The sequence below is a fragment of the Streptomyces sp. SA15 genome (assembly GCF_002291145.1).
Lineage (GTDB): Bacteria > Actinomycetota > Actinomycetes > Streptomycetales > Streptomycetaceae > Streptomyces.
In genome coordinates, this window is sequence record NZ_NTGE01000164.1 from 113,613 (window position 1) to 166,409 (window position 52,797).

Here is a 52,797-nt window from a genome sequence, read left to right on the forward strand (position 1 = left end):
CCGAAGGACCAAAAGACCGGCCCGGACAGCGAGTTCGAGGTCGTACTGGAGCGCACCGGGCACACGCTGACCGTGCCCGAGGGCGTGTCCGTCCTGGACACCGTGCGCGCCGCCGGTGTCGAGGTGCTCTTCTCCTGCACCGAGGGCACCTGCGGCACCTGCGAGACCGACGTCCTGGAGGGCACCCCGGATCACCGGGACTCGGTGCTCACGGACGAGGAGCGGGCGAGCGGCGAGACGATGATGATCTGTGTGTCCCGGTGCCGGGGCGAGCGGCTCGTGCTGGACCTGTGACCCTCAGGTCGGCGTCGATCCGCGCGACGGTCGCCAGCAGGTGGGGCAGCAGGTCGCGGCGGACGGACTCGCAGGAGTTGCGGCTGGCGTGCACGGCGATGTTCACGCCGGCCACCACCTCGCCGTCCCGGTCCCGCACCGGGGCGGCGACCGACCTGAGCCCCTCCTCCAGTTCCTGGTCGACGAGGGCGTAGCCCTGCCGTCGTACGCGGTGCAGTTCCGCGCGCAGCGTGTCCGCCGAGACGATGGTGCGGGCGGTCAGTGGCTTCAGCTCCGCGCAGGCGAGCCGGGCCTCGAGCTCGTCGTCCGGCAGATGGGCGAGGATGACCCGGCCCACCGAGGTGAGGTGCGCCGGGAAGCGGGTGCCGACCGTGATGGACGCGGTCATGATGCGGCTGGTGGGGACGCGGGCGGCGTACACGACGGCGTCGCCGTCCAGGACGCACAGCGACGACGACTCCCGTACCTGCGCGACGAGTTGCTCCAAATGTGGTGCGGCGATCTCCGGCAGGGTGACACTGGACAGGTAGGAGTAGCCGAGTTCCAGCACGCGTGGGGTGAGACGGAAGAGCCGGCCGTCGGTCCGCACGTAGCCGAGGTCGGCGAGCGTGAGGAGGAAGCGGCGGGCCGCCGCCCGGGTCAGGTCGCAGGCGCGAGCGACCTCGCTCAGCGTCAGCGCCGGGTGGTCGGCGTCGAAGGCCCGGATCACGGCGAGGCCGCGCTCGAAGGACTGGACGAAGTACGGTGCGCGAACCGCAGCGGGCATCGGCGCCTCCAGCAGGACGTACCAACGTACGCAGAGCGCACGCTATGAGTGCACGTCCTGTGATGTCAACGGCCCTTCACCGCACGGGCATTGACCATGACAACCGACCGGCCATACGTTCTCGCCGAGCACATTCGTGCTGTCTGCGCACAGCCGGTCGGAGCACCAGGTCCGGTCCCACAGGGGGAACCAATGCGTCGTCGTCTGCTCGTCGGCCTCACGGCCGTATCCGTTCTGACCGCCGCCACGGGCTGCGGCTCGTCCGACTCCTCAGGCTCGGACAAGGCCGCCGCGTCCGGTGGCGCCACCACGGTCAAGGTCGGCCTCATCCCCATCGTCGATGTCGCGCCCCTCTACCTGGGCCAGCAGAAGGGCATCTACAGCAAGCACGGCCTGAAGCTGGAGATCACCACCGCGCAGGGCGGCGCGGCGATCGTGCCCGGGGTGGCGAGCGGCCAGTTCCAGTTCGGCTTCTCCAATGTCACCTCACTGCTGATCGCCCAGTCCAACAACGTGCCCGTCAAGGCCGTCGCCAACGCCATCGCCTCGACCGGTGTGGAGGGCAAGGACTTCAGCGGGCTCACGGTCAAGCAGGACAGCCCGATCAAGTCACCGAAGGACTTGGAGGGCAAGAAGGTCGCCATCAACACCCTGAAGAACATCAACGAGACGTCTGTGCGCGCCTCGGTGCGCAAGGCGGGCGGCGACCCGGACAAGGTCAAGTTCGTCGAGCTGGCCTTCGACCAGATGCCGGCCGCCCTCGACAGCGGCCAGATCGACGCCGCCCAGGTCGTCGAGCCCGCCCTCGCCACCGTCAAGAGCCAGGGCGGCCGCGAGATCGCCTCTCCCCTGGTGGACGTGGCGCCGGACCTCACCGTCGCCATGTACTTCACGTCGACGCAGTACGCGCAGCAGAACCCGGAGGTGGTCAAGAAGTTCCAGGACGCCACCGCCGAGGCCCTGGCCTACGCCGACGCCCACCCCGACGAGGCACGCCAGGTCGTCACCACGTACACGAAGATCCCGGCGGCCGTGCTGGAGAAGGTGACCCTGCCGAAGTGGCCGGCCGAGCCGAACCGCGCGTCCATCGAGGCACTGATGAAGCTGGGCGAGGAGGACGGCCTCTTCAAGTCGACGCCGGATCTGGACAAGTTGCTGCCGTGAGAGGCGAGAACGCGTGAAGGGCATGAACGCCGCACTCGGTGCGGCCGGTCTCGCGGCCTTCCTCGCCCTGGGCGAGGCTGCGCCGCGGCTCGGCCTGGTCAAGGAGGCGTACTTCCCGCCGACCAGCCGCATCGCCGACGCCCTCGTGGACGAACTCGCGGACAGCGCCTTCTGGACGGCCCTCGGCGACACGCTCACCGGCTGGGCGCTCGGGCTGGCGATCGCCGCGTCCGCGGGGATCGTGGTGGGCGTGATCGTGTCCGTGGTCCCGCATCTGCGGGAGGCGACCGCCTCGACGATCGAGTTCCTGCGCCCCATCCCGTCGGTCGCGCTGATCCCGCTAGCGGTGCTGCTGTACGGCACCGAACTGCGCTCGGTGCTGCTGCTCGTCGTGTACGCCTCCTTCTGGCAGGTGCTCATCCAGGTCCTGTACGGCGTCCAGGACGTCGACCCCGTCGCCGAAGAGACGGCACGGTCGTACGGCCTCGGCACCTGGGCGCGGATCCGCCACGTCCTGTGGCCGACCGCGCTGCCGTACGTCATGACCGGCGTCCGGCTGGCCGCGGCCGTCGCGCTGATCCTCGCCATCACCGCCGAACTCGTCATCGGCGCACCGGGGTTGGGCAAACGCATCGGCGTCGCGCAGACCTCGCAGGCGGTGCCCGAGATGTACGCGCTGATCGTCGTCACCGGTCTGCTCGGCCTGCTGATCAACGTCGGCGCGCGGACGGTGGAGCGGCGGGCGCTGGCCTGGCACCAGTCGGTGCGCGGGGAGGTGGCGGTGTGAGGGGCGTACTGCTGCGGGCGGTCTACGTGATCGCCCTGCCCGCGCTGCTCGTCGCGGGGTGGTGGGTGGCGTCCGACGGCAGTACGGACGTGTACTGGCCGCCGCTGCGGACGATCCTCGAGACCTTCCCGGACGTGTGGACGGGCGAGCGTCTGCAGGACGACGTGCTGCCCAGCGTGCTGCGGCTGACCGGCGGCTACGCGCTGGCGGCCGTCGTGGGCGTGGCGCTCGGCACGGTCATCGGCTCCTACCGGCGGGTGCGGGCGGTGTGCGAACCGGTGCTGGAGTTCCTGCGGGCGGTGCCGCCGCCGGTGCTGGTGCCGGTCATCATGATCTTCGCGGGGATCGGCGACACCATGAAGGTCACGGTGATCGCGAGCGGCTGCGTGTGGCCGATCCTGCTCAACACCGTCGAGGGCGTACGGGCGGTGGACTCCGTGATGACGGAGACGGCCCGTTCGTACGGCGTGACGGGCCTCGCCCGGCTCAGGCACGTGGTGCTGCGCTCGGCGAGCCCGCAGATCTTCGCGGGCCTGCGTCAGGCGCTGTCCATCGGCATCATCCTCATGGTCATCAGCGAGATGTTCGCCGCCAGCAACGGACTCGGCTTCACCATCGTGCAGTTCCAGCGCGGCTTCGCCATCCCCGACATGTGGACCGGCATCCTGGTGCTCGGTCTGCTCGGTTTCCTGCTGTCCGTCGTCTTCCAGCTGGTCGAGCGGCGGGCGCTCGGCTGGTACCGCGGTCTGCGCGCATCCACCCGGCGGTCCCGGTGAGCATCGTGAAAGGGCGGTCCATGCTCGACATACGCGGCCTGAAGAAGGTGTACGACGGCTCCGGGCGGCGGGTGGAGGCGGTACGCGACCTCACCTTCACCGTCGACGCCGGCGAACTCGTCTGTCTCGTCGGCCCGTCGGGGTGCGGCAAGACGACTCTGCTGAAGTGCATGGGCGGCCTGCTGGCGCCGACTTCGGGCGAAGTGCTGCTCGAGGGGCGGAAGGTGACCGGGCCGCCGCCCGGCATGGCCTTCGTCTTCCAGGAGTACGGCCGCAGTCTGTTCCCGTGGATGCGGGTCGGCGAGAACGTCGAACTCCCCCTGAAGCAGAAGGATTTGAGCAAGGCGCGACGCCGGGAGCTGGTGACGGACGCGCTGCACTCGGTCGGGCTCGGGGACGCGGCCGGGGCGTATCCCTGGCAGCTGTCGGGCGGTATGCAGCAGCGGGTCGCCATCGCCCGTGCGCTGGCGTACGAGCCGCGGGTGCTGCTGATGGACGAGCCGTTCGCGGCGGTGGACGCGCAGACGCGGGCGGATCTGGAGGACCTTGTACGGCGGCTGTGGCGGGAGCGGGGCATCACGATTCTGTTCGTGACCCATGACATCGATGAGGCCGTCTATCTCGGTGAGCGGGTGATCGTGTTGTCGGCCTCCCCCACCGTCGTGCAGGAGCAGTTGAAGGTTGATCTGCCGGATGAGCGGGATCAGTTGCATACGAGGGTGGCTCCGCGGTTTGCGGAGTTGCGTACGCATGTGTATGCGCAGATCCAGGCCGCGAAGAGGGCGGACGCCGGGGCCTAACAGCTCGGTCCCGGATGTGATTTGGCGGCTGCGGGTTGTGGGGGTTGTTCGCGCCCACGCGGCGGAGCCGCATCATGTCACAGCCCCGCGCCCCTTCAGGGAGTTGCCCAGAGGCCTCTTACATGGCCGAGGTGCCTGGTGATCACCGCGCGTACGGCGTCCTCGTCCCGTGCGAGCAGCGCGTCGAGGAGCTCCAGGTGCTCCTCGGCGGAGGACTGCAGCCGTCCCGCCTCCGCCAGTGCCGTCAGGCCGTACAGGCGGGAGCGGCGGCGCAGGTCCCGTACCACCTCGACCAGGTGCGCGTTGCCCGCGAGGGCCAGTAGGCCGAGGTGGAAGCGCAGGTCCGCCTCCACGTAGGCGACGAGGTCGCCCGCCGCGGCGGAGGTGACGATCTCCTGGGCGAGCGGGCGCAGCGCCTCCAGGTCGGCGGGGCCGGCCGTGGTGGCGAGTGCGACCGTGGTCGGGATCTCGATGAGGGACCGGATGTGGGTGTACTCGTCGAGCTGTCGCTCCGAGACGGCGGTGACCCGGAAGCCCTTGTTGGGGACGGTGTCGACCAGGCCCTCCTTGACGAGGTCCAGCATGGCCTCGCGCACCGGGGTGGCGGAGACGCCGAAGCGGGCGGCGAGGCCCGGCGCCGAGTACACCTCGCCCGGCCGCAGCTCGCCGGCGATCAGCGCGGCCCGCAGCGCGTCCGCGACCCGCTCCCGGTGGCTGGGTTTCCTGCCGCCCAGCACGGGCAGGTCGGGGATGTGCTGCGGGGCCATGACAGTCGTTCTCCTTCGGTCACCGGACATTGTGGGATCCGCCCGAACCGCCTACAGCACGAATCCCGCCGGGAACGGGTCCGACGGATCGAGCAGATACTGCGCGGTTCCGGTGACCCAGGCGCGGCCGGTGAAGCTGGGCAGGACGGCGGGGCGGCCGGCGACCTCGGTGGTGGCGAGGAGGCGGCCGGTGAACCGGGTTCCGATGAAGGACTCGTTCACGAACTCGGTGTGCAGGGGAAGTTCGCCACGCGCGTGGAGTTGCGCCATGCGCGCGCAGGTGCCCGTACCGCAGGGCGAGCGGTCGAACCAGCCGGGGTGGATCGCCATCGCGTGCCGAGAGTGCTGGGCGGTGACGCCGGGTGCGAGCAGGTGGACGTGGTGGCAGCCGTGGATGGACGGGTCCTCGGGGTGGACGGGTTCCTCCTCGGCGTTGATCGCCGCCATGAGGGACAGTCCGGCCTTGAGGATGTCGTCCTTGCGGGCGCGGTCGAAGGGCAGACCGAACTCCTCCAGCGGCAGGATGGCGTAGAAGTTGCCGCCGTAGGCCAGGTCATAGGTCACCGTGCGCCCGTCGGCGAGGGTGATCTTGCGGTCGAGGCCGACGGAGAAGGACGGGACGTTCTGGAGGGTGACCGCCTTCGCGGCCCCGTCCTCCACCGCCACCTCGGCGACGACCAGGCCCGCCGGGGTGTCGAGCCGGATCGTGGTGACCGGCTCGCCAACCTCGACCATGCCGGTCTCGACGAGCACGGTCGCCACGCCGATCGTGCCGTGCCCGCACATCGGCAGATAGCCGGAGACCTCGATGTAGATCACGCCCCAGTCGCAGTCGGGGCGGGTGGGCGGCTGGAGGATCGCGCCGCTCATCGCCGAGTGGCCACGCGGCTCGTTCATCAGCAGCTGTTTGATGTCGTCGCGGTGCTCACGGAAGTACAGGCGCCGCTCGTTCATGGTCGCACCGGGGATGGTGCCGATGCCGCCGGTGATCACGCGGGTGGGCATGCCCTCGGTGTGCGAGTCAACGGCGTGCAGGACGAGTCTGCTGCGCATGACCGGCCTCCCTACGCCAAGCCTGCGGCGACGGCGTTCTCGGTGGCGGAGCGGATCGTGGCCTCCTGCTCGGGGAGCAACGGCACCCTGGGCGGACGGCAACGTCCCCCGTGGCGGCCGACGATGTCCATGGACAGCTTGATGGCCTGCACGAACTCGACCTTGGAGTCCCAGCGCAGCAGCGGGTGCAGTTGCTCGTAGAGCTTCTTGGCAGTGCTCAGGTCGCCGCCGACCGCCGCGCGGTACAGCTCCACCGTGGACTTCGGCAGGGCGTTCGGGTAGCCGGCCACCCAGCCCTTGGCGCCGGCCAGCGCGAGTTCCAGCAGGACGTCGTCGGCGCCGATCAACAGGTCCAGTTCCGGGGCGAGTTCGGCGAGCTGGTAGGCGCGGCGGACGTCTCCGGAGAACTCCTTGACCGCACGGATGTACCCCTCGCCGTGCAGCTTGGCGAGCAGCTCCGGCACCAGGTCGACCTTGGTGTCGATGGGGTTGTTGTACGCCACGATCGGCACACCGGCCTCGGCGACCTCGGCGTAGTGGGCGAGGACGGAACGCTCGTCCGCGCGGTAGGCGTTGGGCGGCAGCAGCATCACGGCGGCGCAGCCCGCGTCGCGTGCCTGTTCGGCCCAGCGGCGGGCCTCGGCGGAGCCGTAGGCGGCGACGCCGGGCATCACGCGCGCGCCGCCGATGGCGGCCACGGCCGTCTCGACGACCTTGGCCCGTTCCTCGGGGGTGAGCACCTGGTACTCGCCGAGCGATCCGTTCGGTACGACGCCGTCGCAGCCGTTGTCGACCAGCCAGGCGCAGTGCTCGGCGTACTTGCCGTGGTCGACGGAGAGGTCGTCGTTCAGCGGGAGCGCGGTGGCGACGAGCACGCCGCGCCAGGGACGGTGGTCGGTCATGAGAGTCCTCTCTCTGTGGGCTGTCGGGCAAGGACGCCGAGGGGTACGGGCCGCGCGAACGGCCGCCGGGAGGGGGTGAACGCGCACCCGGCGAGGCCGGCGACCGCGGGGCCGCACACCCGCCCCTGGCACCAGCCCATCCCGGCCCGCGTCAGCAGCTTCACGGTTCGCAGGTCACCGGCGCCGAGTCGCTCGACGGCCTCCCGGATCGCACCGCCGTCGACCTCTTCGCAACGGCATACGACGGTGTCGTCGGTGACCTGCTCGGCCCAGTGCGCGGGCGGCGCGTACACGGTGTCGAGCGCGGCGGAGAACTCCCGCAGCCGGGCCCGGGACTTCGCGGCCGCGGCCCACTCCCGCCGGTCGGGTTCGGCCCCGTGCAGCCGCGCCGCGGCGGAGCGTCCGGCGATGTGCCCCTCGGCGAGCGCCAGGGCCGCCCCGCCGATGCCGGTGGCCTCACCCGCCGCCCAGACACCGGGAACGTCGGTGCGTTGTTCATCGTCCACATGAACGTTCGAGCCTTCGAGGCGGCAACCCAGGGTCTCGGCCAGATCGGTGTGCGGCAGCATGCCGTGGCCGACGGCCAGGGTGTCGCAGGGGATACGGCGCTCCGTGCCGGGCCTGACCCGTCCGGTGGCGTCGAGCGCGGCGACGGTCACCGCCTCCAGCCGCTCGATGCCGTGCGCCTCGGCCACGGTGTGGCGGACGAAGGTGCGCACGCGGTGCCGCAGCAGCCGGGCCGCGTATCCGGCGCCCTCGGCGACCTTGTCCGGCTGCGCGGCCAGTGCGCGGGTCCGCCGTAGGAACGCGCGCGGATCGGCGGACTCGACGAGCGCGGCGATCTCCATCCCGGCCGCGGCGAGCCCGGTGGCCACCGGCAGCAGCAGCGGCCCGGTCCCGGCGACGACGGCGGTCCGTCCGGGCACCGCGAGGGCCCCCTTGAGCATGGCCTGGGCGCCGCCCGCGGTGATGACGCCGGGGAGGGTCCAGCCGGGGAAGGGCAGCACCTTCTCGTAGCCGCCGGTGGCGAGGAGCACGGCGTCGGCACGCACCTCGACCGGCTCCTCCTGCTCGGGGCCGAGCAGGGCGTGCACGGTGAAGCCCTCGCCCCACCGCTCGCCTCCCTCCACGAGCCAGACATGATGGCCCGTCAAGTGACGTACGACGCCTGCCCGCACGTGGGAGCCCAGCCCGTCCCGCAGTCGCTCCCAGGTCCGCCACTGGTGGTGCAGGGCCTGGGGTCGGCCGGCGCGCAGTTCGGCGGCCGGCTGCCGGTAGAACTGTCCGCCGGCCTGTGCGGCCGAGTCGAGCAGTGTGACCCGGACGCCGCGGGCCGCAGCGGCGAGGGTCGCGGCGAGACCGGCCGGCCCCGCGCCGATCACCGCGAGCCGCGGTCGCTCACTCGACATGCCCGGTCCCCTCCTGCGTACGGATGATGTCGCCCGGACGCACCGGCACCAGACAAGCCCGCCTGTTCGGGCGATCGTTGACGGTCACCAGGCAGTCGAAGCAGACGCCGATCCCGCAGAAGATGCCGCGCGGACGGCGTTCGCCACGGGTGCTGCGCCAGGAAGTGACTCCGGCCGACCAGAGCGCGGCGGCGACCGTCTGGCCGGGCAGCGCCTCGACCGTACGGCCGTCCAGGGTGATGGTGAAGGCGGGGCCCGGCTCGGCCCCGGCGAGGTCAAAGGGGGATGTCACGCGGCCTCCTCGGGGAAACGGTCGGGCCGGAACGGCGCCAGGTCCAGGTCGGGCGTCTTCGCGGTCAGCGCCTGCGCGATCAAGTGCCCGGTGCCGGTGGCCAGTCCGATGCCCGCGCCCTCGTGCCCGCAGGCGTGGAAGAGCCCGGGGACGCGGGGATCGGGGCCGATGGCGGGCAGGTGGTCGGGCATGTACGGGCGGAAGCCGACGTAGGACCGCAGAGCGTGGACGCCGGCCAGGAAGGGGAACAGCCCGGTCGCGCCGGCCGCCAGGGCCCGTACCGCCGCCAGTGAGAAGGTCCGGTCGAAGCCGACGCGTTCACGGCTCGCGCCGATCAGGATCGGGCCCGCCGCCGTCCCCTCCACGACCGGCGAGGTCTGCAGCGCGGCGGAGTCGCTGGCCACATCGGCCACGTAGTCGGCGGCGTACACCTTGTGGCGGACCAGACGCGGAAGCGGTTCGGTGACCAGGACGAAGCCGCGCCGGGGCAGGACGGGCAGGGAGGTTCCGGCACGTGCGGCGAGTTCGGCGCCCCAGGTGCCGGCCGCGTTGACGACCGCCGGGGCGTGCAGGTCACCCCGGTCCGTACGGACCCCGCGCACTTCCCCGTCCGCCGTGCGCAGTACGTCCGTCACGGTCCGGCCGGTGAGCAGGCGCGCGCCGGAGGCCTTCAGCAGGTGGGCGGCGGCCAGGGCGGGCATGACCTGGCTGTCCTGCGGGTAGTGGACGCCGCCCGGCAGGCCGGGGGCGAGATGGGGTTCGAGGTCGTACAGTCCGCCGCCCGTGACCTTGTCCGCCACAACGCCTGCGGCGCGCTGCCCTTCGGCGAACCGCTCCAGGGCCGCGAGTCCGTCGGAGGTCGAGGCGACCACGACGCCACCCTTGGCCTCGTACTCGAAGATCTCGCCGTACTCCCCCGCGAGTTCCTCCCACAGACGCCCGGACAGCTGGGCGAGATCGAGCTCGGGACCCGGCTCCTTGTCGGAGACGAGGAGATTGCCCTCACCCGCGCCGGTCGTGCCGCCGGCCACCGGCCCACGGTCGACCACGGTGACGTCGAGGCCCGCCCGGGCCGCGTACAGGGCGCAGGCGGCACCCACCATTCCGGCTCCGACGACCACGACTTCGCAGGTCAGTCGCTCGCTCACGTCAGTACTATGTCACATGGCTCTGATACGGGGAATGACGCCGACGCCGGGAGACCCGGACGGAAACGGTGGGTTGAAGAGGTGGGTTGAAGAGGTGGGCTGAAGAGGTGGGTTGCTGACAAGGCGCCGTCGGCGACCTGAACGCCGACGGTGCCTGTCAGGCCTCGGGGGCGGGCACCACGCTGAGGTGGCCGGCCGTGCGGCGGGGGCGGACGGCCCGCCGCGGGGCCGGCACCGGGCGGCGCGCGGGGCGCAGCACCAGCGTCAGCCGGGTGTAGCCCATGTCCCGCAGGGTCCTGGGCGTCTCGTCGACGACCCGGCAGTCGGTGGCGCCCCAGCGCGGGTCGGGATGCAGCAGCGGGCGGACGGCGCCGTCGTGCTCGACGCCCTGCTCGCCGACCGCGCGGATCCAGTGCGGCAGGCCGTGCCGGTAGGCGGCCTCCATGATCGGGTCCTGGGCGATGTCCCGGCGGATCGACTGCAGCCCGTGGTCGTGGCCGTGTCGCTCAACGGCGGCGGCGAAGTGCGCCAGCATCGGCAGGCACCAGCGCGACTCGTGCTCGCCGAGGACCGTGCTCGCGTCGGGGTGGAACAGGACGAACCTCAGGAAGTTGTCGCCCGGCATGGCCGTCGGGTGGGTGCCCACGCCTCGGAAAAGTGTCTCGAAAGCGGTGTTGGCCAGGACGACGTCCCAGCGGTGGTCGAGAACGAGGGACGGAAAGGGGACGGCCTCCAGGAGGGTGGCGTAGTCCCGCAGATACGCCTGGGCCTCGGGACTCTCGGGGACGGGCCGCGGCTGCGACCGCTGCCCACCTGCCTGATATGCCATCGGGAGGTCACCCCTCTTGCCTATGCGGCCTTCACGCGGCGCCTTGATCCTGGTGCCCCGACTTGAGCCGTGTCAACTATCGTGGCATTCCACGGCTGTTGACGGCTGAAATTGGACACAGTTGTGGCGAGACCTGGATGTGAGTTCGAATGACCGGCTACTCTCCGGGAAGTTCACGGCAACCCGCTTGTGAGAAGCCAGTGAGAAACGTAGGAGATCTGTCGGTGTCGGATGGCTTCCAGTCTCCGGGCGACGTGGCGTCGGCCGTACTGCCGTCCGTCGTCGCCCGCGTCACCGCACTCGCCGACCGGCTCGGCGTGCCGCACGCGGAGGTCTTCGACACCGGCCGCCTGTCCGTGGCCTCCGGTGTGCCCGAGCCCGTCGTCAAGGCGCTGCTGAGCGGCCGCCCCGCGGGCGAACCGGACGTGCAGGCACGGTTCCTGCAACGCCTGGACATGCTGCGCCGCACGCGGCTGAAGCCCAACGGGCGCAAGTACACCCAGCAGGAGATCGCCGACGGCGCCGGCATGTCCCGGCAGCAGGCCGGCGCGCTCATCAACGGCGACCGCCGCCCCACCATGGAGCACTGCGACGCCATCCAGCGGTTCTTCCGGGTGCACGCCGGTTTCCTCACGGCGGAGGACCCCGAGGCGCTCGCGGGCGCCCTCCAGCGCGCCGAGCAGGACCTTTTGCAGAGACTCGCCGAGCGGGAGGCGGCCGCGGCCGCCGACGACCCGCTGGAGCGGCTGCTGCAGGACCACGGCGTCCGCGGGATCGCCTGGCGGGCCGCGCAGTTGCCCACCGACCAGCACCGCGACAAAGTGGCGGAGTGGCTGGACATGCTCTTGGAGAGCGTCAAGCGGCCCGAGTCCTGATCCGGGGGAGAACTGTGGGCATCGGTAAGGAAATGCGCCGTCTGTGCGGCGAGTTGGTCACGGAGCTGACCCTCGCCGCCCCGGCACGGCCCGAGGACCTGTACGGCGCCCTGTGCGAGGCGATGAGCAGACGCCGCGGCCGCCCGGTGCATTTCCGTACGGCCGCCTTCCCGCCCGGCACGGCCAGCGGGCTGTGGCTCGACATGGCCGAGCAGGACCTCGTCGTCATCGAGGAACGCACCGCCCCCGACCACCAGCTGGTGATCCTCGGCCACGAGCTGTGGCACATGAAGGCCGGGCACTGCAGTCATCACGTGGAGGGCGCGGCGGTCGCGGCCCGTCTGCTGAACGACGAGGCGGACCTCCAGGCGACGGTACTGAAGGTCGCCGCCCGCACCCGCTTCGACCAGGCCGAAGAGAAGGAGGCGGAGACCTTCGGTCTGCTGCTGGCCAGCAAGTGCCGTACGTGGCTGGCTGGTTCGTCGTCGCGGGGCCCGGTGCAGCGCGAGCACCTGGCGGGCAGGATCGAGGCGTCACTGGGGTATTTGGGTCCGCAGCAGCAATGACCGAGGGTTCGTGGTCCCACCTGCTCACACAAGCACCAGCAAGGGCCCACCAACCCCCACTGTCCCGACGCGCCGGCCGCGAGGGAGCCGGAGGGGCGCGCCGGTGTCGAGAGCACATGGGGGTCCCCCCGCTCGAGCGAAGCCGAGAGTGGGGGAGCGCGGAGGCCCGAAGGGCTGAGCACGGTCGTGCTCTCGACACCGGCATAGAGCGCCCCGTAGGCGACCGAGCCATCAACTACGTCGCACTGCGTTCACTGACCTCGCGCAGATCACGCTCGATCGCACGGCTGTGAGCGGCATCGGCCCGCCCCTCCGCCGTCCCCGGCCTCCCCTCCCGCAGCAAGTCCCGCCAGTGCTCCCGGCTCCAGTCGGCGGCAGCCGTACCGGCGGTGAACTCCTCCACCAGGGAGACGAACCGCCCCGGATCGCTGTGGAACGGAAAGTGACCCGCGCCCTCGAAGATCTCCAGCCGGCTGCCCGGCATCGCCTCGTGCGCCCCGTACGCGTGTCGTACGGGCACCACGCTGTCCCGGTCGCCCCACAGCAGCATGGTCGGCATGCCCTCGGTGAGATAGCAGCGGTCGAGCATGGTCACGACCTGGCCGCGCCAGTCGACGACCGCGCGCAGGGTGCGGATGAAGGCGTTGCGCGCGGTCTCGTCGGGCAGCGCGTCCACGAGGGTGAGCAGTTCGGGGGCGTCCTGCCCGAGGTCGGTGTCGAGGAGCTTCATCAGGTGTGCCGCGAGACCGACTTGGATGCGCATGCCGGGCAGTCGCAGCGCGGACAGCATCAGATGGGCGCCGGGCAGCGAGACCAGCCGTAGGACCGGGTTGACCTCACGGCCCACGCCGCCCGCGCTGACCAGGATGAGCCGCTCGGTGCGCTCGGGGAACTGGTAGGCGAACTGCATCGCCACGCCTCCGCCGAGCGAGTGTCCGACCAGGGTGGCCGATTCGATGCCGAGGGTGGTGAGCAGGTCGCGCACGCCGTTGGCGTAGGCGGCCACGGAGTAGTCGGCGCGCGGTTTGTCGGAGGCGCCGTGGCCGAGGAGGTCGGGGGCGATCACGGTGTGGGTGCGGGCGAGGTCGGGGATGAGTTCGGCCCAGGTCGCCGAGGAGTCGCCGATGCCGTGGATGAGGACGAGGGCCGGGCCCTGGCCGGCCATGCGGTAGGCGCGGCGGTAGCCGTGCACGACGCGGTACTTCAGCTGGAGTTCCGCGTCGCCCACCGGGCGCAGCCGTACGGTGCGCGCCGGGCGCCGTGGTGGGGCGTCGACCACGCGTTTCGCCTCCTGTTCCGGTGGCCGCGCTGAGGCGGCCAAAAGCCCTTCCTTCCAGCGTAGGGGCGCATTCCTCCCGTGGATTTCGGTGAGGTTTCCCCTCCGCTAAGCGGGCGAACGGACGTGAAGCGGGGCCCGATTGTCAGTGGTGGGCGGCAAGCTGGAAGTACGCCGCCCTGTGGGGGCGTGACAGCACAGACCGACGTGGGGAGAGCCGCCCGATGCACACCGCCGTACTGACCGACCGCGAACGCACCGCCGTCCAGGCCTATCTGCGGCTGTTGCACACCGTGCGGGCGGCTTTCGACGTCGCGCCCGGCCCGCCGGGTGCCGGCCGACCACCCGTGGTCCCGCCCGCGGTGCTGGCCGAGGCGGAGCGGGCGCTGGAGGAGGCGGGGCTGGCCGGAAACGAGGAGGCGTTCTTCCGGCTGCTGCACAGCTGGTGCCCACCGGAGCCGTAACCCGCCAGGGGGTTACGTGTAGTGCGGCACGGTCACGGCCGTCGCCACCAGCCCGCGCCGGGCGGTCCAGCGGCCCTCGAAGTGAGTGAGCCGCCGGCCGCCCACCAGCGGGCCCGGTACGAGGAGTTCGGCGCGCAGGGCGCCCGTCAGCGGGTCGTCCGGGTCGACGGAGAGCTCGATGTCGGCCTCGGAGAAGTCCAGCCACTTCCGGGTGAGGGGGAACCACGCCTTGTAGACGGACTCCTTGGCACTGAACAGGAGCCGGTCCCAGTGGATGCCGGGGTTGTCGTGGGTGAGTCGGCGCAGGCGGTCCCGTTCCGCGGGCAGTGACACGGCGGGCAGGACGCCGTCGGGGAGCGGGCCGTCGGGTTCGGCGTCGATGCCCAGGGAGGCCAGGTCGGTGGCGCGGACCAGGGCTGCCGCGCAATAGCCGTCGCAGTGGGTCATGCTGCCGGTCAGTCCGGAGGGCCAGCCCGGGGCGCCGCGTTCCCCGGGCAGGACGGCCTGCGGTGGTACGCCGAGCTTCTCCATGGCCCGGCGGGCGCAGGAGCGTGCGACGGCGAACTCGCGGCGCCGCTTGGGGACGGCCTGGGCCACGACGGCTTCTTCCCCGGGGTACAGGCGCGCGTTCTCGGGCTCGTCGTTGCCGTACACCTCCACGGCCACCACGGAGTCCGGCAGCAGTTCCGAGATCACCGGGCCCCGACCTCCTTCGGAACGATGCGGCGCAGCCGCCCGGGTGGGTCCGGGCGCTTTCGCCATTCGCGGGGGTAGCCCACCGACACCTCCTCGAAGCGGACGCCGTCGTGCCAGGTGGTCCGGGGGATGTGGAGGTGGCCGTAGACCATGGTCTGGACGCGGAATCTGCGGTGCCAGTCGGCGGTGAGCCGGGTGCCGCACCACATGGCGAACTCGGGGTGCCACAGGACGTCCGTGGGGTGCCGGTCCAGCGGATAGTGGTTGACGAGGACGGTGGGCAGGTCGTCGGGCAGGGCGGCGAGCCGGCGTGCGGTCTCGTCGACGCGGGCCCGGCACCAGGCCTCGCGGGTGGGGTAGGGGTCGGGGTGCAGCAGGAACTCGTCGTTGCAGACGATCCCGGTCTCGTGCGCGTACGCCAGTCCCTGCTCCTTGGTAGTGCAGCCGGCCGGCAGGAAGGAGTAGTCGTACAGCAGGAACAGCGGGGCGACGGCGACGGGGCCGCCGGGGCCGTTCCAGACGGGGTAGGGGTCCTCGGGTGTGGTGACGCCGATTTCCCGGCACAGGGCGACCAGATGGTCGTAGCGGGCGACTCCGCGGAGGGTGACGGTGTCCTTGGGGTGGGTCCACAGTTCGTGGTTGCCGGGGGCCCAGACGACCTTGCGGAAGCGGCCCGCGAGTGTGCTGAGGGCCCAGCGGATGTCGGAGACGGTCTCCGCGACGTCGCCGGCCACGAGCAGCCAGTCGTCGTCCGACTCCGGCCGCATCCGTTCGACGAGGGCGCGGTTCTCCTCGTAGCCGATGTGCAGGTCGCTGATGGCCAGCAGCTGTCCGGCACCGCCGACCGTCGACGTCACCTGTTGCCTCCTCCGATCACCCGAATGGGACCACGAGAACACATTTGCGGTTCCGAGGACAAGGGTGACTCGCGTCGGCCGGTCTTCCCATCGAGTCGGCCGATCTTCAGCACGCCCGGGGGCCGGGATGAGCCTGATCGGAAAACCGGTGTGAGCGTGATCGGAAAATCCGTAACACGCACGTTGCACGCGGCACCCTTTCAAAGCCGTATGATCGCCCCAACACCACCGCCATCAACGCCCTTCGCACGGGGCGGTTTGGTGTCCCTCCAACCACCCTGCCCGGGCACGGGCCTGCTTCGCCCTGCCCGCGAACCGTGAAAGGCGGCCTGCATGGTCTCTCGCGTACGCGTCTGGCTCAACCGCACGTACGCGGAGAACGTGTTCTTCATGGATCAGCTGCGGAGAAATCCCAGCGACCGGGCCGTCGAGATCCATGCGACCCACGGGGACGCCGACTCCCCCGTCCTCGCCGCCGCCGACTCCGCCGATCTGGAGCCGGAGGGTCTGTCCCCCGCCGCGTACGTGGAGTACGCGCTCGACCAGTGCCAACGCCGCGGCATCGACGTGTTCGTGCCCCGGCTGCACCAGTCGGCGATCGTGGCGCACCGCGCCGATTTCGAGGCGGTCGGTACAGCGCTGCTGGCGCCGCCGCCCCAGGCAGTGGCGGTCTTCCACGACAAGGTGATCGCGTACGAGGCCGTGCAGGCGATCGGCGTGCCGGTGCCGCCTTGGTGGCGGGTGCGGAACGCGGACGAACTCGTCGCCGCCGTCGAGGAGCTGGAGGCGGGCGGGCACAAGGCGTGCTTCAAGCCGGCATCCGGTGCGGGCGGGGTGGGCTTCCGTGTCATCACGCGTACTCCCTTCTCGCTCATGCACCTCAATGGCTTCCCGACTCCGTACGTGCCGCTGGACCTGGTGCGTCAGGTCCTGGAGCAGGCCGACGAGCCGGTGGACTGGCTGGTCATGCCGCGGCTGGAGCAGCCGGAGGTGTCGGTGGACTGCCTGACCGGTCCCGACAACCTGGTCCGGCTGGCCGTGGGCCGCACCAAGAACGGCCGCCGTCGTGGTTTCACGCTGCACGAGCAGTGGCTGGATCCGGCGCGGCGGATCGCGGAGGGCTTCGGGCTGCACTATCTGTCCAACATCCAGTTCCGGATGTTCGGTGACAGGCCCGTCCTGATGGACGTCAACACCCGCCCGGCCGGCGGACTGCACCAGCTGTCCCTGTGCGGGGTCAACGCCCCTTGGGCGGCTGTGCAGTTGGCGCTCGGCGAGGATCCGGGCGAGATGGTGCCGCCGTTCCTGGGCCAGGACTACACGGTGGTGTCGGGCCCGCGCCCGCTGCGGCCGTTGTCGATCCCGCAGCAGCGGACGGAGGCACCGGAACCGCTGCCGGCGGTGCCCGCCCCGGCGGCGCAGTCGGTCGAGACGGTCACGACGGAGGCGGGGGCTCCCGCCACAGCCACAGCCACAGCACCGGCGTAAGCCCACACGCTCGTCCGGCCCTTCGCCGGTCAGCCGCGTGCCGCGAGCGCCTCGCGCTCACACCGGGCTGTCGACGTAATGGTTGTCGAACCGCTGCGAGGAGTCCTTCATCTCCTGCGGGTCGGCCTCGCCGCGCATCACCCGGCCGAGCAGCCGCAGGTAGTCGAAGCGTCCGGCGCCCGGTGTGAAGACGAACAGCACGTCCGCCGTCGCACCGGGCGCGGCGGCGAAGGCGTGCGGGGTGTGCGGCGGCACGACGAGGAAGTCGCCCGCCTCCAGGACGGTGATCTCCTCGCCCACCAGCACCTGAAGCGCTCCGTCGATCACGAAGAACATCTCGGAGGCCTTGGTGTGCAGATGGGCGGGCGCGCCGACCGCGCCCTCGGCGAAGGTCGAGCGGTAACTGGTCAGGCGCCCGCCGGTGTCGGCGGAGTCCGCGAGGAGCGTCATCACGCTGCTGGGGTCACGCGTGGTCTCGGCCGCGGCGGCACGGGTGAGAACCGGGGCGAAGTCCGGGACCTGCGTGGTCCCGTTCTGCTGAGTCGTCGTCATGGCTACGACTTTATGGAGCCGATCGACCGGCGGCAGGGGGCAATCCGGCGCCGGAATCATGGGTCAATTCCGCGGGCCGAATCACTCGACCGGGTAGCCCCATGCCTTCGCCAAGTCCGCAAGCCTGGGAGGCAGTTTTGCCTCCGGATCCGCGGCGCGGGCGGGCTGGATGCGGCCCGACTTGATGGTGCTGCTCCAGTCGCCGAGCTGCGGGCGGAAGGTGCCGTGGTCCTTGCTGCCGTAGTCGAGCATGGCGCTCTCCCACGGGACGCCCAGGTAGTCGCACAGGCCGCGGGTGGTCTTCTCCGGTTCGGCGGTGAGTTCCTCGTACGTGATCACGTGGGCGTCGAGGCTCTGGCGGGCCTCTTCCAGTTTCTCGCTGTAGTCGAGGACTTCGGCGCGGATGGCCTCGTGGTCGGGATCCGTGCGGCGATTGGTGAGGGACGTGATGACCGCGCCCGGGTGGCGCAGCAGGACGATGTGCCGGGCGTCGGGCCAACATCGGCGCAGCCGGGGCCAGATGAGGGTGTTGGCCGGGGTCTTGTCGACGATGACGTCCTTGCCGCTGCGGATGAGTTCCAGGTGCAGCACCCGGTCCCACAGGACGTGCTCCAGTTCCTCCTTGTCCAGTTCGAGCGCCTTCATGGCCTCCGCGGTGAAGTCGCGCGTCAACTCGACGTGGAGGGTGCGCAGATGCATCTCGTGGGGGGCGCGGATGCGGCTGTGGCTGTTCAGCAGCACCCTGAGCAGGGTCGACCCGGAGCGGACGGAGGACAGCACGAACACCGGCGACTTGACCAGGCGCGGGGCGCGCGGGGCGGTGTACGTCTCGGCCGCAGACCCGGAGCGGGGCGCGGGTACGGCGTCCAGGTTCCGGCGCGGCGGGCTCACCGCCTCTTTCATCAGCCTCCCCCGACGCTTGAGCCCCTTGCCGATCGCGGACATACGCGGGTCTCGCACCGTGACACCTTTCTCTCGCGCTGTACGCTCCTGATCCCAGGGGCGGCAAGCGAACTTCAGGTGTCGCGCAGGCAAAGCACCGTGGTCACGGAACCTCTAATTCCGCCCGTGACCAGGTGATTTACCACTTTCTTAATTCTTGATGGGAACTGCCGTGGCAGGCCTCAGAAGCGGCCCGACCCCCGGTACAGCTCCAGTTCGCCGTCGAGTTCGACCGCGAGGACCGTGGCATACGGGTCGATGTCGGCCGCGGCGGGCGAGTCGATCCACAGCACGCCGACGGCCTCGTGGAGCCCGCCGACGACGCGGTGGGCCAGTTCGGTGCCGCTGCCGAGGACGGTGACCTTGCGGACCGGTGTGACGAGGCCACGGACGCCGATCTCGGCGCGGGGGATGTCGAACAGGGTGAGGTAGAGGGTGCGGCGGTCGGCGGCGAGGGTGCTGGGCCCGTAGTGGTGCCCGGCCGGGAGCCCGCGCACCGTCCCGTACACCGCGTCGGCGTGCTTGCGGATCCACTCCCCCAGGCCTTCGAGGCGCTCGACCTGCGGCTCGGGGATGGTGCCGTCCTCCATCGGGCCGACGTCGAGCAGCAGGTTGCCGCCCCCGCCGATGGTCTCCGTGAAGTAGCGGATCAACTGGCTGAGCGACTTGTGGTTGTGGTCGTGGTGCTGGTAACCCCAGGAGTCGTTGATCGTCAGGCACAGCTCCCAGGGACCCTCGGGCGGCACGACGGGGGCGCCCTGTTCGGGGGTGGCGTAGTCGCCCTCGCTGAGCATGCGGGCGTTGAAGACGACGTCGGGAGAGTACGAGCGGATGAGCGCGGCGAGTTCGGGGATGCGCCACTGCTCCTCGCTGCGGTCCCACTCGCCGTCGAACCACATCAGGTCGGGCCGGTAGCGGGAGGCCAGTTCGCGGATCTGGCCGTCGCGGTAGGCGATGAACCGCTCCCAGGCCTGAAGGTCCTCGTCCTCGGCCGCGACCTCCGAGTAGCGGTTGTCCTCCAGCTCCGGCGGGCGGCCGGGCTTGCGGGTGGAGGCGTAGTCGGGGTGGTTCCAGTCGGAGTGCGAGTAGTACAGACCGACCTTCAGGCCCTGTTCGCGCAGGGCGTCGGCGTAGCCGGATATGTAGTCGCGGCCCAGGTTGAGGTCGCCGTACTCGGTGTCCCAGAGGGCCACGCCGTCGTGGTGGCGGCTGGTCAGGACGGCGTACTTGGCGCCGGCCCGCGCGAAGAGCTGCGCCCAGGCGTGCGGGTCGTACTTGGCGCCGGTGAAGCGGTCGAGCTGGGACATGTACTGGTCGTGCGGCACGATGTCGTCGTAGAACGACCAGGACTCCTGGACGCCGTCGACGGCGTAGATCCCCCAGTGGACGAAGATCCCCAACTTGGCATCGGTGAACCAGGGCTGCATGGGCACGGGTGAACTCCTCGACAGGACAAGATCACTTCGTGGAAGGGGCGGGCACGACGACGTGCCCGCCCCGGGTGCCGGGTTCTACCGGCCGGTGGCGCCGCGCCGCAGACGGAGCGTCAGCACCTGGAAGGGGCGCAGCGAGACCGCGATCCCGCCGTCGCCGTCGATGTCCGCGTCCTCCAAGGGCCGCTCCAGCAGGTCGGTGACCTGTGCGCCGGCGAGCGGGAATCCGGTGCGCAGCACACCGTGGGCGCGGCCGCCGCGGGACTCGTACAACCGCACCACCACGTCACCCGACTCGTCGTCGGCGAGCTTGACCGCCTCGACCGTCACGCCCTCGCCGTCCACGGCGACGACCGGCTCGGGGGCGCCCGCCGCGTCCGCCACGCGCAGCGGCAGGTTGAGGGCGTAGCCCTCGGCGACGGCGTCCTCGATGTCCGCACCGGGGAGGAGGGAGTAGACGAAGCGGTGCCTGCCCTGGTCGGCCTCGGGGTCCGGGATGCGCGGGGCGCGGACCAGGCTGAGGCTGACCGTGGTCGTCGTTCCGCCGTCCTCGCGGACTGTGCGGGAGACGTCGTGGCCGTAGGTCGAGTCGTTGATGACGGCGACGCCGTAGCCGGGCTCGCCGATGTGCACCCAGCGGTGGCCGGCGACCTCGAAGCGGGCCGCCTCCCAGCTGGTGTTGGTGTGGGTGGGACGCTGGACGTGGCCGAACTGGATCTCCGCGGAGGAGTGCGGCGCCCTGATGTCCACCGGGAAGCCGGCCTTCAGGATCTTCTCGGCCTCGTGCCAGTCGATGTCGGTCTCGAAGTCGATGCGCGGGCTGCCGGCGCGCACGGTGATGGTCTGCGTGATCGTCGAGCCCTTGCCGAAGGAGCGCGTGACACGGATCGCGCCCAGCAGTGGGTCCTGCGAGACGGCCTCGACGGAGTCGGGCGTCAGCAGGTCCGTGTAGCGGTTCTTGTAGTGCTTGTCGATGTCCCAGGCGTCCCAGTAGTTCGGGAGGTCGGTGTGCAGGCGGAGCAGGTTGCCCCGGCCGGCGAGGACTTCGCGGTTCGCCCGTAGATCGTAGACGGACGACAGTGTGCCGTCTTCCGCCACCTCCACACGGACCAGGCCGTTGTCGAGGACACGCCCCTCGGCCTTCACCGGCCGCGGGGGCTCGGCGTCGGTGAGCGGCGCGCTGCCGCTCGCGGGCACCTCCACGTACGCCGGTGTGCCGTCGGCCGTACGGATCACCTCGGAGCGGTCGCACGGGCTCGTGTTGAACACGCGCGGCCCGCCGGCGCCCAGCGCGGCGATCGCCTCGGCCGTCAGCGCCTCCAATTCCTCGGCGACGCGGGCGTATTCGGCCTCCGCCTCCCGGTGCACCCACGCGATCGAGGAGCCCGGCAGGATGTCGTGGAACTGGTGGAGCAGGACCGTCTTCCACAGCCGGTCCAGCTTCTCGTACGGGTACGAGTAGCCCGGCGCGTGCAGAGCGGCCGTCGTCGCCCACAACTCGGCCTCGCGCAGCTTGTGCTCGCTGCGCCGGTTGCCCTGCTTGGTGCGGGCCTGGGAGGTGTAGGTGGCGCGGTGCAGCTCCAGATAGAGCTCGCCGTTCCAGACCGGGGCGTCCGGGTACTCCTCGCGGGCCTTGGCGAAGAACTTGTCGGGGTGCTCGACGACGACCTTCGGGGAGCCCTCCAGGTCCTTCAGGCGCCGCGCCCGTTCCATGATCTCGCGGGTGGGGCCGCCACCGCCGTCGCCCCAGCCGAAGGGCGCGAGCGAGCGGGTACCGCCGCCCTTCTCCGAGTAGTTGCGCACGGCCCGGTCCATCTCCTCGCCGCTGAACCGGGCGTTGTAGGTGTCGACCGGCGGGAAGTGGGTGAAGATGCGGGTGCCGTCGATGCCCTCCCACCAGAAGGTGTGGTGGGGGAACTTGTTGGTCTGGTTCCAGGAGATCTTCTGGGTGAGGAACCACTCGTTGCCGGCGAGCTTGGCGAGCTGTGGATAGGCGGCGGTGTAGCCGAAGGAGTCCGGCAGCCACACGCCCTTCGTCTCGACGCCGAAGTGCTCGATGAAGAACCGCTTGCCGTGGATCAGCTGGCGGGCGATGGCCTCGCCGCCGGGCAGGTTGCCGTCGGCCTCGACCCACATGCCGCCGACCGGCGCCCACTGGCCCTTCTTCACCGAGTCCTGGATGCGCGCCCACACGTGGGGGTAGTTGTCGCGCACCCACTCGTACTGCTGGGCCTGGGAGCAGGCGAAGATGAAGTCGTCGTACTCGTCGGCCAGCGAGGTGACGTTCGAGAACGTGCGGGACGTCTTGCGCTTGGTCTCGCGGATGGGCCACAGCCAGGCGGAGTCGATGTGGGCGTGGCCGACGCCGGAGACGGTGTGGGCGCTGGCGTGGGCGGGCCGGGCCAGGACGGGCGCGAGCACCTCGCGGACGGCCGGGGCGCTGCCGGAGATGTCGTCGAGGTCCAGGGCGTCCATGGCGCGGTCGAGGGCGTGCATGATCTCGTGGCGGCGGGGCTCGTGCTCGCCGAGGTGGACCATGAGCTCGCGCAGCACCTGAAGGTCCAGGTCGAGGTGCCAGACCTGCTCGTCAAGGATGGCGAGGTCGGCGCGGCGGAATGTATACAGTGGACGGTCGCCTGCCGTCAGTACATCGCCCATGGTCGTCGGTGCGGAGAAGTTGTTCGCCAGGATGTCGGGGTTCGAGGCCGCCTCGACCAGATAGTCGACCGTCTCGCCGCCCGTCGCCGGGTTGGCGATCGCCACGTATTGGTTGAGCGGGTTCACCGCCTTCAGCGGCGTCCCGTCCGTGAGGTGGACCAGCGCCTCGGCCTGGTTGCCTGGCCAGTCGCCCACGAAGCCGAGGTCGATGACCGCCTCGACGCGCTTGCCGGCCCACTCGGCGGGCACCTGGCCGCGCATCCGGAACCAGGTGGTGCCCCAGGGCGGGCCCCACGGGGTGTCCATCGCGAAGGGCTCGTAGGGCGCGGCGGCGGCCTCCGCGAAGGGGACCGGCTCCCCCGGCGCCTGCCAGGCCTCGACCTCGAACGGGACGGTGGCCGCGTAGATCGCTGGCTTGATGCGCTGGTCGTGAACGCGCTCGACGCGCTCCTCGATCCGGCGGCGTTCGTCGTGCATCAGAATCTCCAGGTCAGTGGGTCGGGAAAGCGCTTACCCAAGGTACGCCAGGCCGGGGTGGACGGCGGTGTAGCCCTCGACGAGCCGCCGGGCCACGTTGACCGAGTCGACCAGCGGGTGCAATGCGAACGCCTTCACGGCCGTCGCACGGGAGCCGGAGTCGGCGGCGGCGAGCACCTCGCGCTCGACCGCCTTGACCGAACAGACCAGGCCGGTGGCGTGGTCGGGCAGCGGGGCGACGGCCACCGGATGGGCGCCGTTGGCATCGACCAGGCACGGGACCTCGATGACGGCGTCCGTGTCGAGCACGGAAAGGGTGCCCTGGTTGCGGACGTTGAGGATCAACGTGGTGCGCTCGTCGCGGGCGATCGCCCGCATCAGGGCGAGGGCCACCTTCTCGTAGCCGCCGGACAGGTCGTCGGCGTCGCGTTCGCCGGCGCCGGCCGTCTCCCGGTTCTCGGCCATGTAGGTGGCCTCGCGCTCGGCGCGGGTGCGGTCCCAGGTGGTCAGGGCGGCGGCGTCGGGGCGCCGCATCTCCTGGTAGAAGCGGGCCTGCTGGTCGGCCAGGAAGGCGCCGCGGGTCTTGTCGGCCTGCTGGTAGGCGCTGACGGCTTCCCGGTTGAAGTAGTAGTAGTGCAGGTACTCGTTGGGGATCGCCCCCAGCGACCGCAGCCAGTCGACGCCGAAGAGCTTGCCCTCCTCGAAGGAGCCGAGCAGTTCGGGGTCGGCGAGCAGGCGCGGAAGTTCGTCCCGGCCGGCGATGCGCAGTCCGCGCACCCAGCCGAGGTGGTTGAGGCCGACGTAGTCGATCCAGGCCTCCTGCGGGTTCTTCGCGCCGAGCACGCGGGCGATACGGCGGCCGAGGCCGACCGGCGAGTCGCAGATGCCGATGACGCGGTCGCCGAGGTGGCGGGACATGGCCTCGGTGACGAGTCCGGCCGGGTTGGTGAAGTTGATGACCCAGGCGTCGGGGGCGAGGCGGGCGACGCGCTGGGCGATGTCGACGGCGACGGGGACCGTCCGCAGACCGTATGCGATGCCGCCCGCGCCGACCGTCTCCTGGCCGAGGACGCCTTCCGCCAGCGCCACCCGTTCGTCGTTGGCGCGGCCCTCCAGGCCGCCGACGCGGATCGCGGAGAAGATGAAGTCGGCGCCGCGCAGGGCCTCGTCGAGGTCGGTGGTGGCGGTCACCTGGGGCGCGTCGGGCACGTCGGCGGCTTGTTCAGCCAATACACGGGCGACTGCATACAGTCGACTGTCGTCCAGATCGTGCAGAACGACTTCAGTAACCCGGCCTTCGCCGCGGTCCGTCAGCAGCGCCCCGTACACGAGCGGCACCCGGAATCCGCCGCCGCCCAGAATCGTCAGCTTCACGCCGCACCAGCCTTTCCACGTTCCCCGGCCACGAGCACCTCGACACCCGCCTCCTGAAGGGAGGACCGCGTCTCCGCGTTCACCGGCGCGTCGGTCACCACCACGTCCAGGTCCTCGGGACCGCAGACCTTCGCCATGCCCATGCCCGGGAACTTCGTCGAGTCGGCGAGCAGCACGACCTTCTCACTGGCCTTGATCATGGCCCGCTTGACGGGTACCTCGACGACCGTCGTGTCCATCACCTGTCCCCCCGGCCGCACCCCGCTGGTGCCGAGGAAGAGCCAGTCGGCGTGCAGCTGGCGCAGATTGTCCTCGGTGAGGAAGCCCACCAGGGAGCGGTACTCGCGGCGGACCATGCCGCCGAGCAGCACCAGCTCGATGCCCTCGTCGTCGGCGAGCTCCTCGTACACGACCAGGTTGCTGGTGATCACGGTGAGCCGGCGACCGTGCAGCTGGCGGGCCAGGCGGTAGGCCGTGGTGCCGATGTCGAGCAGCACCGACTGGCCGTCCTGGACCAGCGCGGCGGCCCGGGCCGCTATCGCGTCCTTCTCGGCCACCCGAACCTCGGCGACCTCGTCGAAGGGCTGGTCGCCCTCCTCCACGACCGCGCCGCCGTGCACACGGGTGAGCAGCCCCTCCTCCTCCAGTTTGACGAGGTCACGCCGGACGGTGGCAGGGCTCACACCGAGTTGCTCGGAGAGGTCGGTCACAGCCGCGGGGCCGCCCGAGCGCAGGGCCCGCAGGATGAGTTGGTGTCGTCGTTCAGCCAGCACGACGTGAACAGTACTCGTCATTGTCAATCATTTCTATGCTCAGTTCTGTATGACTCTTGACCAATCTCGCCGAGGGGCGCACGATTCCGGTCACCGAATTGAAGACTTTTGACGAGAGGATGCGCGCGTGGGCGACGACCGGCCCGATGTGCTGCTGACCGGGCTGCTCTTCTACGACCTCGTCCTCACGGGCCTGGGCAAGCCGCCGACGCCGGGCGAGGAGATCTGGACGGCCGGTATGGGCTGCGGCCCGGGCGGCATCGCCAACCTGGCGGTCGCGGCTTCCCGCTTCGGCCTGAAGACCTCCCTGGCCACGGTCTTCGGCGACGACTTCTACGGCGCCTACTGCCAGGAAGTCCTCGCCGGCCAGGAGGGCGTCGACCTCGCGCTCTCCCGGGTCGCGGAGGACTGGCCCACCCCCGTCACGGTCGCGCTCGCCCACGGCCACGACCGGGCGCTGGTCACCCACGGCCAGGAACCGCCGTACTCGCAGGACGCACTGATGGGCGACCCGCCCGAGGCGCGCACGGCCCTGGTGCACCTCGAGGCCGAGCCGCGCGGGTGGCTGGCGAAGGCGGCGGCGAACGGCACGCAGATCTACGCCGACGTCGGCTGGGACCCCACCCAGCGGTGGTCCCGCGACCTGCTCGACCAGCTCGCCCTGTGTCACGCGTTCCTCCCGAACGAGACGGAGGCGATGGCCTACACCCGCACCGACAGCGCGGTCGCGGCGCTCGGCACCCTCTCCGAGCTGGTGCCGGTGGCCGTGGTCACGCGCGGCGGCGACGGCGCCGTCGCCGCCGACCAGACGACGGGCGAGTACGCGGAGGTGCCCGCCCTGGACCTCGACGTCCTGGACGCGACGGGCGCCGGGGACGTCTTCGGAGCGAGCTTCGTCGCGGCCTCCCTCGGCGGCTGGCCGCTTCAGGAGCGGCTGCGGTTCGCGGTGCTGGCGTCCGGGTTGTCCGTACGGCATCACGGTGGCGCGCTGGCGGCGCCCGGCTGGTACGGCGTCGACCGCTGGTGGCGCTCGCTGACCGATCCCGAGCTGAAGCGGGCGTACGGCTTCCTCGCCGACCGCATCCCGGCGGACGTGGGGCAGCCCGTCCAGTACGCCCCCGTCACGCCGCCCGCACGGCACTGACCACCCGATCCCCCCCACGATCGGCCCTTCTATGCGAAGTCTCGAACAGAACCGAAAGGCGGTGGGAGCTGTGCGGCTCTCACGAAGGGGCCTGCTGCGCGCGGGCCTGGCCGGTACGGCCGCCACGGCGCTCGGCGGCCTGGCGTCCGGCTGCGCGGTGCCGACCGGCTCCACCGGCCGGAACATGGTCCTGTGGTACTGGAGCGGCGGCCTGAGCGACACCGTCGTCAAGGAGGCCCAGGCCCGGTACGGCAAGGACGTCTCCCTCAAGGCCCAGCAGATCGGCGGCTACTACCGTTCCAAGCTGATCACCACCATGGCCGGCCGCGCCCACATCCCCGACATCGCGGGGCTCAAGGGCGAGGACATGGCCTCGTACCTGCCGAACGCCGACCAGTTCGTGGACCTGCGGACGCTCGGCGCCGAGAAGCTCAAGAGCCAGTACCTGGACTGGAAGTGGCAGCAGGGGGTCGCCGAGGACGGCAGCCTCATCGGCTTCCCCATCGACGTGGGCCCGGTCGTGCACTTCTACCAGCCCGCCGTCTTCGCCAGGGCCGGGCTGCCGTTCGAGCCGGCCGACGTGTCCAGGGAAATGGGCACCTGGGACAAGTTCTTCGCGGCGGGTGAGCAGCTCAAGCAGCGGATCCCCGGGGCACGCATCCTCACCGACGTCGGCAGCGTCTTCGAGATGTCGATCGGCCAGGGGACCACGCGGTTCGTCGACAGGGACCGGCACTTCATCGGCGACGGCGAGCACGTCCGCGCCTGCTGGGACAGGGCCGTGGAGGCCAAGCGGCGCGGGCTCGTGTCGGACTTGGTCGTGGGCACGCCCGACTCCATCTCGGCCACCGAGAAGGGACAGCTGCCCAGCCAGCTCAACGCCTCCTGGGCGGCCGGCGACCTCAAACTCCAGTACCCGAAGACCAAGGGCAACTGGCGGGTGGCCAACTGCCCGGGCGGCCCCTCGAACGTCGGCGGATCTTTCCTGGCGATCACCAAGGCGTGCCGGGAACCCGAGCGGGCCTTCGAGATCATCACCTGGATCCTCAACGCCGACAACCAGGCCCAGGGCTTCGTCGACGCCGGCCTCTTCCCGTCGACCCCCGCCTCGTACGAGATGAGCAAGCTGCGCGAGCCCGACCCGTTCTTCGGCGACCAGATCACCATGGACGTCTTCGGACCGGCCGCCGAGAAGATCCCGGTCGCCTACAACAGCCCGTACGACATCGCCCTCGGGCAGCCCATCCGGGACGAGATCAAGAACGTCGGCGTCCTCGGCAAGAACCCGAACAAGGCCTGGAAGGACGCCATGAGCAAGTGCCGGCGCATCGCTGACCACCTGGGGGTGAGTTACTGATGGCTACCGCACCCGTGGTCGAACAGCCCCCGACCGTCGTCACCGAGACACCGGCCGCCCCTCCCAAGAAGGGGATCTGGAGCCACTGGCGACTGTATGCCGCGATCTCCCCCTTCTACGTGCTCTTCCTCGGCTTCGGCCTGATCCCCGTCGGCTTCTCGCTCTACCTCTCCCTCCACCGCTGGGACGGCCTCGGCTCGATGGAGTGGGCGGGCCTGTCGCAGTACCGCTACCTGATCGGCGACACCGACTTCTGGAGCTCGATCGGGAACACGATCATCATCTGGGCGCTGGCCACCTTCCCCATGATCTTCCTGGCGATGGTGACGGCCGTGATGCTCAACTCGGCGGTGCGCTTCAAGAACGTCTACCGCTTCGCCTACTTCCTGCCGAACGTCACCTCGATCGTCGCGGTCGCGATCATCTTCGGGTCGGTCTTCTCCACCAACTTCGGCCTGATGAACGCCCTGTTGCAGGCCGTCGGTCTTGACCAGGTGGCGTGGCTGAACACGCCGTGGGGCATCAAGGTCGCCATCGCGACGCTGATGACCTGGCAGTGGACCGGGTACAACGCGATCATCTTCCTCGCCGGGCTCCAGACGATCCCGAGCGAGCTGTACGAGGCGGCACGCGTGGACGGCGCCGGCCCCGTGCAGACCTTCTTCCGGATCACGCTGCCGATGCTGCGGCCGACACTGCTGTTCGTGCTCGTCGTCTCGACGGTCACCGGACTGCAGAGCTTCGCCGAGCCCCAGGTGCTGCTGCAGACCACGGCGAACGAGTCGACGTACTCGGGCGGGCCCGACCACGCCGGCCGGACCATGGTCCTCTACTTCTTCCAGCAGACCTTCGACAACAACGACTTCGGCTACGGCGCCGCCGTGGCGTGGGGCATCTTCCTCGTCGTCGTCATCTTCTCGATCATCAACTGGCGCCTGGTGCAGCGCCGGGGCGAAGAATAGGGAGGCCGGTCACCATGGCATCCATCAAGGGCTCCGGCCGCCGGGGCATCGCACTGCACGCGGTCCTGGTCATCGGTCTGCTGCTGTCGGCCTTCCCGTTCTACTGGGCCGTGATCATGTCGACGCACACGTCGACCGAGATCTTCTCCTATCCGCCGAAGCTGCTGCCGGGCTCGCACTTCCTGGAGAACCTCCGCCATCTCTTCGACAACATCGATTTCTTCGGGTCGATGTTCAACTCGCTGCTGGTGGCGGTCTCGGTGACCGTGCTGGTGCTGTTCTTCGACTCGCTGGCGGCGTTCGTCTTCGCCAAGTTCGAGTTCCCCGGCCGCCGGGCGCTGTTCGGGCTGATGATGGCGATCTTCATGGTGCCGGCGCAGCTGGCGGCCATCCCGCAGTTCGTGATCATGGCGAGGATCGGCTGGATCGGCACGATGACCTCGCTGATCGTCCCGGCGGCGGCCAACGCGTTCGGCATCTTCTGGATGCGCCAGTACATGAAGAGCGCCATCCACGACGAACTGCTCGACGCCTCGCGGATCGACGGGGCGAGCTTCCTGCGCCAGTACTGGCACGTGGCGCTCCCGGTCGTCCGCCCGGGCCTGGCCTTCCTCGGCATCTTCACCTTCATGGGTCAGTGGAACGACTACGCCTGGCCCCTGATCGCCCTCACCAACCCGGACAACGTCACCCTCCAGGTGGCGCTGTCCCAGCTCAACGGCACGCACGGCACGACGGACTACGGCATGGTGATGACTGGCGCGCTGCTCGCCCTCATCCCCTTGCTGATCGTGTTCGCGGTGGGTGCCAAGCAGATCATCAGCGACCTCGGCAAGGGGGCCATCCGCTGATGGACCCCTTGCTGGCGCTCCGTCCCTGGGAAGCACCCGAGGTGACCTCCTGGGGGCGGTTGCCGATGAACGCCGTCGACCGCCGCGCCGGGGCGCTGAAACTGGACGGCGACTGGCGCTTCCAGCTGCTGCCGGCGCCGGACGCGCCGGTGTCCGACGTCTGGTCGTCGTCGTACGTCCCCGGTGTCTGGACGATGCAGGATACGGACGACCTTCCGCAGTACACCAATGTCCGTATGCCGTATACAGAATTCCCTCCACAGTCGCCCGCCGCCAACCCGACGGGCGTCTACGAGCGTGCGGTGGACGTCCCCGCCGACTGGGCCGGGCGCCGGATCGTGCTCCAGGTCGGCGCCGCCGAGAGCGTGCTGCTGGTGCACGTGGACGGGCGGCCGGCCGGCATCTCCAAGGACTCCCACCTGGCCGCCGAGTTCGACCTCACCGGCCTGGTGAATCCCGGCGAGCGGACGGTCGTACGGCTGACCGTGGTGAAGTGGTCGGACGCCTCGCACATCGAGGACCAGGACCAGTGGTGGCACGGGGGCGTGACGCGTTCGGTGCTGCTGTACGCGACGGATCCGCTCCACCTCGCCGACGTGACCGTGCGGGCCGGGCGGTACGGGGCACTGCGGGTCGACTGCCGGGTGCGGGACACCGGTGGTGCGCTGCCCGACGGGTGGTACGTCAGCGGGGAGCTGGACGGTCAACTCCTCACCCAGGACACGGAGTTCGACCGGCTCAACGATGAGGACGACCGCGTCTCCGACTTCCTCGGCGAGGCACGGCTGCTGACCACGGTCCCCGGTGTGCGCACCTGGAGTGCCGAGACGCCCGAGCTGTACGACCTGACCGTGCGGCTGCACCGCGCCGACGGCACCGTCGCGGACGCCTCCCGCCACCGCGTCGGCTTCCGCGACGTCGAGATCGTCGGCCGGGACCTGCTGGTCAACGGCGAGCGGGTGTTCGTCCGGGGCGTCAACCGGCACGACTTCCATCCGCTGACCGGGCGGACGGTGTCGTACGACGACATGCGCGCGGATCTGGTCCTGCTGAAGCGTTTCGGCTTCAACGCGATCCGTACCGCGCACTACCCGAACGACCCGACGCTGTACGACCTCGCCGACGAGCTCGGCTTCTACGTCGTCGACGAGGCGGACATCGAGTCCCACGACCACGCCCACGAGATCGCCGACGACCCCCGCTATCTGAACGCCTTCGTGGACCGGGTCTCCCGGATGGTGCTGCGGGACAAGAACCACCCCTCGGTCATCATCTGGTCGCTGGGCAACGAGTCCGACTACGGGGCGAACCACGACGCGGCGGCGGGCTGGGTGCGCCGGCACGATCCGACACGGCCCCTCCAGTACGAGGGGGCGGCCAAGCTGGGCTGGGCGGATCCGGACCTCGCCTCCGACATCGCCTGCCCGATGTACGCGCCGCTGGAGGACTGCGTGGCGCACGCGCTGTCCGGCGAGCAGACCAAGCCGCTCATCCAGTGCGAGTACTCGCACGCCATGGGCAACAGCAACGGCACGCTGGCCGACCACTGGGCCGCCATCGAGTCCACCCCGGGTCTTCAGGGCGGCTTCATCTGGGAGTTCTGGGACCACGGCATCCTCCAGCGTGTGAACGACGGAAGACCGGTCGGGCGTGGGGGTGCCGGGCTGTACGAGGGCGGTGTCGCCGCGCCGGGTCACCGGTGGGCGTACGGCGGCGACTTCGGGGAGACGATCCACGACGGCGCGTTCATCGCGGACGGCGTGGTCTTCCCCGACCGCACGCCCAAGCCGGTGCTGTACGAGCACCGGGAGATCGCGGCGCCGGTGCGCCTGGAGTGCTTCAAGCACGAGGGCATCGTCCTCGGCAACCACCAGCACTTCCGCGGCCTGGACTGGCTGACGGCCGAGTGGGAGCTGTCTCTCGCGGACGGCGGCACGCGGACCGCTCCCGCCGAGCTGCCCGATCTTCGGCCGGGCGAGACGGCGGCGGTGCCGCTGCCGTTCGAGCTGCCCGAGGACGGCGGCGAGGCGTGGCTGACGCTGCGGGTGACGACCGCCGACGACGAGCCCTGGGCGCCCCGCGGGACGGTGGTGTGTCTGCCGCAGGTACGGCTGCGGGCGGCTCCGCCGAAGCGGTCCGTCCTGGCGGTGCGGAACCGCTGCGTCGAGGTCGACGCCGACGGCCTGCTGATCCACCCTCTGCTCACCTGTGCCCCCACGCTGTCGCTGTGGCGGGCGCCCACCGACAACGACGAGCTGGGCGGGATGGCCCTGCGCTGGCGGGCCTGGGGGCTGGACACGCCGGTGCGCAAGGTCGTCGACGTGCGACAGGCGGCGGGGCACGTCACCGTGCGGGCCGAGTACGCGGCGGACGCCGGCGTCGTCCGCCACACACAGGTGTTCACCCCGGTCGAGGACGGCATCCACGTCGAGGAATCGGCCGAACTGCCGGACGCGCTCGCCGATGTGGCGCGGGTCGGCTCGGTGTTCGAGACGGTGGCGGGTCTGGACCTGATGGAGTGGTACGGGCAGGGCCCCTGGGAGTCGTATCCGGACCGCGCCTTCGGGGCGCCCGTCGGCCATCACCGCGTGCCGGTGGACGAGCTGTTCACCCCTTATCTCCGCCCGCAGGAAAGCGGCGGGCGGCACGGCGTACGGCACTTCACCCTGTCGGCGCCGGACGCCACCGGACTGACGGTGGTGCTCGACGAACCGCGGCAGGTCTCGGTCACCCGCTACCGCGCCGAGGACCTGACCGCCGTAGGCCACCATGACGAACTGGTCCCGCGGGCCGGCTGCGTGGTGCATCTCGACGCGGCCCACCGGGGTCTCGGCACCGCCTCGTGCGGGCCCGACACCTCACCGTCGTATCTCGTCGCACCGGGCGTCCACCGCTGGAGCTGGACCCTGCGCACTCTCTGAACCCTCCGCACCCCCTCTGCCCCCCACACCTCCTCTGTCACCTTTACGCAGTGTTACGGAGCACACGTGTGCGTTTTGCATGAGCACGACCAGGGCGAGGCCGCCCAGGCCGGCGCCGGAAGACGCGGTTTCCTGCGGGCGACGGCGCTGCTGGGCGCGGCCGCCACGGCGGGCCTCGCGCTGCCGGCCACCGCCGAGGCGGCCCCGGCTGCCACGGCGAGCTGGCGGCCGGACCCCGACAGTCGCCGCTTCACGCTCGCCGTCATGCCCGACACGCAGTACCTCTTCGACGGGCCGAGCATCGACAAGGCGCCGATCGAGTCGTCCCTGCGCTATCTGCTGGAGCACGGCAAGGAAGAGAACATCGTCTTCCTGTCCCACCTCGGCGACCTCACGGAGAACGGCGCCCAGGTCGAGATCACCGCGATCAGTGAGGCGTTCCGGCTGCTGGACCGGCGTGGCGTCGGCTACAGCGTCCTGGCCGGTAACCACGACGTGAAGTCGTCGACCGACGACCAGCGGGGCTCGACGCCGTACCTGGACGCGTTCGGGCCGCGGCGGTTCCAGGGCAAGCCGACGTTCGGCGGCGCCTCCCCGGACGGCTACAACACCTTCCATCTCTTCAAGGCGGCCGGCCGGGAATGGATGGTGCTCGCGCTGGACTGGCGGCTGTCGGCGAAGGGGTACGCATGGGCCAGGGAGGTCCTGGCCCAGCACCCGAGGACTCCGGTGATCCTCACGACCCACGAGCTGGTCGTCGAGGACGACTCCCTCTCCTCGTACGGGCAGCAGCTGTGGGACCAGCTGATCGAGGACCACGACCAGATCTTCCTCACCCTCAACGGGCACTACTGGCCCGCCGCCCGCGCAACGCGGAAGAACGCGGCGGGACATGACGTACACCTGCACCTGACGAATTATCAGAACCGCTATTTCGGCGGCGCGGCGATGATCCGCCTCTACCACTTCGATCTGGACCGTGACGTCATCGACGTGGAGACGGTCTCTCCGTGGATCCTGGGCCGGGCCGCGAAGGGACTCAACGAGCTGGAGCGGCAGGAGATCGAACTGAGCGGCGACGCCGACCGGTTCTCCGTCGACATCGACTTCGCGGACCGCTTCTCCGGCTTCGCCCCGGTGCCCCCGCGCCCGGCACGCCCCGTGTCGAAGATGCTGGTCCCCGGCACGGTCGCCTACTGGCGCTTCGAGACACCCGTGAGCGGCACCATCCGGGACCTGTCCGGGCGCGGGAACGATCTCACCCAGGTGACAGTGGGCGGCTCCACGCTGACCTGGTCCTCGGACCACCACCCGGACCAGCCCGGCCACGGCAGCCTGGAGTTCCACGGCTTCAAGTCTCCGCTGAAGGGCGCCTACCTGCGCACGGTCGACGGCGCGCCGCTCAACTCGGCGACCTTCAAGGCGGGTTACACCATCGAGGCCTTCTACCGGCTCCCCGCCGACTGGGACGCCTCCCACAACGCCTGGGGCGGGCTCGTCAGCCGCACCGGCACGGGCCGCGCCGCGGGCAAGACCGAGGGCGACCCGGACGAGCCGCTGGCCACGCTCTCCCTGTCCGACGGACCCGGCCCGCAGTGGGCGGTCCGCCCACTCAACCAGCAGGGCATCGCCACGAACTGGGGCGACGAGACAGCGCGGGAGGTGTGGTGGCACGTCGCCGTCGTCAACGACGGCTCCCACACGACGATGTACGTCCAGGGGTGCCCCGTCGCCCGCAATCCGCACGCCTTGGCCGTCGGACTCACCTCTGTCGGGCTGCCGTGGCTGCTGGGCGGCTACGAGTACGGCGGCAAGATCGACCAGATCCTCTACGGTCGGCTCGGCGACGTCCGGATCGTCGAACGGGCGCTGCCTGTCACGTCGTTCATGAACCACTGACCCTCGACGAGGACCTTCCAAGACGATGAACGAGCAGCAACTGCCCGTCTGGGCCGACCCGTCCGTCTCCCCCGCCGACCTCGACCCGCAGGGTGTCTCCAGACGCCAACTCCTGCGCCGCGCGGGCCTGTTCTCAGCCGCCTTCGCCCTCGGCTCCACGGCCGCGCCCGCGACGGCCTCAGTAGGGCGCTACGGCGGCAGCGACCCGCACCTCGCCTACCTGGTCGGCGACCACCACATCCACACCGTCTACAGCCACGACGCCAAGTACACGTTCTCCCAGCTGGCCACCGCGGGAGCCAAGTACGGCCTGGACTGGATGGTGTTCACCGAGCACTCCAACGTCGGGCACGCCAAGTACGGTGCTCCGCTGGAGCACGAGGAGATTCTCAAGGCCCGTGCCGAGAACCCGCGCCAGCTGATCTTCCAGGGCCTGGAGTGGTACATCCCGGCCGCCGAGCACTGCACGGTCTTCACGGCACCCGGCCCGCACGAGGTCGACCTCCTCACGCGGTTCGAGAACGCCTACGACGGCAAGCTCCTCGGCTACACCGAGGGCTCCGCCGGTGCCGCGGACACCGCCCGCAACGAGGCGCACGCCGTCAAGGCCATCCAGTGGCTCGCGGCACAGCGCCGCACCGGCTACGTGGACGACGTACTGGTCCTGGCCAACCACCCGATGCGCCTGGGCATCGACTCCCCGCACGAGATGCGCAACTGGCGCGACGCGGCCCCCGAGATCATGATCGGCATGGAGGGCGCGCCGGGCGCCCAGGGTGCGGCCCTCCCCGGCTGGCGCGGGACGACATCGATCCGCGGCGAGTACGAGAACAAGCCGTCGGCACAGTCGTGGGCCGGTTACCCGGCGGATTCCTACCTCACGTACGGCGGTTTCGACTGGGCGACCGCGACGGTCGGAGGCCTGTGGGACTCGATGCTGGCAGAAGGCAGCCTGTTCTCGATCACCACGAACTCCGACGCCCACCGCATCGTCTTCGACACCTGGAAGAACGGCGACTGGGCACCCGGGCAGAACTTCGACAACACCGGCAGGCTGCCCGACCCGGTGAACACCGACACCCCGCAGCCCGGCAGCGACTTCTGGCCCGGCCAGTTCAGCCGCACCCATGTCGGCGTCACCCGCTACGGCTACCGCGCGGTGATGGCGGGCCTGCGGGCGGGCCGCGTCTGGCTCGACCACGGGCATCTGCTCGACGGTCTCGAGGTCCGGTTGAAGCGGGAGCGCGACCACGGCCGGGGCGTCACGCTCGGCGGCCGGCTGCGGGTGCGCACGGGCGACCGGCTCACGCTGGACATCACCGTGACGACGGCCTCGCGGCCCAACCCCCAGGGCATCCTCCCGGAGTTGGCGCACGTGGACGTGATCCGGGGCGCCGTGCGCGGCCCGGCGACCGACCGGGACACCTGGAAGGCGCCCGACACCAAGGTCGTCCGCACCCAGGACGTGTCCGGCCGGAAGGGGACGTACACCCTGCGCATCCCGCTGACCGCCGGGAACGAGTCGTTCTACGTGCGGCTGCGGGGCAGCGACGGCAACCGGAACGGCGCCGGCTACCTGGGCGCCTCGGTGGATCCGAACGGTCCGATTCCCCACGAGCCCGGAAACGGTGACCCGTGGACGGATACGTGGTTCTATTCCAACCCCATCTTCGTCGACGTGGAAGGTTCCTGATGAAGCGTCATCTCCTCACTCTGGCTGGGTTATTGGGTGCCTTCTCGCTGGCGGCGAGTGAGGCCTCGGCCGCGGGCGAACCGCACTGGGCTCAGACCGGCACCGCGTACACCGACACGCTCGGCGGCGGGCAGGGCCTCGCCAGCCGGGCGGACGGCTCGCTGCTGTACCGGGGCCTCGCCTCCATCCCGCTGGACCTGCGGATCAAGGGCTGGAACCACGTCGGCGACCCGGACATCGCGCGCGGCCACGTCTTCGACGCCTACCAGGGCGCCGACACGGCCACGTCCAAGATGTTCGCGGTCACCACACCGGCCGGGAAGCGCTACGAGTACGTCCACCGGCTCGACCCGGGCGAGAAGCTGAACAACTCCTTCGCCACCGTCTCGCCCGACGCGCGGTGGCTGGTGTCGGGCGAGTGGGGCGAGCAGCGCAGACTCCAGGTCTTCCCCGCTCCCCTGCTCAACCCCTCCACTCCCCCGACGGGAGGCGACCTGAAGGAGGCCTGGCAGATCACGCTGGACAAGCCGGTGCGCGACATCCAGGGCTGCGACTTCGTCACCGACACCCGCCTGGTGTGCGCCTCGAACGACGCCACGGGCACGCTGTTCCCCGAGATCCGGCCGCTGCTCCAGGTCGACCTGCCCCACAAGCTGGACGGGCAGCCGGTCACCGGCAAGGTGAAGAGCCTGTTCGCGCTGCCGCAGCGCAGCGTGTGCACGGGCACGTTCGAGACGGAGGGCGTCGACTACGACGTCACCAGCGGCACCCTGCGCGCGGAGATGATCCCGCCGGGGGTGTGCGCGGCGGCGACCGCTGTCCACTCGTACCAGCAGGTCACGGACTGATCGAACGGACTCGAACGCACTCGAGGGGACTGATCGGGCGGAGGTACGGTGGGCCGCGTGACCGGTGAAGAGTCGCTGCGGCCCCAGTCCCTCATGCTGACGTTCCTGGGCGACCAGGTGCTCGGGCGGGACGTCTGCGTGTACTCGGGCAGCGTCATCGACGTGCTCGCGCGTGCCGGAGTCGGCGAGCAGGCGACCCGCTCGACGCTGACCCGCATGGTGAACCGCGGTCTGCTCCGCCGCCAGCGCGAGGGCCGCCGGATGTACTTCGGGCTGACCGAGCGGTCGGCGGCCGTGCTGCGCGACGGCGAGCGGCGCATCTGGCAGACCGGCGCGGTCAACCGGCACTGGGACGGCACCTGGACCCTGCTCGGCTTCTCGCTTCCCGAGTCCTGGCAACGCCAGCGCCACGACCTGCGCTCGAAACTCACCTGGAGCGGCTTCGGCCCGCTGTTCAACGGCCTGTGGATCGCCCCCGGCGAGGTCGAGGTGTCCTCACTGGTGGCGGAGCTGGGCCTGTCCGCCCATGTGAAGGTCTTCCGCGCGCACGCCGACGCCGGCATGGACATCGGCGCGATGATCGAGGAGACCTGGGAGCTGACCGAACTGGCGGCGCGCTACGAGGCGTTCGTACGTCGCTGGCAGCCGTGGCGGACGCGGGTGCCGGACGCCGACGAGGCCCTCGCGCTCCGGCTCCGGCTGCAGGCGGAGTGGCTGCAGGTCATCCGCCGCGACCCGCGCCTGCCGGTCAAGCATCTGCCGGACGACTGGCCGGCGGAACAGGCCGAGAAGACGTTCCGGGCGGTGCACGAGCGGTTCACGCCGCTCGCGCGGGACGCCTCGGAACGCCTTCTCGAGCTGGTGCCGGTGCGCCCTGATCAGGCGTAGAAGCGGGACAGGCTCTGCAGCACCGCCGCCGGCTTGGTCCCGCCCTCGATCTCGATCGCGCCGTCGACGGTGATCTGCACGCCGCCCGGCACCTCCTCGACGTCCCCGAGCTTGGCGGCCAGCCGGATCCGCGATCCGACCTTCACCGGCGAGGGGAAACGCACCTTGTTCAGGCCGTAGTTGACCTTGGTCGTGACGCCCTGGACGTCCAGCAGTTCGGTGAACAGCGGGATGAAGAGGGACAGGGTGAGGTAGCCGTGCGCGATGGGGGCGCCGAAGGGTCCCGCGGCGGCCTTCTCCGGGTCCACGTGGATCCACTGGTGGTCGCCCGTGGCATCGGCGAAGGTGTCGATGCGTTCCTGGGTGACCTCGATCCATTCGCTGGTGCCGAGGTCGCTGCCGGAGAGCTTCTTGAGTTCGTCGAGGCCGTTGACGGTGATGCTCATAAGTAGTCTGTTCCTTAAGGGAGTTCAGGGAATTCAGAGAGTTCAGGGAGTTGAGGGTGTCAGGGAAGGCAAGGGTGTCAGTGGTTGCCGAAGCGCTTGCGGACCCGGGATTTGAGGAGCTTTCCGGAGGCGGTGCGCGGGAGTTCGTCCGCGAGCACGACCGACTTCGGGATCTTGTACTTGGCCAGGCGCCCGGCCAGTGAGGCCAGCACCTCGTCCGCGTCCAACGAGGCGCCCTCACGCGGCACGACGACCGCGCGCGGCACCTCGCCCCACTTGTCGTCGGGCACGCCGATGACCGCGCACTCGACGATGTCCGGGTGGGCGAGGAGCAGGTCCTCGATCTCGGCGGGGTAGACGTTCTCGCCGCCAGAGATGATCATGTCCTTTATGCGGTCGACGATGTACACGTAACCGTCTTCGTCGACCCGTGCCGCGTCCCCGCTGCGGAACCAGCCGTCGGCGAAGGCGGCGGCCGTCTCCTCGGGCAGGCCCCAGTAGCCGGGCATGACATGCGGCCCGCGCACCACGACCTCGCCGGTCTCGCCGACCTCGACCGGGGAAAGGTCGGGCCGCAGCACCCGTACGTCGCTGAAGAAGTGCGGAACTCCGGCCGAGCCCGCCTTGCTCACGGCGTGTTCAGCGTCCAGGAACAGCGTGCCTGGAGCCGCTTCCGTCATCCCGTAGCCCTGGAGAAAGGTCAGGCCGCGCTCCTGGTAGGCGGAGATCAGCGGGGTGGGCACCGGGGAGCCGCCGCAGGTGAGGAGCCGCAAGCTGGAAAGGTCGGCGTCCTTCCAGCGTGGATGCCGGGCCACCTGGTCGAACATGGTGGGCACGCCGAACATGAAGGTGATTCGGTGCCGTTCGATCAGGTCGAAGGTGGCGTTCGGTTCGAAGGCCTCGACCAGGACGCAGGTGCCGCCCTTCAGCAGGACCGGCAGGGTCAGCATGTTCAGGCCGGCGGTGTGGAACAACGGCGCGGAGACCAGAGCGCGTTCGTCGGCGATCAGGTCGTGGTCGACGAGGACGTTGATCGCGTTCCAGGTCAGGTTGCCGTGGGTGAGCATCGCACCCTTGGGGCGACCGGTCGTGCCCGAGGTGTACATGATGATGCAGGTGTCGTCAGGGGCGACCGGCTCGTCGATGGGGTCGGTGAGGGCCGCGCCGAGCGCCTCCTCGTATTCGGCACCCACCTCGATGTACGCACGTACGTCGGTGTTGCCCGGCAGCCCGGCGACCAGGCCCTGGAACGCGGGGCCGTAGACGAGGGCCTTGGCCCCGGAGTCGGCCAGTTGGTAGGCGATCTCGGGGCCGGCGAGGCGGGTGTTGAGGGGGACGAAGACCGCGCCGAGGGTGCCCGCCGCGAACAGTGTCTCCAGGTAGGAGGGGTGGTTGGGGCCGAGGTAGGCGATCCGGTCGCCGCGGCGGACGCCCCGGGCGCGCAGGGCGTGCGCGAGGCGGGTGGTGCGTGTATGCAGTGCGCGGTAGTCCGTCGACTGCTCACCGTGGATCAGGGCCGTGCGGTGCGGGGTCTTGCGGGCCCGGCGTGCGGGCCATGACCCCAGTCCCTCGTTGCGCATCTTCACGCCTCTTTACGGTTCGGTGAGCTTTACGGTTTGGTCAGCCCGAGCAGGCGGGCGGCGTTCTCCTTGAGGATCTTCGGCTTCACCTCGTCCTTGATCGACAGCTTCTCGAAGTCGGCGAGCCAGCGATCGGGGGTGAGGACGGGGAAGTCGGAGCCGAAGAGGACCTTGTCCTTGAGCAGCGTGTTCGCGTACTGCACGAGCTGCGGCGGGAAGTACTTCGGCGACCAGCCGGACAGGTCGATGTACACGCCCGGCTTGTGCGTGGCGACGGCCAGGGCCTCGTCCTGCCAGGGGAAGGACGGGTGCGCCAGGATGATCTTCAGGTGCGGGAAGTCGGCGGACACGTCGTCGATGTGCAGCGGGTTGGAGTACTTGAGCCGGATGCCGCCCCCGCCGGGCACGCCCGCGCCGATGCCGGTCTGGCCTGTGTGGAACAGGGCGATGGTGCCGGTCTCCTCGATGACCTCGTAGAGGTCGTACGCCACCGAGCGGTCGTTGGGGAAGAAGCCCTGGATGCTGGGGTGGAACTTGAAGCCCTTCACCCCGTACTCCTCGACCAGGCGGCGGGCCTGCTTGACCCCCGCCCTGCCCCGGAAGGGGTCGATGGAGGCGAAGGGGATGAGGACGTCGGCGTTGGCGGCGGCGGCCTCCGCGACCTCCTCGTTGGGGACCGGCTCGGTGCCGGTCGCCGACTCGGCGTCCACCGTGAATATCACCGCGGCCATCTTCCGCTCGCGGTAGTAGTCGGCCGTCTCCTGAAGGGTCGGCTTCCGCTTGCCCTCGACCTTGAAGTAGGCGGAGGAGGCGTCGTGCAGGTCGTCGTCCAGGGAGGAGTGGCCCTTGGAGGAGACCTCGGCGTGCGTGTGGACGTCGATCGCGACGAGGTCCTCGACATTGAGGGTCGCCATGGTGTCACGCCTCCGGGAACTTGGGCGCCGGGATGCCGACCGTCTGGAGTTCCGCGCCGACCGAGGTGGGCCAGGCGTCGGCCAGGGCGGCGGGGGTCCAGCCCCCGTCGGCGTACGCCGCCCTGATCTCCTGCGGATGCGACCAGAGTGCCACCTTGTCGCCGCCGATGCCGATGCACTGACCACTCACGCCCCGCGCCGCCTCGGAGGCGAGGAACGGGACGAGCGCGGCGCAGTCCTCGGGGGTGCCAAAACCCTCGCCCTTGCGGAGGAAGTCGGGCAGCGGCTCACCGTTTCTCATCGCCTCGATGTAGGGGGCGAAGGCGGGGATGGTCTCCGTCATCGCGGTCGCGGCGACCGGGACGATCGCGTTGACGGTGATGTTCGCGCGGCCCAGCTCCATGGACCAGGTGCGGGCCATGGCGGCGATGCCGGCCTTGGCGGCGGCGTAGTTCGTCTGCCCGAAGTTGCCGCGCTGCCCGGCCGGGGAGCCGACCAGGATCAGGGTGCCGCCCTCGCCCTGCTCGCGCATCCGGACGGCGGCGGCGCGGGCGCAGGTGAAGGTGCCCTTGAGGTGGGTGGTGATCACCGCGTCGAAGTCGTCGTCGGTCATTTTCCACAGCACCTTGTCGCGCAGGATGCCGGCGTTGGTGACCAGGACGTCGAGGCGCCCGAACTCTTCGACCGCCCTGCTCACCAGCCGGTCCGCCGCCTCGGACGTACCGACCGGGACGACCTCGGCGACGGCCGTGCCGCCCGCCTCGGTGATGGATTTCACGGCCTGCTCGGCCACGGCCTCGTCCACGTCGTTGACGACCACGGACGCACCGTGGGCGGCCAGAGCGTGCGCGTAGGCGAGGCCGAGGCCCCGGCCACTGCCGGTGACGACTGCGGCCTTGCCGGTGAGATCGATGCTGGGCACGAGCGGGTCCCTTCGCATGGTTTCCCATGGGTTTCGCATGGGTGGTGGCTTCGAGATCGAAGTTAAGAGCAATAATTGGTGACGTCAATAGTTGTTGCCGACCGGCCGGTGCGCCAGACTGGACCCGGACACGGAACCGCCCCGCCCGGGGCCTCGACCAGGGAGCCCGCCATCGCCCGCCAGCCAGACGTCAAGAACCCCGCCCCCATCGACGCGCACGAACCGTGGATGCGCGGGCTGCACGCGGACTCGGGCTATCTCCTGTACCGGCTCGGCCTGCGCTCCGGGCAGTTGTTCAACGCCTTCCTCCAGGAGTCGGGCCTGCGTATGCGCCACTACGCGCTGCTCCGCTTCCTCGCCACGTCCCGGGGCGCGCTGCAACGCGAGCTGAGCACGTCCCTCGGCTACGACCCGAGTGCGATCGTCGGCCTGGTCGACGACCTGGAGAAGCTGGGCTTCGCCGAGCGCCGGCCCTCCCCGGACGACCGCCGCAGCCGGATCGTCGCCCTCACCGAGGCCGGCCGCGCCTTCCTGCGGGACAGCGACGAGGCCGGCCTGCGGGCGACCGACGAACTGCTGGGCCCACTGAACCCCGACGAGCGGGAGACCCTGCACGCCCTGCTCCTGCGGATCGCCGAGGACGGCCTCAATTGATGTTGTGCAGATGATTGACGGCCGCACGATAGATGCCTAACTTCACCCGGGCACCGGTGCGGTCCCCCACCGGTGAATCCCCCACGGCACCGGCCCCAGGGAGCTCATCGTGCAGCCATCCCGTCCGTCCGCTCGTCAACCGTCCGTCCCCCAACCGTCCGCGGATCACCGGCAGTTGCGCCGCGTCGCACTGTCCGGACTGCTCGGCACGGCAGTGGAGTTCTACGACTTCCTCGTGTACGGCACGGTCGCCGCGCTGGTCTTCGGCGACCTGTTCTTCCCCGAGGCCGACCCCGCCGTCGGCACGATCGCGGCCTTCGGCACCTTCGCCGCGGGCTATGTGGCCCGCCCGCTGGGCGGCATCGTCTTCGGTCACTTCGGCGACCGGCTCGGCCGAAAGTCGATGATGCTGCTGACCATGGCCCTGATGGGCTGCGGCAGCTTCCTGATCGGCGTACTGCCGACGTACGACGCGATCGGCGTGTGGGCCCCCGTCCTGCTGGTCGCCTTGCGTGTCGTACAGGGCCTCGCGATCGGCGGCGAGTGGGGCGGCGCGACCCTGATGGTCGTGGAGCACGCCGAACGCACCCAGGGCTCGCGGCGCGGTCTGTGGTCCAGCTTCACCCAGCTCGGCGCCCCGCTCGGCTCCGTACTGTCGGCCGGGGTGGTCACCCTGGTCGCCACGCTCCCGGACGACGACTTCCGCTCGTGGGGCTGGCGGGTGCCGTTCCTGCTGAGCATCGTGCTGCTGGCCGTCGGCCTGTTCGTCCGTCTCAAGGTCGCCGAGAGCCCCCTGTTCGCGCAGGCGAAGCGGGAGCCGCTGGACAAGCCGCCGGTCGTGGAGGTGCTGCGCCGGCCGAAGCCCGTGCTGCTGGCCGCCTGTGTCGGGATCGGCGCCTTCACCGCCCAGTCACTGTTGACCGGATTCATGATTTCGTATGCGGTCGACCAGGGATACAGCCGACCACAGGTACTCACCGCCGTGACCGTCGCCTCCTGCGTGGCCCTCGCCGTGCTGCCCGCCGCCTCCGCGCTCTCGGACCGGGTCGGCCGACGCCCGGTGGTGCTGACCGGCGCCGTCGCCTCGGCCGCGCTCGCCTTCCCGGTGCTGGCGCTGGTCGACTCCGGTTCCCCCGGCCTGCTGATCCTCGCCCTCGCCCTCGGCCACGGCGTCGCCCAGTCCACGATGTACGGACCGCTCGGTGCCCTGCTCACCGAGATGTTCGGCACCCGCGTCCGCTACACCGGCGCCTCCCTCGGCTACCAGGCGGCCACCCTGATCGGCGCCGGGTTCTCGCCGCTGATCGCGAGCAGCCTGCTCGCCTCGTACGGCGGCGGCAGCGCCCCCGTCTCGCTGCTGCTGTGCGGCGGCGCGGCGATCACCGCGCTCACCGTGTGGCGTATGCGCGAGACACACACCGACACGCTCGACTCCGCTCCGTCCCGCACCACCACCCCCACACCCGAAGGGACGCCCCGTTGACGACCCACGCCCGCATCGCCTTACTGACCATGACCCTGTGCGCGGCGACGGCACTGCCCGCACAGGCCGCCACGGACACCCGTCTGGAGGGCCGACTGCCGTCAGGGGCGGCGTACGTGATGGACGTACCCGCCGACTGGAACGGCACCGTGCTCCTCTACAGCCACGGCTACAGCCCCGTCGGCGTGCCCAACCCCGCCCAGAACTCGCCCGGTTCGGCCGCCCGGGACAAGCTGCTCGACGAGAGCTACGCGCTCATCGGCTCCTCCTACGCGACGAGCGGCTGGGCGGTGACTCAGGCCGTGCCCGATCAGCTCGCCACGCTGGAGGAGTTCACGCAGAAGTTCGGCCCGGCCCGGCGCACGCTCGCCTGGGGCACCTCCTACGGTGGCCTCGTCACCACGGCACTGGCCGAGCGGCATGCCGGCCGCTTCGACGGCTCCCTGTCGATGTGCGGGCTCGTGCAGGGCGGCGTCGCCAACTGGAACAGCACCCTGGATCCCGTGTTCGCGCTCAAGACCCTGCTCGCGCCCGCCGCGGACATCCCGCTCACGGGCTTCGCCGACCAGGCCGCCGCGACCGCCGCGGCGAAGGCGCTCACCACCAAGGTCGCCACGGCCCAGGAAACGCCTGCCGGCCGCGCTCGCATCGCGCTGGCCGCGGCCCTGCACAACATCCCGGGGTACAACGACCCCGCCCAGCCCGAGCCGGACCCGACCGACTGGGACGCCCAACAGGCCAACCAGTACACGGCCGTCACCGGACTCCTCCAACGCCCCGCCTTCTCCTGGCGGCAGGAGGCGGAGAGCCGGGCCGGAGGCAACCCCTCTTGGAACACGGGCGTCGACTACAGAGGCATGCTCCACCGCTCACCGCTGTACAAAGAGGTCACCGAGCTCTACAAGGAGGCGGGCCTTTCCTTGCGCGAGGACCTCACGACCCTCAACCACGCCCCCCGGATCTCCGCCGACGCCGCGGCCGTACGGTGGATGCGGCACACCAGCGCCTTCACGGGCCGGCTCACCGATCCCCAGCTGAACATCCACACCACCGGCGACGCGCTGATCCCCGTACAGGCCGAGAGCGCCTACCGGCGGGCCGCGACCGCGGCCGGTGCGGGCAGCCTGCTCCGCCAGGCCTACGTCGACGGCCCCGGACACTGCACCTTCACGCCGGGCGAGACGCTCGGCGCCCTGCACACACTGGAACACCGGCTGGACACCGGCCGCTGGGACACCTCGCCCCACGTCCTCAACTCCCGTGCCCGGCAGGCCGATCCGACGGGTGAGGCCCGTTACGTCACCTACCGGCCCGCCGCCTACCCCCGCCCGTACGACCTCGCGCACCCGGCCGACGCCCCGGTGCCCCCGGGAGGCCCTCGGCCATGACCGTCCGCTCCGCGCCCGACCGGCTGCTGTCCGTGCTCGCCGCGTTCGACCACGAGCACCCGGCGCTGTCCCTGACGGACATCAGCCGGCGGGCCGGGCTGACCCTGACCACCGCCCACCGCCTCGTGGGCGCCCTGACCGAGTGGGGCGCCCTGGAACGCGACGAGTCCGGCGTCTACCACGTGGGGCTGCGGCTGTGGGAGGTCGCCGCCCTCGCGCCGCGCGGGCTCGCGCTGCGGCAGGCGGCGCTGCCGTATCTGGAGGACCTGTACGAAGCGACGCACGAGAACGTGCAGTTGGCGGTGCGCGACGGATCGGAGGTCGTCTACATCGAGTGGATCTCGGGGCGTTCGTCTGTCGGCGTGCACATCCGCGTCGGCGCGCGCTGGCCGCTGCACGTCACCGGCGTGGGCCTCGTGCTGCTGGCTTACGGCGACCCGGAACTCCAGCAGGAATACAGCGCGAAGCCGCTCGCCTCCCTCACCCCGCACACGATCACCGACGCTGGACGGCTGCGCCGCGTCCTGGCCGAAGTACGGCGCTCGGGAGTGGCGATGAGCGACCGTCAGGTCACCGAGGACGCCCTGTCGGTGGCAGCCCCGGTACGCGGACCGGACGGCACGCTGGTCGCGGCCGTGTCGGTCGTGGTGCCCCAGAAGACCGCCCAGGTGCCGGTGCTGATTCCCGCGGTACGGCTCGCGGCGCGCGGTATCTCGCGGGCGCTCGGGTGGCAGCCCGAGGGGAGCCGGGCCGGGAGCGGCGTGTAGGCGGTACGCCGCATTCGGTATGCAAAAGACCAGCCCCGTAATGCTGTCGTCGGTGCGGCCTCGCCGACCCCGCAGTTCGGTCTGACGTCTCCCGCAGTACACCTGAGCACTACGAAGTGGTAACGGATCACAACCGAAGGAGAGTCGCCGCGGTCTAGTTCGCCGTGAAGATCTCTTTCCTGCTGCACAACGCCTACGGCATCGGCGGCACGATCACCACCACCTTCAATCTCGCCCAGGCGCTGGCCGAGCGGCACGAGGTGGAGATCGTCTCCGCGCTGCGGCACCGAGAGCACCCGAACTACACCCTGGACCCGAGAGTGTCGCTGCGGCCGCTGGTGGACCTCAGGCAGGAGAAGGAGCATCCCTTACACCTGAGACCGGCGAGAGTGTTCCCGCGCGCCGAGTACCGGTACGGGCAGTACAGCGAGTTGACCGACCAGCGGATCGGCGAGTGCCTGGCCGCGACCGACGCCGACGTCGTGATCGGCACCCGGCCCGGCCTCAATGTGCATCTCGCGCTCCAGGCTCCGCGCCACGTCGCACGCGTCGGGCAGGAGCACCTCACCCTGGACAACCATCCGCCACGGCTGCGCAGCACCCTGCGCCGGGCCTACCGCCGGCTGGACGCACTCACCACGGTCACCGAGGCGGACGCCGCCGCCTACCGGCGCAAGATGCGGCTGCCCGGGGTACGGGTGGAGGCGCTCCCGAACAGCGTGCCCGATCCCGCGCTGCCGGCCGCCGACGGCACCGCGAAGGTGGTCGTCGCGGCCGGCCGACTGGTCCCGGTGAAACGATACGACCTGCTCATCGAGGCCTTCGCCGTGGTAGCCGCCGAACACCGGGACTGGCAGCTGCGCATCTACGGCAAGGGTGAGGAACTCGACCGGCTGCGCAAGCTGGTCGCGGACCTCGGCCTGTGGGACAACGTTTTCCTGATGGGTGCGGCGGCTCCCATGGAGGCGGAGTGGGTCAAGGGCTCGATCGGTGCGGCCGCCTCCAACTTCGAGCCGTTCGGCATGACGATCGTCGAGGCGATGCGCTGCGGCCTGCCGGTGGTGAGCACCGACTGCCCCTATGGCCCCGGGGAAATCATCAAGGACGGCGTCGACGGCCGGCTCGTCCCCGTCGGGGACCGTGACGCGCTGGGCGCGGCCCTGCTGGAACTGGTCCGTGACGACGAGCGGCGCCGCCGTATGGGCCGTGCGGCGTTGGAGAACGCGCGCCGGTTCGCTCCCGGCCCGGTGGTCGAGCAGGCCGAGCGCCTTCTCGCCGAGGCCGTCTCGGCGCGAAGGTCGGGGCGACCGGTGGCACAGGAGCCGGCTCGCCCGCACCGCGTCCTGGTCAGCCAGGGCTTCGCCGCTCGCGACGCGGCGTACATCGCGGCCGGCAGTGCGCTGCGCATCGTACGGAGGGGGCAGCGATGAGCACGGAACTCGGTGCGCAGCCACGCGTCGGCTGTGCGGTCGACGCGGACGGCCGGATCACCTTCGACCTGTCCATGCTGCCGATGCGGCCGGACGAGAGGCACGAAGGGCAGCAGTTGCTGCTGCGGCTGCGCCCGAAGAAGGGACAGCCCGAGACGGACCTCCATGTCCTCGACCTGGAGCCTGGGGCCGACGGTCGCCTGTATGCCGTCCTGGGTCCGCACGCCGTTCTCGCGGAGGGACGGTGGGATGTATACCGGATCCAGGATGCTGGATCCGGGCGACAGCGACTGCGCCCGGGCCTGCGCGATCTACGGGCCCTCATCGACGGACACCTTCGTGACCGGCGGTCCCCGTTGGCCGTCCGGATTCCCTACGTCACCAAGGACGGCTATCTGGCGGTACGGGCCTGGCTGCGTCCCGCCCACGCGGAGGTCGACCGCATCGACGTCGCGAAGCGATCGACGACCGTCGGCGCACACCTGCACGGCGCATCCCTCCAGGCGGGAGCCGCCGTACACCTGCGCCTGCGGAGCGTCAGCGGCACCGTACGCACTGTGGAACCACGGGCCGAAGACGACGGCCGGAGCTTCTCCTTCACGATCGACCACGAAGAACTGGCCGCGGGGACGGCCGCCGGGAGCGGCGTCTGGGACGTCTTCGTCCGACCCACGGCGGAAGCACCCCTCATCCGGGTCGCCCGTCTCCTCGACGACGTGGCGGACCGCAAGGAGGTGTTCGTCTACCCGGCGGTCACGGTCGGCGGTGCAGTCCTGCGCCCCTACTACACGGTCGACAACGACCTGTCCGTTGAGGTGACGAAGGCCCGCAGCACGCTTTAACACTTTCGCGTCATTCATGAGATGAACTCACCTGCGACGGAAGGACTTTCACCGTTTCACCTCTTGACGACCGGAGTGACCGAGAGCACATTGGGCCCACTTTGAGAGCGCTCTCAAGCAGTCAGCACAGAGCTCTCGAAGACACCCGCGCATTCCACTCCGTACCCGAGAGGCACTCCCATGAGCGAAACCTCCGGCATACCCCGCAGACGGCGAAGTCCCCTCCGGCGGGCGCTCGTCGCAGTAGTCGGCGCGCTGGGTCTCGCGGCGGCGGCCGCCACGGTCGCCTCCCCGTCCGCGAACGCCTCCGCGCCCCCGCCCCCGACCGGCTGGACGCAGGCCTTCCTCGACGACTTCAACGGCGCCGCGGGCACCGGCGTCAATACCTCCAACTGGCAGTATGCAACGGGGACTTCGTATCCGGGCGGCCCCGCCAACTGGGGCACCGGAGAGGTCGAGACGATGACGAACAGCACGAACAACGTCTCGCTCGACGGCAACGGCAACCTGCGCATCACCCCGCTGCGCGACGCGGCGGGCCGATGGACCTCGGGCCGCATCGAGACCAACCGCACCGACTTCCAGCCGGCGTCGGGCGGCAAGATGCGGGTCGAGGCGCGCATCCAGATGCCGAACGTCACCGGCACGGCCGCCGAGGGCTACTGGCCGGCGTTCTGGATGCTGGGCGCGCCCTACCGTGGCAACTACCAGAACTGGCCGAGCGTCGGCGAGTTGGACATCATGGAGAACGTCCAGGGCCGCAACACCGTGTGGGCCACCATGCACTGCGGCACCAACCCCGGCGGCCCGTGCAACGAGACCACCGGCCTCGGCAACTCCACCGCCTGCCCCAACACCACCTGCCAGTCCGGCTTCCACACCTACACGATGGAGTGGGACCGCACGGCGAGCACGGAAGCGATCCGCTTCTTCGTCGACGGCGTCAACTTCCACACGGTCACGGAGAACCAGGTCGACGCCACGACCTGGACCAACGCCACCGACCACGGCTTCTTCATCATCCTGAACGTGGCGATGGGGGGCGCCTTCCCGGACGCGTTCGGCGGCGGCCTGGACGGCGACACGCGGTCCGGTGTGCCGATGGTCGTCGACTACGTCCAGGTGCTCCAGTCGACCGGTGGTGGGAGCGGTACCACTCCCCCGCCGACCGGCAACCGTGACGCCTACAGCGCCATCCAGGCGGAGTCCTACGACAGCCAGTCCGGCACCAGCGCGGAGACCACGTCGGACACCGGCGGCGGCCAGAACCTCGGCGCCCTGGCCAACGGCGACTGGGCTCTCTACCGGGGCGTCAACTTCGGTTCTACGGCGGCCAGACAGTTCTACGCCCGGGTGGCCAGCGGCGCGGCGGGCGGCGTGAGCGGCCTGGTCGAGGTCCGCCTGGACAGCCGTACCAGCGCCCCCATCGGCAGCTTCTCCCTGGCCAACACGGGTGGCTGGCAGTCCTGGCGGACGATCCCGGCCAACATCAGCTCGGTCACCGGCACCCACGACGTCTACCTCACCTTCACGAGCGGCCAGCCGGCGGACTTCGTGAACGTGAACTGGTTCAACTTCGGCCGCTGACAAGGCGACAGGGAAAGGGCCGGTGATGTGGCGTCGTCGCGGGCCCTGCCGGCCGGCCGGGACATCCGGCCGGGCCGGCACCTGATGTCAACCCGTCATGTCACCCGCGTCACGGCCACCGCGGCCTTCAGGTCGGCCCAGAAGCCGGGCCCGGCGACGATACGAGGACCGAGACGGTAGACAGTCGTCCTCGTACGTCCCCGGACCTGCAAGTGGACTTCGGACGTTCCGGGGTGGATGCGCAGAATCTCCTTGAGCTGCGCGACGGACTGTGGCGTCACGTGCGCCGCCTGTATGGCCAGCCGGACGACAGGACTGTCTCCGACCCCCGACAGGTCAGGGACCTGGAGTTCCATCGCGACGAGCCGGGGAACGTCCTCGCGCTTGTCGAGGCGGCCCTTGACGAACACCACCGCGTCCTCGACGAGTTGGGTCGACACCAGCTGATACGTCGCCGGGAAGAACATGCACTCGATGGAACCGGCGAGGTCCTCCACGGTGGCGATGGCCCACGCGTTGCCCTGCTTGGTCATCTTGCGCTGCAGGCCGGAGATGATCCCGGCGATGGTGACCACCGCGCCGTCGGCGTGCTCGCCCCCGGTGAGCTGGGCGATGCCCGCGTCCGCCTTGTCCGACAGCACGTGCTCCAGACCGAACAGCGGGTGGTCGGAGACGTACAGGCCGAGCATCTCCCGCTCCTGGGCGAGCAGATAGGCCTTGTCCCACTCGTCGGTGGTGAACTCCACGTCCAGGCCGAAGCCCGGCTCGCTGGTCTCCTCCTCGCCCATGCCGCCGAAGAGGTCGAACTGGCCCTCGGCCTCCTTGCGCTTGACCGCGACCACGTTGTCGATCATCGGCTCGAAGTGCGCGGTCAGTCCCTTTCGGGTGTGGCCCATGGAGTCGAAGGCGCCGGCCTTGATCAGCGATTCCGTGGTCCGCTTGTTGCAGACCACCGCCTCAACCTTGTCGAGGTAGTCGGGGAAGGATGCGTACTTCCCCTTGGCCTTGCGGCACTTGATGATCGACTCGACGACGTTCGTGCCGACGTTGCGCACCGCGGACAGGCCGAAGAGGATCACGTCGTCGCCCTGCGCGGCGAAGTTGGACATCGACTCGTTCACGTTCGGCGGGAGCACCTTGATGCCCATGCGCCGGCACTCGTTCAGATAGACGGCCGACTTGTCCTTGTCGTCCTTCACCGACGTCAGCAGCGCCGCCATGTACTCGGCCGGATGATTCGCCTTCAGGAACGCGGTCCAGTACGACACCAGCGCATAGGCCGCCGCGTGCGCCTTGTTGAACGCGTAGCCGGCGAACGGCACCAGTACGTCCCATACGGTCTGGATCGCCTCGTCGGAGTAGCCGCGCTCCCTGCACCCTTCGCGGAACGGGACGAACTCCTTGTCCAGGACCTCCTTCTTCTTCTTGCCCATGGCCCGGCGCAACAGGTCGGCCTGGCCCAGGCTGTAGCCGGCGAGAATCTGGGCGGCCTTCTGCACCTGCTCCTGGTAGACGATCAGGCCGTGGGTGATGTCCAGGATCTCCTTGAGGGGCTCTTCGAGTTCCGGGTGGATGGGGGCGATCTCCTGCTGCCCGTTCTTGCGCAGGGCGTAATTGGTGTGCGAGCCCATGGCCATCGGCCCCGGCCGGTACAGGGCGTTGATGGCGGTGATGTCCTCGAACTGGTCGGGCTTCATCAGCCGGCACAGGGAACGCATGGCGCTGCCGTCGAACTGGAAGACTCCGAGGGTGTCGCCGCGCTGGAGCAGTTCGAAGGTCGTGGGGTCGTCCAGCGGAAGGCTGAGGAGATCGATGTCGATCCCCTTGTTGGACTTCACCATCTTGACGGCGTCGTCCATGATCGTCAGGTTGCGCAGGCCGAGGAAGTCCATCTTCAGCAGGCCGAGCGACTCACAGCTCGGGTAGTCCCACTGCGTGATGGTCACGCCGTCGGTGTGCCTGACCCACACCGGCACGTGGTCGACGACGGGTTCGCTGCACATGATCACGCCGGCCGCGTGCACACCCATCTGCCGCACCAGGCCCTCGACGCCCTTGGCGGTGTCAATGACCTTCTTCACGTCCGGCTCGTTCTCGTACATCGCCCGGACCTCGCCCGCCTCCGAATAACGGGGGTGTGAGGTGTCCGTGATACCGGCCAGTTCGATACCGGAACCGCCGACGTCGGCGGGCATGGCCTTGGTGATGCGGTCACCCATCGCGTACGGGTAGCCCAACACGCGCGCGGAGTCCTTGATGGCGTTCTTGGCCTTGATGGTGCCGTACGTGCCGATCATGGCGACCTTGTCGGCGCCGTACTTCTCCGTCACGTACCGGATCACCTCCACGCGCCGGCGCTCGTCGAAGTCGATGTCGACATCGGGCATGGAGACGCGCTCCGGGTTGAGGAACCGCTCGAAGATCAGACCATGTTCCAGAGGATCCAGGTCGGTGATTCCCATCGCGTACGACACCAGCGAACCGGCGGCGGAGCCTCGGCCGGGGCCGACCGCGATGCCGTTGTTCTTGGCCCACATGATGAAGTCGGCGACGACGAGGAAGTAGCCCGGGAACCCCATCTGGATGATGACGTCCATCTCGTACTCGACCAGTCGCTGGTACTGCTCGTCCCAGCCCGCCGGAAACCGCCGCCGCAGGCCCCTGAGCACCTCTTCTTTGAACCAGGTGACCTCGGTGTAGCCCTCGGGGATGTCGAACTTGGGCATCAGGTCGCGCTTCTCGAACATGCCCGTGGTGTCGATCTGCTCCGCCACCAGCAGCGTGTTGCGGCAGCCCTCCTGCC

Annotated in this window: 47 protein-coding genes (1 of these 47 cut by a window edge); 25 read left to right on the forward strand and 22 right to left on the reverse strand. The window is 70.2% G+C overall.

Features of this window, described 5'->3' with window-relative positions; genetic code table 11:
- Positions 1-294: the 3' end of a PDR/VanB family oxidoreductase gene (locus CLM62_RS36680; RefSeq protein WP_095754207.1), read on the forward strand. The gene continues 642 nt to the left of window position 1, outside the view; 294 of the gene's 936 nt are visible here — the last part of the coding sequence; the start codon falls outside the window, past its left edge; it ends in the stop codon at positions 292-294.
- On the opposite strand, the gene CLM62_RS36685 is transcribed toward CLM62_RS36680, so the two are convergent.
- Entirely contained in the window at positions 209-1,060 is an 852-nt protein-coding gene (locus tag CLM62_RS36685) for an IclR family transcriptional regulator C-terminal domain-containing protein (RefSeq protein WP_095754208.1), read from the reverse strand. The two genes, CLM62_RS36680 and CLM62_RS36685, sit on opposite strands and share 86 nt — an antisense overlap.
- Before the next feature lie 192 nt (positions 1,061-1,252).
- Between CLM62_RS36685 and CLM62_RS36690 the strand changes: the two genes are divergently transcribed.
- The 4 genes from CLM62_RS36690 to CLM62_RS36705 are packed head-to-tail and all read left to right on the forward strand — an operon-like array spanning position 1,253 to position 4,587.
- On the forward strand, positions 1,253-2,224 hold the full coding sequence (locus CLM62_RS36690) for an ABC transporter substrate-binding protein (protein WP_095754209.1): 972 nt from the start codon (positions 1,253-1,255) through the stop codon (positions 2,222-2,224).
- A 13-nt stretch (positions 2,225-2,237) separates the two neighbouring features.
- The gene (locus CLM62_RS36695; protein ID WP_095754210.1) at positions 2,238-3,011 is read left to right on the forward strand and encodes an ABC transporter permease; all 774 of its coding nucleotides are present in this window, start codon (positions 2,238-2,240) and stop codon (positions 3,009-3,011) included.
- A complete protein-coding gene (locus tag CLM62_RS36700; protein WP_095754211.1) occupies positions 3,008-3,787 on the forward strand; it encodes an ABC transporter permease in 780 nt (259 codons plus the stop codon). The genes CLM62_RS36695 and CLM62_RS36700 overlap by 4 nt, the downstream gene beginning before the upstream one ends.
- Positions 3,788-3,807: 20 nt before the next feature.
- Positions 3,808-4,587 carry an ABC transporter ATP-binding protein gene (locus CLM62_RS36705; RefSeq protein WP_179382387.1) on the forward strand — a complete coding sequence of 260 codons (780 nt, stop codon included), beginning with the start codon at positions 3,808-3,810 and terminating at the stop codon, positions 4,585-4,587.
- Between the two features lie 95 nt (positions 4,588-4,682).
- On the opposite strand, the gene CLM62_RS36710 is transcribed toward CLM62_RS36705, so the two are convergent.
- The 7 genes from CLM62_RS36710 to CLM62_RS36740 all read right to left on the reverse strand — a co-directional run bounded on the left by CLM62_RS36710 (position 4,683) and on the right by CLM62_RS36740 (position 10,987).
- The gene (locus tag CLM62_RS36710; RefSeq protein ID WP_095754212.1) at positions 4,683-5,354 is read right to left on the reverse strand and encodes a GntR family transcriptional regulator; all 672 of its coding nucleotides are present in this window, start codon (positions 5,352-5,354) and stop codon (positions 4,683-4,685) included.
- 51 nt (positions 5,355-5,405) lie between these two features.
- Positions 5,406-6,407 carry a proline racemase family protein gene (locus CLM62_RS36715; protein ID WP_095754213.1) on the reverse strand — a complete coding sequence of 334 codons (1,002 nt, stop codon included), beginning with the start codon at positions 6,405-6,407 and terminating at the stop codon, positions 5,406-5,408.
- A gap of 11 nt (positions 6,408-6,418) precedes the next feature.
- Entirely contained in the window at positions 6,419-7,309 is an 891-nt protein-coding gene (locus tag CLM62_RS36720) for a dihydrodipicolinate synthase family protein (RefSeq protein ID WP_095754214.1), read from the reverse strand.
- Positions 7,306-8,718, reverse strand: a complete 1,413-nt coding sequence (locus tag CLM62_RS36725; protein WP_095754215.1) for an NAD(P)/FAD-dependent oxidoreductase — start codon at positions 8,716-8,718, stop codon at positions 7,306-7,308. The genes CLM62_RS36720 and CLM62_RS36725 overlap by 4 nt, the downstream gene beginning before the upstream one ends.
- Positions 8,708-9,010: a (2Fe-2S)-binding protein gene (locus tag CLM62_RS36730; protein WP_095754216.1), complete on the reverse strand. Its 303-nt coding sequence runs from the start codon at positions 9,008-9,010 to the stop codon at positions 8,708-8,710. The genes CLM62_RS36725 and CLM62_RS36730 overlap by 11 nt, the downstream gene beginning before the upstream one ends.
- Complete coding sequence (locus CLM62_RS36735; RefSeq protein WP_095754217.1) at positions 9,007-10,158, reverse strand: FAD-binding oxidoreductase; 1,152 nt, start codon at positions 10,156-10,158, stop codon at positions 9,007-9,009. The genes CLM62_RS36730 and CLM62_RS36735 overlap by 4 nt, the downstream gene beginning before the upstream one ends.
- 157 nt (positions 10,159-10,315) lie before the next feature.
- Positions 10,316-10,987 (reverse strand): hypothetical protein, encoded by a 672-nt coding sequence (locus CLM62_RS36740; RefSeq protein WP_095754218.1) that lies wholly within the window; start codon positions 10,985-10,987, stop codon positions 10,316-10,318.
- Between the two features lie 224 nt (positions 10,988-11,211).
- Between CLM62_RS36740 and CLM62_RS36745 the strand changes: the two genes are divergently transcribed.
- Both CLM62_RS36745 and CLM62_RS36750 read left to right on the forward strand, forming a co-directional pair.
- Positions 11,212-11,862 (forward strand): helix-turn-helix transcriptional regulator, encoded by a 651-nt coding sequence (locus CLM62_RS36745; protein ID WP_095754219.1) that lies wholly within the window; start codon positions 11,212-11,214, stop codon positions 11,860-11,862.
- Positions 11,863-11,894: 32 nt separating this feature from the next.
- Entirely contained in the window at positions 11,895-12,428 is a 534-nt protein-coding gene (locus tag CLM62_RS36750; RefSeq protein ID WP_095754220.1) for a toxin-antitoxin system, toxin component, read from the forward strand.
- Positions 12,429-12,663: 235 nt separating this feature from the next.
- Here CLM62_RS36750 and CLM62_RS36760 read toward each other — a convergent pair whose 3' ends face one another.
- Positions 12,664-13,707, reverse strand: a complete 1,044-nt coding sequence (locus tag CLM62_RS36760) for an alpha/beta fold hydrolase (protein ID WP_179382388.1) — start codon at positions 13,705-13,707, stop codon at positions 12,664-12,666.
- A 221-nt stretch (positions 13,708-13,928) separates the two neighbouring features.
- Between CLM62_RS36760 and CLM62_RS36765 the strand changes: the two genes are divergently transcribed.
- Complete coding sequence (locus CLM62_RS36765; protein WP_095754222.1) at positions 13,929-14,168, forward strand: hypothetical protein; 240 nt, start codon at positions 13,929-13,931, stop codon at positions 14,166-14,168.
- A 12-nt stretch (positions 14,169-14,180) separates the two neighbouring features.
- Here CLM62_RS36765 and CLM62_RS36770 read toward each other — a convergent pair whose 3' ends face one another.
- Together CLM62_RS36770 and CLM62_RS36775 are read right to left on the reverse strand one after the other, a co-directional pair.
- Positions 14,181-14,864: a 4'-phosphopantetheinyl transferase gene (locus tag CLM62_RS36770; RefSeq protein WP_095754223.1), complete on the reverse strand. Its 684-nt coding sequence runs from the start codon at positions 14,862-14,864 to the stop codon at positions 14,181-14,183.
- Positions 14,861-15,721: a metallophosphoesterase gene (locus CLM62_RS36775; protein WP_095754224.1), complete on the reverse strand. Its 861-nt coding sequence runs from the start codon at positions 15,719-15,721 to the stop codon at positions 14,861-14,863. The genes CLM62_RS36770 and CLM62_RS36775 overlap by 4 nt, the downstream gene beginning before the upstream one ends.
- 333 nt (positions 15,722-16,054) lie before the next feature.
- On the opposite strand from CLM62_RS36775, the gene CLM62_RS36780 reads away from it, so the two are divergent.
- Positions 16,055-17,209: an ATP-grasp domain-containing protein gene (locus tag CLM62_RS36780; RefSeq protein ID WP_095754225.1), complete on the forward strand. Its 1,155-nt coding sequence runs from the start codon at positions 16,055-16,057 to the stop codon at positions 17,207-17,209.
- 57 nt (positions 17,210-17,266) lie between these two features.
- On the opposite strand, the gene CLM62_RS36785 is transcribed toward CLM62_RS36780, so the two are convergent.
- The 6 genes from CLM62_RS36785 to CLM62_RS36810 form a co-directional block, all read right to left on the reverse strand.
- Positions 17,267-17,761, reverse strand: coding sequence for a cupin domain-containing protein (locus tag CLM62_RS36785; protein ID WP_095754226.1), 495 nt, complete (start codon positions 17,759-17,761; stop codon positions 17,267-17,269).
- A gap of 81 nt (positions 17,762-17,842) precedes the next feature.
- Positions 17,843-18,721 carry a sulfotransferase gene (locus CLM62_RS36790; protein WP_257004294.1) on the reverse strand — a complete coding sequence of 293 codons (879 nt, stop codon included), beginning with the start codon at positions 18,719-18,721 and terminating at the stop codon, positions 17,843-17,845.
- 164 nt (positions 18,722-18,885) lie between these two features.
- Positions 18,886-20,136, reverse strand: a complete 1,251-nt coding sequence (locus CLM62_RS36795) for an alpha-L-fucosidase (RefSeq protein ID WP_179382389.1) — start codon at positions 20,134-20,136, stop codon at positions 18,886-18,888.
- Positions 20,137-20,214: 78 nt separating this feature from the next.
- Positions 20,215-23,271, reverse strand: coding sequence for a glycoside hydrolase family 38 C-terminal domain-containing protein (locus CLM62_RS36800; protein ID WP_095754229.1), 3,057 nt, complete (start codon positions 23,269-23,271; stop codon positions 20,215-20,217).
- A 33-nt stretch (positions 23,272-23,304) separates the two neighbouring features.
- Entirely contained in the window at positions 23,305-24,645 is a 1,341-nt protein-coding gene (locus CLM62_RS36805) for a 6-phospho-beta-glucosidase (protein ID WP_095754230.1), read from the reverse strand.
- Positions 24,642-25,418, reverse strand: a complete 777-nt coding sequence (locus tag CLM62_RS36810) for a DeoR/GlpR family DNA-binding transcription regulator (RefSeq protein ID WP_095754261.1) — start codon at positions 25,416-25,418, stop codon at positions 24,642-24,644. The genes CLM62_RS36805 and CLM62_RS36810 overlap by 4 nt, the downstream gene beginning before the upstream one ends.
- 127 nt (positions 25,419-25,545) lie before the next feature.
- Here CLM62_RS36810 and CLM62_RS36815 point away from each other — a divergent pair, with 127 nt between their 5' ends.
- The 9 genes from CLM62_RS36815 (at position 25,546) to CLM62_RS36855 (ending at position 37,981) form a co-directional block, all read left to right on the forward strand.
- Positions 25,546-26,562, forward strand: coding sequence for a carbohydrate kinase family protein (locus CLM62_RS36815; protein WP_095754231.1), 1,017 nt, complete (start codon positions 25,546-25,548; stop codon positions 26,560-26,562).
- 70 nt (positions 26,563-26,632) lie between these two features.
- Positions 26,633-27,919, forward strand: coding sequence for an extracellular solute-binding protein (locus CLM62_RS36820; protein ID WP_095754232.1), 1,287 nt, complete (start codon positions 26,633-26,635; stop codon positions 27,917-27,919).
- On the forward strand, positions 27,919-28,881 hold the full coding sequence (locus tag CLM62_RS36825; protein WP_095754233.1) for a carbohydrate ABC transporter permease: 963 nt from the start codon (positions 27,919-27,921) through the stop codon (positions 28,879-28,881). Before CLM62_RS36820 ends, CLM62_RS36825 begins: the two co-directional genes overlap by 1 nt.
- A 14-nt stretch (positions 28,882-28,895) precedes the next feature.
- Positions 28,896-29,732 (forward strand): carbohydrate ABC transporter permease, encoded by an 837-nt coding sequence (locus CLM62_RS36830; RefSeq protein ID WP_095754234.1) that lies wholly within the window; start codon positions 28,896-28,898, stop codon positions 29,730-29,732.
- A complete protein-coding gene (locus tag CLM62_RS36835; RefSeq protein ID WP_095754235.1) occupies positions 29,732-32,653 on the forward strand; it encodes a glycoside hydrolase family 2 TIM barrel-domain containing protein in 2,922 nt (973 codons plus the stop codon). Before CLM62_RS36830 ends, CLM62_RS36835 begins: the two co-directional genes overlap by 1 nt.
- 66 nt (positions 32,654-32,719) lie before the next feature.
- Positions 32,720-34,552, forward strand: coding sequence for a LamG-like jellyroll fold domain-containing protein (locus CLM62_RS36840; protein WP_095754236.1), 1,833 nt, complete (start codon positions 32,720-32,722; stop codon positions 34,550-34,552).
- 25 nt (positions 34,553-34,577) lie between these two features.
- The gene (locus CLM62_RS36845; protein WP_095754237.1) at positions 34,578-36,245 is read left to right on the forward strand and encodes a PHP domain-containing protein; all 1,668 of its coding nucleotides are present in this window, start codon (positions 34,578-34,580) and stop codon (positions 36,243-36,245) included.
- On the forward strand, positions 36,245-37,093 hold the full coding sequence (locus CLM62_RS36850) for a hypothetical protein (protein ID WP_095754238.1): 849 nt from the start codon (positions 36,245-36,247) through the stop codon (positions 37,091-37,093). Before CLM62_RS36845 ends, CLM62_RS36850 begins: the two co-directional genes overlap by 1 nt.
- Positions 37,094-37,150: 57 nt before the next feature.
- Positions 37,151-37,981 (forward strand): PaaX family transcriptional regulator C-terminal domain-containing protein, encoded by an 831-nt coding sequence (locus CLM62_RS36855; protein WP_095754262.1) that lies wholly within the window; start codon positions 37,151-37,153, stop codon positions 37,979-37,981.
- On the opposite strand, the gene CLM62_RS36860 is transcribed toward CLM62_RS36855, so the two are convergent.
- From CLM62_RS36860 to CLM62_RS36875, 4 genes are all read right to left on the reverse strand, one after another.
- Positions 37,972-38,427, reverse strand: a complete 456-nt coding sequence (locus CLM62_RS36860; protein WP_095754239.1) for a MaoC family dehydratase — start codon at positions 38,425-38,427, stop codon at positions 37,972-37,974. The two genes, CLM62_RS36855 and CLM62_RS36860, sit on opposite strands and share 10 nt — an antisense overlap.
- A 77-nt stretch (positions 38,428-38,504) precedes the next feature.
- The gene (gene menE, locus CLM62_RS36865) at positions 38,505-40,007 is read right to left on the reverse strand and encodes an o-succinylbenzoate--CoA ligase (RefSeq protein WP_095754263.1); all 1,503 of its coding nucleotides are present in this window, start codon (positions 40,005-40,007) and stop codon (positions 38,505-38,507) included.
- A gap of 29 nt (positions 40,008-40,036) precedes the next feature.
- Complete coding sequence (locus tag CLM62_RS36870; protein WP_095754240.1) at positions 40,037-40,921, reverse strand: amidohydrolase family protein; 885 nt, start codon at positions 40,919-40,921, stop codon at positions 40,037-40,039.
- Between the two features lie 4 nt (positions 40,922-40,925).
- On the reverse strand, positions 40,926-41,843 hold the full coding sequence (locus CLM62_RS36875; RefSeq protein WP_095754241.1) for an SDR family NAD(P)-dependent oxidoreductase: 918 nt from the start codon (positions 41,841-41,843) through the stop codon (positions 40,926-40,928).
- Between the two features lie 228 nt (positions 41,844-42,071).
- Between CLM62_RS36875 and CLM62_RS36880 the strand changes: the two genes are divergently transcribed.
- The 7 genes from CLM62_RS36880 (at position 42,072) to CLM62_RS36910 (ending at position 49,994) form a co-directional block, all read left to right on the forward strand.
- A complete protein-coding gene (locus tag CLM62_RS36880; protein WP_095754242.1) occupies positions 42,072-42,497 on the forward strand; it encodes a MarR family winged helix-turn-helix transcriptional regulator in 426 nt (141 codons plus the stop codon).
- 175 nt (positions 42,498-42,672) lie between these two features.
- Entirely contained in the window at positions 42,673-43,980 is a 1,308-nt protein-coding gene (locus CLM62_RS36885; protein WP_179382390.1) for an MFS transporter, read from the forward strand.
- 29 nt (positions 43,981-44,009) lie between these two features.
- Entirely contained in the window at positions 44,010-45,368 is a 1,359-nt protein-coding gene (locus CLM62_RS36890) for a prolyl oligopeptidase family serine peptidase (protein WP_095754264.1), read from the forward strand.
- A complete protein-coding gene (locus CLM62_RS36895) occupies positions 45,365-46,135 on the forward strand; it encodes an IclR family transcriptional regulator (RefSeq protein ID WP_095754244.1) in 771 nt (256 codons plus the stop codon). The genes CLM62_RS36890 and CLM62_RS36895 overlap by 4 nt, the downstream gene beginning before the upstream one ends.
- A 164-nt stretch (positions 46,136-46,299) precedes the next feature.
- Complete coding sequence (locus tag CLM62_RS36900; RefSeq protein ID WP_095754245.1) at positions 46,300-47,565, forward strand: glycosyltransferase family 4 protein; 1,266 nt, start codon at positions 46,300-46,302, stop codon at positions 47,563-47,565.
- On the forward strand, positions 47,562-48,407 hold the full coding sequence (locus tag CLM62_RS36905) for a transferase (protein WP_095754246.1): 846 nt from the start codon (positions 47,562-47,564) through the stop codon (positions 48,405-48,407). Before CLM62_RS36900 ends, CLM62_RS36905 begins: the two co-directional genes overlap by 4 nt.
- Before the next feature lie 180 nt (positions 48,408-48,587).
- On the forward strand, positions 48,588-49,994 hold the full coding sequence (locus CLM62_RS36910; protein ID WP_095754247.1) for a glycoside hydrolase family 16 protein: 1,407 nt from the start codon (positions 48,588-48,590) through the stop codon (positions 49,992-49,994).
- Positions 49,995-50,089: 95 nt separating this feature from the next.
- Here CLM62_RS36910 and dnaE read toward each other — a convergent pair.
- Positions 50,090-52,797, reverse strand: a 2,708-nt coding sequence (dnaE, locus tag CLM62_RS36915) for a DNA polymerase III subunit alpha (RefSeq protein ID WP_095754265.1), incomplete at its 5' end; no start/stop codon positions are given.

Excerpts from the sequence above, each read along its gene's own strand:
- CLM62_RS36845 (WP_095754237.1), top strand. The coding sequence starts at position 34,578 with ATGAACGAGCAGCAACTGCCCGTCTGGGCCGACCCGTCCGTCTCCCCC.
- CLM62_RS36890 (WP_095754264.1), top strand. The coding sequence starts at position 44,010 with ATGACCCTGTGCGCGGCGACGGCACTGCCCGCACAGGCCGCCACGGAC.
- CLM62_RS36780 (WP_095754225.1), top strand. The coding sequence starts at position 16,055 with ATGGTCTCTCGCGTACGCGTCTGGCTCAACCGCACGTACGCGGAGAAC.
- CLM62_RS36910 (WP_095754247.1), top strand. The coding sequence starts at position 48,588 with ATGAGCGAAACCTCCGGCATACCCCGCAGACGGCGAAGTCCCCTCCGG.
- CLM62_RS36860 (WP_095754239.1), bottom strand. The coding sequence starts at position 38,427 with ATGAGCATCACCGTCAACGGCCTCGACGAACTCAAGAAGCTCTCCGGC.
- CLM62_RS36705 (WP_179382387.1), top strand. The coding sequence starts at position 3,808 with ATGCTCGACATACGCGGCCTGAAGAAGGTGTACGACGGCTCCGGGCGG.
- CLM62_RS36830 (WP_095754234.1), top strand. The coding sequence starts at position 28,896 with ATGGCATCCATCAAGGGCTCCGGCCGCCGGGGCATCGCACTGCACGCG.
- menE (WP_095754263.1), bottom strand. The coding sequence starts at position 40,007 with ATGCGCAACGAGGGACTGGGGTCATGGCCCGCACGCCGGGCCCGCAAG.
- CLM62_RS36905 (WP_095754246.1), top strand. The coding sequence starts at position 47,562 with ATGAGCACGGAACTCGGTGCGCAGCCACGCGTCGGCTGTGCGGTCGAC.
- CLM62_RS36765 (WP_095754222.1), top strand. The coding sequence starts at position 13,929 with ATGCACACCGCCGTACTGACCGACCGCGAACGCACCGCCGTCCAGGCC.
- CLM62_RS36825 (WP_095754233.1), top strand. The coding sequence starts at position 27,919 with ATGGCTACCGCACCCGTGGTCGAACAGCCCCCGACCGTCGTCACCGAG.
- CLM62_RS36850 (WP_095754238.1), top strand. The coding sequence starts at position 36,245 with ATGAAGCGTCATCTCCTCACTCTGGCTGGGTTATTGGGTGCCTTCTCG.
- CLM62_RS36750 (WP_095754220.1), top strand. The coding sequence starts at position 11,895 with ATGCGCCGTCTGTGCGGCGAGTTGGTCACGGAGCTGACCCTCGCCGCC.
- CLM62_RS36870 (WP_095754240.1), bottom strand. The coding sequence starts at position 40,921 with ATGGCGACCCTCAATGTCGAGGACCTCGTCGCGATCGACGTCCACACG.
- CLM62_RS36715 (WP_095754213.1), bottom strand. The coding sequence starts at position 6,407 with ATGCGCAGCAGACTCGTCCTGCACGCCGTTGACTCGCACACCGAGGGC.
- CLM62_RS36880 (WP_095754242.1), top strand. The coding sequence starts at position 42,072 with ATGCGCGGGCTGCACGCGGACTCGGGCTATCTCCTGTACCGGCTCGGC.
- CLM62_RS36685 (WP_095754208.1), bottom strand. The coding sequence starts at position 1,060 with ATGCCCGCTGCGGTTCGCGCACCGTACTTCGTCCAGTCCTTCGAGCGC.
- CLM62_RS36690 (WP_095754209.1), top strand. The coding sequence starts at position 1,253 with ATGCGTCGTCGTCTGCTCGTCGGCCTCACGGCCGTATCCGTTCTGACC.
- CLM62_RS36710 (WP_095754212.1), bottom strand. The coding sequence starts at position 5,354 with ATGGCCCCGCAGCACATCCCCGACCTGCCCGTGCTGGGCGGCAGGAAA.
- CLM62_RS36720 (WP_095754214.1), bottom strand. The coding sequence starts at position 7,309 with ATGACCGACCACCGTCCCTGGCGCGGCGTGCTCGTCGCCACCGCGCTC.
- CLM62_RS36895 (WP_095754244.1), top strand. The coding sequence starts at position 45,365 with ATGACCGTCCGCTCCGCGCCCGACCGGCTGCTGTCCGTGCTCGCCGCG.
- CLM62_RS36725 (WP_095754215.1), bottom strand. The coding sequence starts at position 8,718 with ATGTCGAGTGAGCGACCGCGGCTCGCGGTGATCGGCGCGGGGCCGGCC.
- CLM62_RS36785 (WP_095754226.1), bottom strand. The coding sequence starts at position 17,761 with ATGACGACGACTCAGCAGAACGGGACCACGCAGGTCCCGGACTTCGCC.
- CLM62_RS36835 (WP_095754235.1), top strand. The coding sequence starts at position 29,732 with ATGGACCCCTTGCTGGCGCTCCGTCCCTGGGAAGCACCCGAGGTGACC.
- CLM62_RS36800 (WP_095754229.1), bottom strand. The coding sequence starts at position 23,271 with ATGCACGACGAACGCCGCCGGATCGAGGAGCGCGTCGAGCGCGTTCAC.
- CLM62_RS36740 (WP_095754218.1), bottom strand. The coding sequence starts at position 10,987 with ATGGCATATCAGGCAGGTGGGCAGCGGTCGCAGCCGCGGCCCGTCCCC.